This is a genomic window from Streptomyces sp. NPDC045678 (assembly GCF_056432085.1).
In genome coordinates this window covers 66,955-122,262 of sequence record NZ_JBWKJS010000008.1, presented here as the reverse complement: position 1 = coordinate 122,262, position 55,308 = coordinate 66,955, and the positions used below count along the sequence as shown (strand labels likewise).

The 55,308-nt window shown below is 71.9% G+C and carries 53 protein-coding genes, 1 pseudogene and 1 riboswitch (1 of these 55 only partly in view); of the genes and pseudogenes, 35 read left to right on the top strand and 19 right to left on the bottom strand.

Annotated elements, in window-relative coordinates; genetic code table 11:
• Positions 1-730: the final stretch of a cell division protein PerM gene (locus AC07DO_RS27130; protein ID WP_479063363.1), read on the top strand. It extends 1,121 nt beyond the left edge of the window; only the last 730 of its 1,851 coding nucleotides appear in the window; its start codon lies off the left edge, out of view; it ends in the stop codon at positions 728-730.
• Between the two features lie 70 nt (positions 731-800).
• Here AC07DO_RS27130 and AC07DO_RS27125 read toward each other — a convergent pair whose 3' ends face one another.
• The gene (locus AC07DO_RS27125; protein WP_479063362.1) at positions 801-1,646 is read right to left on the bottom strand and encodes a hypothetical protein; all 846 of its coding nucleotides are present in this window, start codon (positions 1,644-1,646) and stop codon (positions 801-803) included.
• 263 nt (positions 1,647-1,909) lie between these two features.
• Between AC07DO_RS27125 and purN the strand changes: the two genes are divergently transcribed.
• Positions 1,910-2,536, top strand: coding sequence for a phosphoribosylglycinamide formyltransferase (gene purN, locus AC07DO_RS27120; RefSeq protein ID WP_479063648.1), 627 nt, complete (start codon positions 1,910-1,912; stop codon positions 2,534-2,536).
• Positions 2,533-4,134, top strand: a complete 1,602-nt coding sequence (gene purH, locus AC07DO_RS27115; protein ID WP_479063361.1) for a bifunctional phosphoribosylaminoimidazolecarboxamide formyltransferase/IMP cyclohydrolase — start codon at positions 2,533-2,535, stop codon at positions 4,132-4,134. The genes purN and purH overlap by 4 nt, the downstream gene beginning before the upstream one ends.
• Before the next feature lie 109 nt (positions 4,135-4,243).
• On the opposite strand, the gene AC07DO_RS27110 is transcribed toward purH, so the two are convergent.
• Positions 4,244-4,867: a hypothetical protein gene (locus AC07DO_RS27110; RefSeq protein WP_479063360.1), complete on the bottom strand. Its 624-nt coding sequence runs from the start codon at positions 4,865-4,867 to the stop codon at positions 4,244-4,246.
• 268 nt (positions 4,868-5,135) lie between these two features.
• On the opposite strand from AC07DO_RS27110, the gene AC07DO_RS27105 reads away from it, so the two are divergent.
• The 4 genes and pseudogenes from AC07DO_RS27105 (at position 5,136) to AC07DO_RS27090 (ending at position 8,718) form a co-directional block, all read left to right on the top strand.
• Entirely contained in the window at positions 5,136-5,990 is an 855-nt protein-coding gene (locus AC07DO_RS27105; RefSeq protein WP_150171239.1) for a bifunctional methylenetetrahydrofolate dehydrogenase/methenyltetrahydrofolate cyclohydrolase, read from the top strand.
• Between the two features lie 20 nt (positions 5,991-6,010).
• Complete coding sequence (locus AC07DO_RS27100) at positions 6,011-6,520, top strand: DUF3017 domain-containing protein (protein ID WP_479063359.1); 510 nt, start codon at positions 6,011-6,013, stop codon at positions 6,518-6,520.
• Between the two features lie 318 nt (positions 6,521-6,838).
• Entirely contained in the window at positions 6,839-8,002 is a 1,164-nt protein-coding gene (locus tag AC07DO_RS27095) for a sensor histidine kinase (protein WP_479063358.1), read from the top strand.
• 13 nt (positions 8,003-8,015) lie between these two features.
• Positions 8,016-8,718: pseudogene (locus tag AC07DO_RS27090) on the top strand (response regulator).
• Between the two features lie 11 nt (positions 8,719-8,729).
• Here AC07DO_RS27090 and AC07DO_RS27085 read toward each other — a convergent pair.
• The gene (locus AC07DO_RS27085) at positions 8,730-9,041 is read right to left on the bottom strand and encodes a hypothetical protein (RefSeq protein ID WP_479063357.1); all 312 of its coding nucleotides are present in this window, start codon (positions 9,039-9,041) and stop codon (positions 8,730-8,732) included.
• Between the two features lie 549 nt (positions 9,042-9,590).
• On the opposite strand from AC07DO_RS27085, the gene AC07DO_RS27080 reads away from it, so the two are divergent.
• From AC07DO_RS27080 to AC07DO_RS27060, 5 genes are all read left to right on the top strand, one after another.
• Positions 9,591-10,982, top strand: a complete 1,392-nt coding sequence (locus AC07DO_RS27080) for a helix-turn-helix domain-containing protein (protein ID WP_479063356.1) — start codon at positions 9,591-9,593, stop codon at positions 10,980-10,982.
• A gap of 448 nt (positions 10,983-11,430) precedes the next feature.
• Positions 11,431-12,420 carry a malate dehydrogenase gene (locus AC07DO_RS27075; RefSeq protein WP_055566156.1) on the top strand — a complete coding sequence of 330 codons (990 nt, stop codon included), beginning with the start codon at positions 11,431-11,433 and terminating at the stop codon, positions 12,418-12,420.
• A gap of 168 nt (positions 12,421-12,588) precedes the next feature.
• A complete protein-coding gene (locus AC07DO_RS27070; protein ID WP_479063355.1) occupies positions 12,589-14,277 on the top strand; it encodes a hypothetical protein in 1,689 nt (562 codons plus the stop codon).
• Complete coding sequence (locus AC07DO_RS27065; protein ID WP_479063354.1) at positions 14,264-14,635, top strand: hypothetical protein; 372 nt, start codon at positions 14,264-14,266, stop codon at positions 14,633-14,635. Before AC07DO_RS27070 ends, AC07DO_RS27065 begins: the two co-directional genes overlap by 14 nt.
• A 23-nt stretch (positions 14,636-14,658) precedes the next feature.
• A complete protein-coding gene (locus AC07DO_RS27060) occupies positions 14,659-15,510 on the top strand; it encodes a hypothetical protein (protein WP_479063353.1) in 852 nt (283 codons plus the stop codon).
• A gap of 44 nt (positions 15,511-15,554) precedes the next feature.
• Here AC07DO_RS27060 and AC07DO_RS27055 read toward each other — a convergent pair whose 3' ends face one another.
• The gene (locus tag AC07DO_RS27055) at positions 15,555-15,896 is read right to left on the bottom strand and encodes a hypothetical protein (RefSeq protein ID WP_479063352.1); all 342 of its coding nucleotides are present in this window, start codon (positions 15,894-15,896) and stop codon (positions 15,555-15,557) included.
• Between the two features lie 93 nt (positions 15,897-15,989).
• Between AC07DO_RS27055 and AC07DO_RS27050 the strand changes: the two genes are divergently transcribed.
• The 7 genes from AC07DO_RS27050 to AC07DO_RS27020 all read left to right on the top strand — a co-directional run bounded on the left by AC07DO_RS27050 (position 15,990) and on the right by AC07DO_RS27020 (position 24,099).
• Positions 15,990-16,235: a helix-turn-helix transcriptional regulator gene (locus AC07DO_RS27050; RefSeq protein ID WP_150185819.1), complete on the top strand. Its 246-nt coding sequence runs from the start codon at positions 15,990-15,992 to the stop codon at positions 16,233-16,235.
• Positions 16,235-16,783 (top strand): hypothetical protein, encoded by a 549-nt coding sequence (locus AC07DO_RS27045; protein WP_479063351.1) that lies wholly within the window; start codon positions 16,235-16,237, stop codon positions 16,781-16,783. Before AC07DO_RS27050 ends, AC07DO_RS27045 begins: the two co-directional genes overlap by 1 nt.
• Before the next feature lie 101 nt (positions 16,784-16,884).
• Positions 16,885-18,414: an aldehyde dehydrogenase family protein gene (locus AC07DO_RS27040; RefSeq protein WP_479063350.1), complete on the top strand. Its 1,530-nt coding sequence runs from the start codon at positions 16,885-16,887 to the stop codon at positions 18,412-18,414.
• 124 nt (positions 18,415-18,538) lie between these two features.
• The gene (locus AC07DO_RS27035) at positions 18,539-20,074 is read left to right on the top strand and encodes a GMC family oxidoreductase (protein ID WP_479063349.1); all 1,536 of its coding nucleotides are present in this window, start codon (positions 18,539-18,541) and stop codon (positions 20,072-20,074) included.
• On the top strand, positions 20,071-21,165 hold the full coding sequence (locus tag AC07DO_RS27030; protein WP_479063348.1) for a quaternary amine ABC transporter ATP-binding protein: 1,095 nt from the start codon (positions 20,071-20,073) through the stop codon (positions 21,163-21,165). The genes AC07DO_RS27035 and AC07DO_RS27030 overlap by 4 nt, the downstream gene beginning before the upstream one ends.
• On the top strand, positions 21,165-23,132 hold the full coding sequence (locus AC07DO_RS27025) for an ABC transporter permease (RefSeq protein WP_479063347.1): 1,968 nt from the start codon (positions 21,165-21,167) through the stop codon (positions 23,130-23,132). The genes AC07DO_RS27030 and AC07DO_RS27025 overlap by 1 nt, the downstream gene beginning before the upstream one ends.
• A 1-nt stretch (position 23,133) precedes the next feature.
• Positions 23,134-24,099: an ABC transporter substrate-binding protein gene (locus AC07DO_RS27020; RefSeq protein WP_479063346.1), complete on the top strand. Its 966-nt coding sequence runs from the start codon at positions 23,134-23,136 to the stop codon at positions 24,097-24,099.
• 55 nt (positions 24,100-24,154) lie between these two features.
• Here AC07DO_RS27020 and AC07DO_RS27015 read toward each other — a convergent pair whose 3' ends face one another.
• From AC07DO_RS27015 to AC07DO_RS27005, 3 genes are read right to left on the bottom strand one after another with little or no spacing between them, the layout of a single operon-like run.
• Complete coding sequence (locus AC07DO_RS27015) at positions 24,155-24,898, bottom strand: isocitrate lyase/PEP mutase family protein (protein WP_479063345.1); 744 nt, start codon at positions 24,896-24,898, stop codon at positions 24,155-24,157.
• Complete coding sequence (locus tag AC07DO_RS27010) at positions 24,892-25,293, bottom strand: carboxymuconolactone decarboxylase family protein (RefSeq protein WP_479063647.1); 402 nt, start codon at positions 25,291-25,293, stop codon at positions 24,892-24,894. Before AC07DO_RS27010 ends, AC07DO_RS27015 begins: the two co-directional genes overlap by 7 nt.
• Positions 25,294-25,334: 41 nt before the next feature.
• On the bottom strand, positions 25,335-25,829 hold the full coding sequence (locus AC07DO_RS27005) for a carboxymuconolactone decarboxylase family protein (RefSeq protein ID WP_479063344.1): 495 nt from the start codon (positions 25,827-25,829) through the stop codon (positions 25,335-25,337).
• Positions 25,830-25,876: 47 nt separating this feature from the next.
• On the opposite strand from AC07DO_RS27005, the gene pdxR reads away from it, so the two are divergent.
• Complete coding sequence (gene pdxR / locus AC07DO_RS27000; protein WP_479063343.1) at positions 25,877-27,283, top strand: MocR-like pyridoxine biosynthesis transcription factor PdxR; 1,407 nt, start codon at positions 25,877-25,879, stop codon at positions 27,281-27,283.
• 93 nt (positions 27,284-27,376) lie between these two features.
• Here the strand turns inward: pdxR and AC07DO_RS26995 are convergent, their stop codons facing one another.
• On the bottom strand, positions 27,377-28,222 hold the full coding sequence (locus AC07DO_RS26995) for a DMT family protein (protein ID WP_479063646.1): 846 nt from the start codon (positions 28,220-28,222) through the stop codon (positions 27,377-27,379).
• A 235-nt stretch (positions 28,223-28,457) separates the two neighbouring features.
• On the opposite strand from AC07DO_RS26995, the gene AC07DO_RS26990 reads away from it, so the two are divergent.
• Both AC07DO_RS26990 and AC07DO_RS26985 read left to right on the top strand, forming a co-directional pair.
• On the top strand, positions 28,458-28,718 hold the full coding sequence (locus tag AC07DO_RS26990; protein ID WP_479063645.1) for a hypothetical protein: 261 nt from the start codon (positions 28,458-28,460) through the stop codon (positions 28,716-28,718).
• 34 nt (positions 28,719-28,752) lie between these two features.
• Complete coding sequence (locus tag AC07DO_RS26985) at positions 28,753-29,937, top strand: glutathionylspermidine synthase family protein (protein WP_479063342.1); 1,185 nt, start codon at positions 28,753-28,755, stop codon at positions 29,935-29,937.
• Here the strand turns inward: AC07DO_RS26985 and AC07DO_RS26980 are convergent.
• Positions 29,927-30,937, bottom strand: coding sequence for an NADP-dependent oxidoreductase (locus AC07DO_RS26980; protein WP_479063341.1), 1,011 nt, complete (start codon positions 30,935-30,937; stop codon positions 29,927-29,929). The two genes, AC07DO_RS26985 and AC07DO_RS26980, sit on opposite strands and share 11 nt — an antisense overlap.
• 154 nt (positions 30,938-31,091) lie before the next feature.
• On the opposite strand from AC07DO_RS26980, the gene AC07DO_RS26975 reads away from it, so the two are divergent.
• Positions 31,092-34,505: an AfsR/SARP family transcriptional regulator gene (locus tag AC07DO_RS26975; RefSeq protein WP_479063340.1), complete on the top strand. Its 3,414-nt coding sequence runs from the start codon at positions 31,092-31,094 to the stop codon at positions 34,503-34,505.
• A gap of 25 nt (positions 34,506-34,530) precedes the next feature.
• Here AC07DO_RS26975 and AC07DO_RS26970 read toward each other — a convergent pair whose 3' ends face one another.
• Positions 34,531-35,670: a serine hydrolase domain-containing protein gene (locus AC07DO_RS26970; protein WP_479063339.1), complete on the bottom strand. Its 1,140-nt coding sequence runs from the start codon at positions 35,668-35,670 to the stop codon at positions 34,531-34,533.
• Between the two features lie 127 nt (positions 35,671-35,797).
• Complete coding sequence (rocD, locus tag AC07DO_RS26965; protein WP_479063644.1) at positions 35,798-36,979, bottom strand: ornithine--oxo-acid transaminase; 1,182 nt, start codon at positions 36,977-36,979, stop codon at positions 35,798-35,800.
• Between the two features lie 207 nt (positions 36,980-37,186).
• A riboswitch (ZMP/ZTP riboswitch) is annotated at positions 37,187-37,277 on the top strand.
• 40 nt (positions 37,278-37,317) lie between these two features.
• Here rocD and AC07DO_RS26960 point away from each other — a divergent pair.
• The 4 genes from AC07DO_RS26960 (at position 37,318) to AC07DO_RS26945 (ending at position 41,627) form a co-directional block, all read left to right on the top strand.
• On the top strand, positions 37,318-38,601 hold the full coding sequence (locus tag AC07DO_RS26960; RefSeq protein ID WP_479063338.1) for a serine hydroxymethyltransferase: 1,284 nt from the start codon (positions 37,318-37,320) through the stop codon (positions 38,599-38,601).
• 95 nt (positions 38,602-38,696) lie between these two features.
• Complete coding sequence (gene trpS, locus AC07DO_RS26955; protein WP_479063337.1) at positions 38,697-39,710, top strand: tryptophan--tRNA ligase; 1,014 nt, start codon at positions 38,697-38,699, stop codon at positions 39,708-39,710.
• A gap of 86 nt (positions 39,711-39,796) precedes the next feature.
• The gene (locus AC07DO_RS26950; protein WP_479063336.1) at positions 39,797-40,378 is read left to right on the top strand and encodes a 2'-5' RNA ligase family protein; all 582 of its coding nucleotides are present in this window, start codon (positions 39,797-39,799) and stop codon (positions 40,376-40,378) included.
• A gap of 34 nt (positions 40,379-40,412) precedes the next feature.
• Positions 40,413-41,627, top strand: coding sequence for a hypothetical protein (locus AC07DO_RS26945; protein ID WP_479063335.1), 1,215 nt, complete (start codon positions 40,413-40,415; stop codon positions 41,625-41,627).
• Between the two features lie 55 nt (positions 41,628-41,682).
• Here AC07DO_RS26945 and AC07DO_RS26940 read toward each other — a convergent pair whose 3' ends face one another.
• Positions 41,683-42,438 carry a decaprenylphospho-beta-D-erythro-pentofuranosid-2-ulose 2-reductase gene (locus AC07DO_RS26940; protein ID WP_479063334.1) on the bottom strand — a complete coding sequence of 252 codons (756 nt, stop codon included), beginning with the start codon at positions 42,436-42,438 and terminating at the stop codon, positions 41,683-41,685.
• A 13-nt stretch (positions 42,439-42,451) separates the two neighbouring features.
• Positions 42,452-43,876: an FAD-binding protein gene (locus tag AC07DO_RS26935; protein WP_479063333.1), complete on the bottom strand. Its 1,425-nt coding sequence runs from the start codon at positions 43,874-43,876 to the stop codon at positions 42,452-42,454.
• Positions 43,877-44,041: 165 nt separating this feature from the next.
• On the opposite strand from AC07DO_RS26935, the gene AC07DO_RS26930 reads away from it, so the two are divergent.
• From AC07DO_RS26930 to AC07DO_RS26915, 4 genes are read left to right on the top strand one after another with little or no spacing between them, the layout of a single operon-like run.
• Positions 44,042-44,563, top strand: a complete 522-nt coding sequence (locus AC07DO_RS26930) for a phosphatase PAP2 family protein (RefSeq protein WP_479063332.1) — start codon at positions 44,042-44,044, stop codon at positions 44,561-44,563.
• Positions 44,556-45,512, top strand: a complete 957-nt coding sequence (locus AC07DO_RS26925; RefSeq protein ID WP_479063331.1) for a decaprenyl-phosphate phosphoribosyltransferase — start codon at positions 44,556-44,558, stop codon at positions 45,510-45,512. Before AC07DO_RS26930 ends, AC07DO_RS26925 begins: the two co-directional genes overlap by 8 nt.
• Before the next feature lie 2 nt (positions 45,513-45,514).
• Complete coding sequence (locus AC07DO_RS26920) at positions 45,515-45,991, top strand: GtrA family protein (protein ID WP_479063330.1); 477 nt, start codon at positions 45,515-45,517, stop codon at positions 45,989-45,991.
• The gene (locus AC07DO_RS26915) at positions 45,979-47,004 is read left to right on the top strand and encodes a YihY/virulence factor BrkB family protein (RefSeq protein ID WP_479063329.1); all 1,026 of its coding nucleotides are present in this window, start codon (positions 45,979-45,981) and stop codon (positions 47,002-47,004) included. Before AC07DO_RS26920 ends, AC07DO_RS26915 begins: the two co-directional genes overlap by 13 nt.
• On the opposite strand, the gene AC07DO_RS26910 is transcribed toward AC07DO_RS26915, so the two are convergent.
• Positions 46,995-48,260 (bottom strand): D-alanyl-D-alanine carboxypeptidase family protein, encoded by a 1,266-nt coding sequence (locus AC07DO_RS26910; RefSeq protein ID WP_479063328.1) that lies wholly within the window; start codon positions 48,258-48,260, stop codon positions 46,995-46,997. The two genes, AC07DO_RS26915 and AC07DO_RS26910, sit on opposite strands and share 10 nt — an antisense overlap.
• A gap of 109 nt (positions 48,261-48,369) precedes the next feature.
• Here AC07DO_RS26910 and AC07DO_RS26905 point away from each other — a divergent pair, with 109 nt between their 5' ends.
• The 3 genes from AC07DO_RS26905 to AC07DO_RS26895 all read left to right on the top strand — a co-directional run bounded on the left by AC07DO_RS26905 (position 48,370) and on the right by AC07DO_RS26895 (position 50,522).
• Positions 48,370-48,612 (top strand): SCO4848 family membrane protein, encoded by a 243-nt coding sequence (locus tag AC07DO_RS26905; RefSeq protein WP_055566125.1) that lies wholly within the window; start codon positions 48,370-48,372, stop codon positions 48,610-48,612.
• A gap of 2 nt (positions 48,613-48,614) precedes the next feature.
• A complete protein-coding gene (locus AC07DO_RS26900) occupies positions 48,615-49,937 on the top strand; it encodes a metallophosphoesterase (RefSeq protein WP_479063327.1) in 1,323 nt (440 codons plus the stop codon).
• Positions 49,938-50,123: 186 nt separating this feature from the next.
• Positions 50,124-50,522, top strand: coding sequence for an ATP-binding protein (locus tag AC07DO_RS26895; RefSeq protein WP_479063326.1), 399 nt, complete (start codon positions 50,124-50,126; stop codon positions 50,520-50,522).
• 23 nt (positions 50,523-50,545) lie between these two features.
• Here AC07DO_RS26895 and AC07DO_RS26890 read toward each other — a convergent pair whose 3' ends face one another.
• Positions 50,546-51,916 (bottom strand): MFS transporter, encoded by a 1,371-nt coding sequence (locus AC07DO_RS26890; RefSeq protein ID WP_479063325.1) that lies wholly within the window; start codon positions 51,914-51,916, stop codon positions 50,546-50,548.
• A gap of 76 nt (positions 51,917-51,992) precedes the next feature.
• Between AC07DO_RS26890 and AC07DO_RS26885 the strand changes: the two genes are divergently transcribed.
• Positions 51,993-52,595 (top strand): MarR family winged helix-turn-helix transcriptional regulator, encoded by a 603-nt coding sequence (locus AC07DO_RS26885; RefSeq protein ID WP_479063324.1) that lies wholly within the window; start codon positions 51,993-51,995, stop codon positions 52,593-52,595.
• Positions 52,596-52,597: 2 nt separating this feature from the next.
• Here AC07DO_RS26885 and AC07DO_RS26880 read toward each other — a convergent pair whose 3' ends face one another.
• The 4 genes from AC07DO_RS26880 to AC07DO_RS26865 form a co-directional block, all read right to left on the bottom strand.
• Complete coding sequence (locus AC07DO_RS26880; protein WP_479063323.1) at positions 52,598-53,008, bottom strand: VOC family protein; 411 nt, start codon at positions 53,006-53,008, stop codon at positions 52,598-52,600.
• 127 nt (positions 53,009-53,135) lie between these two features.
• A complete protein-coding gene (locus tag AC07DO_RS26875) occupies positions 53,136-54,200 on the bottom strand; it encodes a hypothetical protein (RefSeq protein ID WP_479063322.1) in 1,065 nt (354 codons plus the stop codon).
• On the bottom strand, positions 54,200-54,826 hold the full coding sequence (locus AC07DO_RS26870; protein WP_479063321.1) for a hypothetical protein: 627 nt from the start codon (positions 54,824-54,826) through the stop codon (positions 54,200-54,202). The genes AC07DO_RS26875 and AC07DO_RS26870 overlap by 1 nt, the downstream gene beginning before the upstream one ends.
• Before the next feature lie 78 nt (positions 54,827-54,904).
• Complete coding sequence (locus AC07DO_RS26865) at positions 54,905-55,153, bottom strand: hypothetical protein (protein ID WP_479063643.1); 249 nt, start codon at positions 55,151-55,153, stop codon at positions 54,905-54,907.
• Positions 55,154-55,308: the final 155 nt, after the last annotated feature.

Here is a 55,308-nt window from a genome sequence, read left to right as displayed (position 1 = left end):
GGGCGCGGCGCTAGCGGCGGTGGTGTGCGGGCTGTCGACGGCAGCGCTCGCGGCCCTGGCGGGCGGCCCGATGGGCGTGGCGGTCCTGTCCGACTTCGGTCCGGTGTGGTGGCAGACGGGAGCGGCGGCGCTGGGTTGGTCGCTGCTGCTCGGGGTGCCGGCGGCACTGTGCCTTCGAGGGTGGCGACTGCGGAAGGGGCGCGCGGTGGGCGGGGAACGGGAGCTGTCCGCGCTCCGGGTGCCGGTCTCCGGTGAGGAGCGGGAGACGGGTGACGCGGAGCAGCGGCTGCCGGGTGAGCAGGGGCGGGCTCGGCCGTCGTGGCTCAGGTTGCCGTCGTTGCCGTCGTTGCCGTCATTGCCGTCGTGGCGGCTGCGGCTGCCGCGGCCCCGGAGGTCGCCGCTGCGCGCACAGACGGCCGAGTCTGTCGTAGACGCCACCCCCGCTGACGCCCCCGCGGACGCCCTCGTGAACCAGCCGGTCGGCGAACAGGCCGGCACACCGGAGCCGACCGGAAGCCCCGCCCCTGACACACCAAAGGCCCCTGACACGCCAAAGGTCCTTGACGCACCGAACGCCCCTTACACCCCGGACGTGCCGGACTCCCCGCCCCCGCCGCCCGCTCCGCCCACCTGGCACGACGAAGCCGCCCGTGAAGCTCGCTGGCAGGCGCTGAAGGAGGAGGGGGACCGGCTTTGGGAGCGGCGGATGCCGCCCCCGGATTCACCCTGACGTCCTGCGCCCAGGACTTACGTCAGCCCTGACCTCAGCCCTGACCTCAGTCCTGACTTCAGCCCTGACCTCAGTCCTGCTCCCCCAGCAACGGTCGCAGCTGCTTCGGCAGCAAGTCCTCGCAGGACGACTTCGACGCGCTCGTCAGCGCGTCGTCCACGCACGTGTAGTAGTCCCGGTACACCAGCTGCGCCGTGAACGTCCCGGCCACCATCAGGAGCGCCAGCGCGCCCGTCACCAGGCCGCTGATCGCGGCCGTCGTCTGCGGCCTCGTGCTGGTCGCCGCCGGCTCGGGCTGAGGCGGGCGGGCGGCCGCAGGCATGGCGGGAGTCGCGGGAGTCGCGGGTGGGGCCGGAGCGGTCGTGGCCGACGGCGCGGAGGACGCGGGCGCCGCCGTCGGGTCCGGCCTGCGCGGCTTCGCGCGCAGGGACTGGATCGCCCACATCGCCGCGAGCGCGCCGAGCAGCAGCGCCACGTACCGCCAGCCGAACAGGGCGAAGAAGAAGCCCCACATGCCGGAGAGCAGGGCGTACCGCGCGCGGCGCTGGGCCGGGTCCGTCGGGTCCCAGCGCATGCCGCCACCGTTGCCGCCCGGCGTCGAGGGGTCCTCCTTGCCGGGGCCGTTCTGCTGGCGGGGGCGGTCGCCGAACCCGCCCTGCGAGCGGCCGGGCTGACGGTCGCTCCACTGGCTGCCCCACGGGGACCCGTGACCGCCGCCACCGGAGTCGTCGCCGTCAGGGGCGGAGTCGCCCGAGGGACGGCGCGGCTGCCACGGCCGGTCCGGTGTCCCCTCCGGCGGCGGAGCGAAGGGGTTGTCGTCGTCCTTGCCCGTTCCCTGGGCACCGGGGCCCCGGGACTCGGGTCCCTGGGATTCCGGGTCCTGCGGCGGAGACGAAGGGCGGCTACGGTCCGGCATCAGGTGTGCGTCTTCCCCTTGGTAGGGCCGTGGCGGAGCCGTTGCACGGCTCGACAACGCGGCGTTCTTCGGTATTCAGGCGCTTCCCCACAGACGCTACCTTCCGCCCGCGCCCCCGTCCCGTGAGGGGCGGTTCCGTGTGCCGGTATCGTTGCTGGCGGTCGGCCGCTTCGTAGGGTTCCCCGTATCGCGGGCCTCGAAGCCTTCGTACGACCGTACAAAGGCATCCTCCGAGAAAGGGCCCCGCTGTGGCCAAGAGCGCCGTGGTCGCGCGCCCCGTCAAGCGCCTCGTCGTGCTGGTGTCCGGGTCGGGCACGAATCTCCAGGCCCTGATCGACACCATCCGCGCCGAGGGTGCGGAGAGCTATGGCGCCGAGATCGTCGCCGTGGGCGCCGACCGCGACGGCATCGCGGGCCTGGAGCGCGCCGAGCGCGCGGGCGTCCCCACCTTCGTCTGCCGGGTGAAGGACCACGCGACCCGCGACGAGTGGGACGCTGCCCTGGCGGAGGCGACGGCCGCGCACGACCCCGACCTGGTGGTCTCCGCCGGGTTCATGAAGATCGTGGGGAAGGAGTTCCTCGCGCGCTTCGGCGGGCGGTTCGTGAACACGCACCCCGCGCTGCTGCCCAGTTTCCCGGGGGCCCACGGCGCTCGCGACGCGCTCGCGTACGGCGTGAAGGTCACCGGCTGCACCGTCCACTTCGTCGACGACGGCGTCGACACCGGCCCGATCATCGCCCAGGGCGTGGTCGAGGTCCGGGACGAGGACGACGAGAGCGCTCTGCACGAGCGCATCAAGGAAGTCGAGCGCACGCTGCTCGTCGATGTCGTGGGGCGTCTGGCCCGGCACGGCTACCGCATTGAGGGACGAAAGGTTCTTATCCCGTGACCGCCGAAGCTACGAACGCCGCGAACGCGAACGACGCGAACGCGAACGCCGCGCAGCGCCCCATCAGGCGCGCGCTCGTCAGCGTCTACGACAAGACCGGCCTGGAAGAGCTCGCGCGCGGGCTGCACGAGGCGGGCGTCGAGCTCGTCTCCACCGGTTCGACCGCCTCCAGGATCGCCACCGCCGGGGTGCCCGTCACCAAGGTCGAGGAGCTCACCGGCTTCCCCGAGTGCCTGGACGGCCGGGTCAAGACCCTGCACCCGAAGGTCCACGCCGGCATCCTCGCCGACCTGCGCCTCGAGGACCACCGGCAGCAGCTCGCGGAGCTCGGCGTCGAGCCTTTCCAGCTCGTCGTCGTGAACCTGTATCCCTTCAAGGAGACCGTCGCCTCCGGGGCCACCCCCGACGAGTGCGTCGAGCAGATCGACATCGGCGGCCCCTCGATGGTCCGCGCCGCCGCCAAGAACCACCCCTCGGTCGCGGTCGTCACCGACCCGCGGCGGTACGCCGACGTGCTCGCCGCGGTCAAGGCCGGCGGCTTCGACCTGACGGCGCGCAAGCGGCTCGCGGGAGAAGCGTTCCAGCACACGGCCGCGTACGACGTGGCGGTGGCGAGCTGGTTCGCCGCGGACTACGCCGCCGCGGACGACTCCGGTCACCCCGGCTTCCTCGGTGCCACGTACGAGCGCAAGAACGTGCTCCGCTACGGCGAGAACCCCCACCAGGGCGCCGCTCTCTACGTCGACGGCACGGGCGGCCTCGCCGAGGCCGAGCAGCTGCACGGCAAGGAGATGTCGTACAACAACTTCACGGACACGGACGCCGCGCGCCGTGCCGCGTACGACCACGACGAGCCCTGCGTCGCGATCATCAAGCACGCCAACCCGTGCGGCATCGCGATCGGCGCGAACGTCGCCGAGGCGCACCGCAAGGCGCACGCCTGCGACCCGCTCTCCGCGTTCGGCGGCGTCATCGCCGTGAACCGCCCGGTCTCCAAGGAGATGGCGGAGCAGGTCGCCGAGATCTTCACCGAGGTCATCGTCGCGCCGGAGTACGAGGACGGCGCTCTCGAAGTCCTCACGAAGAAGAAGAACATCCGCGTCCTGCGCGCCCATCGGGCGCCGTCCAACGCGGTCGAGGTCAAGCAGATCGACGGCGGCGCGCTGCTCCAGGTCACCGACCGTCTCCAGGCCGACGGCGACGACCCCGCCAACTGGACGCTCGCCACGGGCGACGCGCTCAACGCGGGTGAGCTCGCCGAGCTGGCCTTCGCCTGGAAGGCGTCCCGCGCGGTCAAGTCCAACGCGATCCTGCTCGCCAAGGACGGCGCCTCCGTCGGCGTCGGCATGGGCCAGGTCAACCGCGTCGACTCCGCGAAGCTCGCCGTCGAGCGGGCGGGCGAGGAGCGGGCCCGTGGCTCCTACGCCGCGTCCGACGCGTTCTTCCCCTTCCCCGACGGCCTGGAGATCCTGACGGCCGCGGGCGTCAAGGCCGTGGTGCAGCCGGGCGGTTCGGTCCGTGACGAGCTGGTGGTCGAGGCGGCGAAGAAGGCGGGCGTCACGATGTACTTCACGGGGACGCGGCACTTCTTCCACTGAGCGGACCCGGCCCGGGCCTGACGAGGGCCTGCTGCGGGCCTGACGTGAAAACGACGGTGGCCGCGCCCCTGGCGAGGGGCGCGGCCACCGTCGTACGTACCCGACTCGCTCAGTAGCGGGGGCGGTTGAACCAGGCGGTGCCGCTGGGGACCACGGGCGCCAGCGTGATGATGACGCCGAAGACGAGCCAGATCAGCGGGCCGATGATCGCGGAGGCGAGACCCGTGTCCAGGCCGACGAAGAGGTAGATCAGGCCGACGACGGCGCCGAGCGCCCCGTACACCACCGTGGTGATGCGCACGCCCTGGCCGCCGCGGCTGAACTTCACGCCGAGCGTGATCGACAGGGTGGCGAGACCCGCGACTATGAGCCCGAGGATGACGAACACGCCGGTCGCCGCGTCACCGATCCCCGCGTCGTCGAGGCCGAAGTCGTCGGCGCTGTCGGAGACGTCGTTGGCGATCGCGGCGAGGTAGAGGAAGCCGATCGCGCCCAGGATCTGCACCGCCGAGATCAGGAACAGGAAGACCCGCGCGGTGACCAGGAGCCCCGGCATCGACTGCTGCATCATGTTGCCGCCCGGGTAGCCGGGGTACGCCGGCTGCTGCGGGTAGCCGTAGGGCTGCTGCGGCGGGACGCCGGGCGGGCCCTGCTGGGGGTAGCCGTATCCGGGAGCGGCCGGGGGCTGCTGGGGCGGCTGCCCGTATGGGTTGTTCGGGTCGCCGTAACTCATGGCGGTCTTCCTCCGTCGGGTGGTGCGGGGACGACGCGGCACACCACGGAGGAAGGTTCTACAGATGCGGCCCGTCCCCCCGACACTGCCCGCGGCACTGTGCCGCACATCGTTCTTTAGGCATGGCTTATTTGTCCAGCCACATTCGGTATGTGTTGTGCAAGTGCAACCTCGCTGATCAGCGGGTGAACTCGCCGGGTGATCCGTTGTCGCGCCGGGGAAGCGCCCTGATTGGTACCGGGCGGGTCTCATCCGGGAAGATGGGGGCATGACCGCCCAGATTCTCGATGGCAAGGCCACCGCAGCCGCGATCAAGTCCGAACTGACCGCCCGCGTGGCGGCCCTGAAGGAGAAGGGCGTCACGCCCGGACTCGGTACCGTCCTGGTCGGCGACGACCCGGGCAGCCAGAAGTACGTCGCCGGAAAGCACCGCGACTGCGCGCAGGTCGGCATCGCCTCCATCCAGCGCGAACTGCCCGCCACCGCCTCCCAGGAGGAGATCGAGGCGGTCGTCCGCGAGCTCAACGAGGACCCGGCCTGCACCGGCTACATCGTCCAGCTCCCGCTCCCCAAGGGCATCGACGAGAACCGCGTCCTGGAGCTCATGGACCCGGACAAGGACGCCGACGGCCTGCACCCGATGAACCTCGGCCGTCTCGTCCTGAACGAGCCCGCGCCGCTGCCCTGCACCCCGTACGGGATCATCCGGCTGCTCCGGCGGCACGACGTGGAGATCAAGGGCGCCGAGGTCGTCGTGGTCGGCCGCGGCGTCACCATCGGCCGGCCCATGCCGCTCCTGCTCACCCGCAAGTCCGAGAACGCCACGGTCACCCAGTGCCACACCGGCACGCGTGACCTCGCCGCCCACCTCAAGCGTGCGGACATCATCGTGGCCGCCGCGGGCGTGCCGCACCTCATCAAGCCCGAGGACGTGAAGCCGGGCGCCGCCGTCCTGGACGTGGGCGTCTCCCGAGACGAGAACGGCAAGATCGTCGGCGATGTCCACCCGGGCGTCGCCGAGGTCGCGGGCTGGATCTCCCCGAACCCGGGCGGCGTCGGCCCGATGACCCGCGCCCAGCTCCTGGTGAACGTCGTCGAGGCCGCGGAACGCGCCGCGCGCTGAACAGGAGAGGGACGAGGGTGATGAGCGAGACCACGGGCCCGGAGGCCGAACCGGGCAGCACCCCGGAAGCCGGCCGGGGGAGCACCGCGGACGTTCCCCGGGCCAAGGGCGCCGTCAGCGCGCCGGGCCCGGACGGGCGGCCGCGGAAGGTGTCGCGCCGCTTCCCGCTGTTCACGCGTGACACCGCACGCCCCGAGGGCGGCGGCCGCGCCGCGGCGGGCGACGCGCCCGCCCCCGCCCGGCAGTGGCCGCTGCTCAGCGTCGTCTCGCTGGTCGGACTCGGGCTGCTGCTCACCGCGTTCGACGTGTTCCGTGTCGGCACGCTGCTGATCGGCATCGCCCTCATCGGCGGCGCCGCGCTGCGGTGGGCGCTGCCGGACGTCGGGATGCTCGCCGTGCGCTCCCGGTTCACGGACATGGTCACGTACGGGGTACTGGGCCTCGCCATCGCGCTCCTCGCGATGATGGCGCAGCCCGACCCCTGGCTGGTGATTCCGTTCCTGGACGACACGCTGCACTACACGATCTAGGGCGGCACGCTGCACTGAACGATCGAGGACGACGCGCGGCGCCACACGACCTGGAAAGACATCGCGCGACGGTGGCCCGTCCTCCCCCGAGGGGACGGGCCACCGCCATGCGGACCGGGCCTTCCCCCGTGCGGTTTCCCGACGGCCGCGGTCCTGTGGTGCTGGTTCCACAAACTACGGTCGCGCCGTCGCCCCCGTCGTCCCGCGCTGGTTTGAACTCCCCCTGCTCCTGCGGCGGTACACCGCCGGTTCCTACAACTTCCGCGGTACCGCGATTGGTTGACGTTCCGGCCCCCATATGCGCGTTACGCTGCGGCGATGCGGATCCGCCCCCTCGCTGTCGACGCATTGATCGCGGTCGCCCTGACCACGGTCGCCGTGCTGCTCGGCCAGGAGTCCGTCACACAGGGCTGGATCGCCCTCGACCCCCTGGGATACGCGCTGGTCGCGCTGGTCTGCCTGCCCGTCGCGGTCCGCAGCAGGGCTCCGCTCACCGTGCTGCTCGTCGTCCATCTGGCGTGGTTCGTCTACGTCACCGTCGGCTACTGGCCAGTGGTCGGCACCTTCGGACCCATGCTCACCGTCTACACGGTCGCCTCCCTCCGCTCTCCCCGCGTCTCCCTCGCCTGCACCGCGCTGATGGCCACTCTGTGGATCTACGCCGGCGCGATCAGCGAGGGCGCCTCGATGCCGTCCGTCGTCGGCCAGGCCGTCGGCTTCTCCCTCGTCCTGTGGCGCTTCGGGTACGTCGCCCGCAGGTCGGCCGAGCTCGCGCGACAGCTGAAGCGGGAGCAGGACGAACGCGCCCGCCGCGAGGTCGCGCAGGAGCGCGGACGCATCGCGCGTGAACTGCACGACGTGGTCGCCCACCACATGTCGGTGATCTCCGTGCAGGCGGGCCTCGCGACGTTCGTCTTCGGCTCCGACCCCGCGACGGCGCGCGCGGCGCTCGGCACCATATCCGGGACCAGCGGCGAAGCACTCGAAGAGCTCCGCCGCATGCTGCGCGTCCTGCGCGCCGAGGACGGCGACCGCGACGGCGACGCCCCCGGGGCCCCGATGCCTGGCCTGGCCCGCCTGGGCGACATGGTCGACCGGGTCCGCGCCGGGGGAGTCCCCGTCGAACTCCGGGTCACGGGGACACCGCGGCCGGTGGCGCCCGGCGTGGAACTGTGCGCGTACCGCGTGGTGCAGGAGGCGCTCACCAACGTACTGAAACACGCCCACGGAGCCGCCGCGACCGTCGAACTCGCCTACCGGCGCGGGCACATCGAGGTCTCGGTCACCAACGACGGGCAGGGGGTGATTCAGGACAGAGTGCGGACGGGCAGCGGACACGGCTTGATTGGGATGCGGGAGCGGGCCAAGCTCTACGGCGGGGCGATCAGTATCGGTCCGCTGAGCGAGGGGGGATTCGCCGTGCGACTCACCCTGCCGACCTCGGCGCGGGCCGCGGCGCGGGGGGACGACGCAACGGAATGAGCCGGGTGACCGGATGAGCTCACGTATCAGGGTGCTCGTCGTCGACGACCAGTTCCTCATCCGCGCGGGGCTGGTGGGGCTGCTGCGCGCCGCGCCCGGCATCGAGGTCGTGGGAGAGGCGGGCGACGGCGAGGAGGCCGTGGCGCTCGCCGCGCAGACCTGCCCCGACGTCGTCCTCATGGACATCCGGATGCCGGGCATGAACGGCATCACGGCCACCGCGAAGATCCTGGAGCAGGCGGGCGAACCGGCGCCGCGCGTGCTTGTCCTGACGACGTTCGACCTCGACGAGTACGTGTACGGGGCGCTGCGGGCCGGCGCGTCCGGGTTCCTGCTCAAGGACTCCGGGCCCGAGCGGCTGCTCGCGGCCGTGGCGGCGGTCGGCGGCGGCGACGCCCTCTTCGCGCCCAGCGTGACGCGGCGCCTCGTCGAGGCGTTCGCCCGGCAGACGGCGGGTCCCCGGCGCCGACGACGCGGAGACGCCGCCCGACCTCGGGGTGCTGACCCTGCGCGAGGTCGAGGTCCTCAAGCTCATCGCGCGCGGCCTCACCAACGCGGACATCGCGCAGCGGCTCTACATCAGCGAGGCCACGGTCAAGACCCACCTCAACCGCACGATGAGCAAACTCGACCTGGACAGCAGGGCGCAGGCGGTGGTGGTGGCGTACGAGACGGGGCTCGTGACGCCGGGGGCGGGGCCGGGGGACGGTCCGTGATCACCCGCTGATCAGCAGGTGACGACCTTGCCGTAGGAGCCGCGGCCCCAGTTCCACTCCCACTGCTCGTTGTTCTGGTACGTCAGACACGGGGAGTCGCTGCCCCAGTCGATGACGACCTTCAGGTGCATGGCGTGGCCGCAGAGGTTGGTCACCTTCACGTACTTGCGGTGCTTGACGACGTCCCGCTTGACGCAGGCGGGCGCGGTGCCGGAGGTCGCGGCGGCCGAGGTCGCGGAGGCGGCGGCGGGCGTCGCCAGGGTGGCGCCGAGAAGGGCGGCTGCGGCGAGGACGCCGCCGGCGAGGCGCTGACGGTGCTTCATGTCGGGCTCCTAGGGGTCTCGGGTTCCGTGGAAAGCGAGTGCTGCGGGTGTCGCAGACGACTCTGCCGAGTGCGTGGGTTCCCAGGGCCGCAAGACATGCGGGAAACGGCCGACATCGCCCTTTCGGGGACGGTGCCCGTCCTCACCCCCGAGAGAGGACGGACACCGCCGTTCGGGCTGATCCAGAGTCATGCACCCGCCAAGTGCGATCAAGAGAAGTTGATCCCTGTGGCACGGAGGTGACCATTCCGCAACGGGTGACGTGGGGCGAATCCTGCATTCCGGAAGGTTCGGGAGGTCTCGGCCGGTGCCCGGGGTTCCGCATCGTGGCGGGGCGCGACGGTGGGACACTGGGCATGGACCGCGGGGAGCGCGGGGAGTGCGGCAGCGCCCGCCGGTGGCCCGAATGCTCCCGTGCGCCCCTCATCCGGGAACTGACATCCTGGCTCCGCGCATCCCTCTGGGTAGTCCAGGCCGGGGACGGCGCGGGGTCGACGCGGGGACGGCGCGGGGGCAGAACAAGCACGCACGGGGGGAATAGGGGGAGCAATGCCTCGTTGGAAGGCGCTACCGGACGAGCTCGACCCGGAGGTCAGGGAGTTCGCCGGCCAGCTGCGCAGGCTGGTCGACCGCAGTGGCCTGAGCATTGCGGCGGTGTCCGACAGGACCGGCTACAGCAAGACGTCGTGGGAGCGCTATCTGAACGGTCGGCTGCTCGCGCCCAAGGGGGCGATCGTCGCGCTCGCGGAGGTGACGGGGACGCCGCCCGTGCACCTCATCACCATGTGGGAGCTCGCGGAGCGGGCGTGGAGCCGCTCCGAGATGCGGCACGACATGACGATGCAGGCGATCCGCATCTCGCAGGCCCGGGCAGCGCTCGGGGAGTTGGGTCCCGACCCGATGAGCGGGTCCGGGAAGGCGGGCGGGAAGGGGGCGCCGGGGAAGGCACCCAAGCCGGGGAAGGCGGAGGGGAAGCAGGACGCGAGGACGGACGCGAAGCCGGACCGGCAGGCGCCGGGTCTGACGGCGCCGGGTGGGGCGGTATCGGACCGGACGGCGCAGGGTGGGCAGGCGCCCGCCCGGAAGGCGCCCGAGAACGCACCCTCCCCGTGGCCTTCGCCGCCGTCGCCGCCTTCGCAGTCCCCCTTCCCGGGGCGGCCGTCTCCGCAGCCGCCGGCCCCCGGGGGCAGGGGCACGGCGCGCAACGGGTCCGGCGGTGGCGTCGGGCCGGTGACCGGGGTGGCGGGGCCGGCCGGGGTGTCGCCCACCGTGGGGCCGCCCTCGGTCGGTTCGTACGGGGCGTCCAGTTCGTACGGTGATGTCTCGGCGTCCGCCTTCGGCGAAACGGGGAGCCCCGGCGGCCCGGGCGGGCCCGGTGGCCCCGGTGGCCCAGGTGGCCCCGGCGGTCCTGGTGGTCCCGCGGGATCGCCGGACAAGCAGCGGCGGCGCCGCAAGCTGACGATGTTCCTCGCGGGCGTGGTCGGGGCCCTCGTGGTCATCGCCGCCGCGGTCTTCATGACCGGATTCGGCGGCGACGACAAGGGTGACGACAAGGCGAAGCCGCCCGTGTCGCCGAGCAGGAGCGACACGGATCTGCCCGCCGGGGTCGAGTGCAGCGGCAAGGACTGCGCGGGCAAGGACCCCGAGAACATGGGCTGCGGCGGCGAGCTGGCGAAGACGACGTCGCGGGCGACGATCGGCAAGACGCTGGTCGAGGTGCGGTACAGCAAGGTGTGCGGGGCCGCGTGGGCGCGGATCACCCAGGCGACGCCGGGGGACGAGCTGACGATCACGGGATCGGGCGGTGGCGCCGGGGCCAAGCAGAACAGCACGGTGAACGAGGACTTCGACGCGTACACACCGATGGTGGCGGCCGATTCGGGCACGGCGGCGAAGGCGTGCGCGACGCTCACGACCGGCCGGACGGGCTGCACGGAGTAGCCGTCCCGGCAGCGATTCAAGGGCGAACCCCCTGGTCAGGGAGTCAAGATACGAAGCCGGGCAGAAAGTTGAGAATTTGGGGGCATGACATGTGACTCCGAGGGCAGGCGAACCGTACCCCCACGGGAGTGGTCACACCCCCACGGCGGCCGCCACGCTCCCCCCCTCGTGGCGGCCGCCCCCTTTTTTTAGGGGGGCGGCCGTTTTGCCGAGCGGCGGCCGATGGGGCAACCGCCCAGGTGGCCGTAGCTGTGGGCCGGGCCACACCGACCCGGCGCCAAGGGGTGGCCGGGGCGCGATAGCCTGACGGCGGATCTCTCTTGATGCCAAGAGATCGATCATCGAGAGGCGATCGAGGACTCGACGAGGCGTCGGCGGGGATCCAGGAATCAGGGGATCCAGTAGAGGGACACGGGACCCCACCGCCAGCTGTCTTACGGAGATCGCCATGACCCGCACTCCCGTGAATGTCACCGTCACCGGCGCGGCCGGCCAGATCGGCTACGCGCTGCTCTTCCGCATCGCCTCGGGCCACCTGCTCGGCGCGGACGTGCCGGTCAACCTGCGCCTTCTCGAGATCACGCCGGCGCTCAAGGCCGCCGAGGGCACCGCCATGGAGCTCGACGACTGCGCCTTCCCGCTGCTGAACTCGATCGAGATCAGCGACGACCCGAACGTCGCCTTCGACGGCGCCAACGTCGCCCTCCTCGTCGGCGCCCGCCCGCGCACCAAGGGCATGGAGCGCGGTGACCTCCTCGAGGCCAACGGCGGCATCTTCAAGCCGCAGGGCAAGGCCATCAACGACCACGCCGCGGACGACATCAAGGTCCTGGTCGTCGGCAACCCCGCCAACACCAACGCGCTCATCGCGCAGGCCGCGGCCCCGGACGTACCGGCCGAGCGCTTCACCGCGATGACCCGCCTGGACCACAACCGCGCGCTCTCGCAGCTCGCGAAGAAGACCGGCTCCTCGGTCGCCGACATCAAGCGCCTCACCATCTGGGGCAACCACTCGGCCACCCAGTACCCGGACATCTTCCACGCGGAGATCGCCGGCAAGAACGCCGCCGAGGTCGTCAACGACCAGGCCTGGCTCGCCGACACCTTCATCCCGACCGTCGCCAAGCGCGGTGCCGCGATCATCGAGGCCCGTGGCGCCTCGTCGGCCGCTTCCGCCGCCAACGCCGCCATCGACCACGTCCACACGTGGGTCAACGGCACGGCCGAGGGCGACTGGACCTCCATGGGCATCCCGTCGGACGGTTCGTACGGCGTGCCGGAGGGCCTCATCTCCTCCTTCCCGGTGACCGTGAAGGACGGCGCGTACTCGATCGTCCAGGGCCTGGAGATCAACGAGTTCTCGCGTACGCGCATCGACGCCTCCGTCCAGGAGCTCACCGAGGAGCGCGAGGCCGTCCGCGGTCTCGGCCTCATCTGAGTCGCCGCGTACGAACGCGACTGAGAGACCGCCCTCCGACAGCCGACAAGGCCGCCGGGGGGCGGTCTTATTGGCGTACGACACGGGGGAGTACTTGCCCGTACGCTGAAAGCGCCGCTGCTTCCGGCTCGCCCGCGAGCCGAGACGGCCGGCGCATCGGGGGTACTCGTGACGCACACCCAGACACCTCAGCGGACCGGCAGTCTCACCGGCCCCGGCGGCGACCCGAGTGCGAGCGAGGCAACCCGGCTCCTGTGCGCGGGCACCTACGTCGACGTCCGCTTCCGGGAGGCGGTGATCGACGAGCTGTACGTCCATGAGGAGCGCATCGCCGCGCCCTCGCTCGGCATCGACGCCACCCGCGTGCTCGCCCACGCGCTGCGCGCCCGGCGCGTCGAGTTCGGCTGGGCGCTCGTGATCCTCCTGCTGTGGATCGCGGCCCTGCCTCTCACCCGAGGCCTTGTCCTGCTCTACGTGCCGTCCTTCGCGATGGTCGTCCTCGCAGGATGGATCCGGGGGATCGCGAGGCGCTCGTCCCTCTTCTGGCGCGTCGTGGCGTGGCAGCTGCGCTGGGGCGGACGGGGGCTCCTCGTCTTCGTGCTCCTGCTGCTCCTCGGCCTCGCCGCCGGGGACGGCGGCAGTCTTCCCGGCACCGGCATCGACACCGGCGCCGGCGGAGTGGACCCGGCCCCGGCGTGGTTCGCCCTCGCCCTGCCCCTCCTGATGGCCTGGGTGGTGGCCGCACAGGGCGGCCAGTTCGCCAAGGCGCTGACCGGTGAGCTGTCCAGGGCCCGGTTCCCCGATCTCGCCGCCGACCCGGCCGAGCAGGCGGAGGGCGAGCGTTTCCACCGACTGCGTCGCCGTATCCACGTCGAGCAGCGGGCGCGCCTGATCATGTACCGGGCGCCGGACCCCTTCTGCGGGGCGGGCAAGCCGTACGCGCCGTGGTCCCTGGCGGTGGAGTTGCGGCCGCGTGAGGGCGTCCAGCCCGAGCCGTTGGACAACACGGTGCTCCTGGGCCACATCGTGCCGCTCCTCGAGGCGTTGCGCGTGCCGTCCCCGCACGGTGCGCCCTACCGCGCCCTCGCCGTGCGCGACCGGCTGCGTGAGCTGGAGATCGACGAGGTGGTGTTCCTGCCGGTGGACGGTCTGCCGCGCAGGTCCCAGGCGCCGTACGGGCCCGAGGCGTTCGAGGAGCACCGGTTCCGTTCGGTCGAGGAGGGCGGCGAGACCCGGCGGCACTTCCTGCGGGTCAGGGTCGGCGGCTGGGACGAGGAGATCGTCACGACGGTGTTCGTCCGGGCCCACACCCAGGGCGGGATGCTGATGCTGGAGATCGCCCCTCATGTGCTGCGCCCGGTGCGGCAGCTGTACCAGTACGCCGACCGGGTCGCCTACCGGTACCGGCACAACAACCGCTTCGGCAAGACGGTCTGGGCGCTCGGCCATGTGCCTGCCTCGGCCGGGCGCGCCGCCGTGACGATGTGGCGGGCGTCGGGGGTGCTGTGGCGGATCGCCTCCGGCGGCCATGCGAAGGCCCTCGCCGACGGTCCGTGGATGTCCGTGCGGGAGCTCGGCTCGGACGACAGGGCCTCGCTCTTCCAGGAGATGGACGTCAGCCGCTACCTCAAGTCCATCCAGGACCGGGTGGCGGGCGGGGTGCGGCGGGCGCTGTACGAGGCGGGCTGGGAGACCGAGGGGTTCGAGAAGAAGGTCGACCTCGCCATCGACACGCTGAGCATCGGGACGGTGGGCGCCCTGGCCATCGGCAATCGGAACACCGTCACCAGCAACACCGGTGGTGCGACCGCCACGGCGGCGGCGCGCCGGAGCGGGGGAGACCATGGGAACACCTGAGGAACGCGGCGCGGGAATCCACATCGGCAGTGTGGAGGGCGCCATGGCGATCGGTAACGGCAACGAGGTGACGTACTACGCGGCCGGCGGGTCGGGGCGTGACCGGGCTCAGGAGGAACTGCTGTCCGCCGTACGGAGGTTGCGGGAGGACCTGAGCCGTGCGGACGTCGACGGCCGGACCACCGCCCTCGACGCCGAACTGGCCGCCGCCGAGACGGAGATCGCGGCGACGGGCGGCGCAGGTCCCGGCAGGCTCGCCCGGCTGCGGACCGCTCTGGCGGACGCGGGTGCCGGGATCGGGGTCCTGGCGTCGGGTGCGGCGGTCGCCGAGTCGGTGCGTGCGCTGTTGGGCGGCTGACCATGGGCGGGCGCGGTGACCCCGTGCACTGGAACGCCGCGACCCAGCGCTGGGAAGCGGGCGTGGCCCCCGCCGCAGAGCCGGTGCCGCCGCGGAGCCCCGACGGGCCGGGGCCCCCGGTGCCCCCGGAGCCCCAGGGGCAACGCTTCCCCGGGTACGGCCCGCCGAGCGGCCGTCCGCCCCGCCGGCATCTCGCCGTCGTCGTGGTGGGTGTCCTGGTGGCCGTGGGCCTCGGCGGCGGGTGGCTGGTGTGGGGCCGCGACGACGGCGGGGACGGCCGGGCGCACAGCCGTCCCGCGGTGAGCGCCTCCGTCACGAAGCCCGGCCCCGGAGACCGGACGAGCGCCTCCGCCCCGGCGCCCGAGCCCGAAGACCGGACGAGCACCTCCGTCCCGACGCCCGAGCCCGGAGACCGGACGAGTTCGGTGCCGGAGGGCTACGAGATGCGGGCGGACCCGAAGGGCTTCGCGACCGCCGTGCCACGCGGCTGGGAGCGTCGTACCGAGGGAGTGCAGGTCTACTACGAGTCGCCGGACGGGCGCTCGTGGCTGCAGGTCTCCACGCCCTCGGGCCTGGAGATCACTCCCTACGAGGCGCTGCGTCGCATGTCCGAAGATCTCGAGGAGGGCACCGACGCCTTCCCCGCCTACCGGCAGGACGAACTGGTCGAGTACAACGACATCACGTCCATGCTGACCTTCACGTACGACAGGCCGGACGACGGCGAGCATCGAGCCTGGGACTGGGCGTTCATGACCGAGAACGCCGGCCCTCAGTACGCCCTCCTCGTCGACGGCCCCGCCGACGAGTGGCCGCTACAGCGAAGCAGGGCGAAGATCGCCCTGGACTTCTTCCTGCCCAGGCCCGGCCGGTGACCGGCGCGCGACCTGCTGGTGGGGGAGTGAGGTGCCCCCCCGGCTCATGCGTGAGACGAGCCCGCCGCCTGCAACGCCGCCGCCTCCTTGGACAGCTGCACGGCCGACGCCAGGCTCAGGCCCGGCTCGGCCCGGCGCAGGACCTTGACCGCGCGGACGGAGTCGGCGGGGCCCGTGTACCCGGCGTCGGTGATGCGGCGCAGGGCCCAGCGGCCGCGTATCTCGGAGTCCGGGACGGCGGCCGTGCGGGCGAGGAGCGCCGCCGCGCGCTCAAGGCCGGGGCGGTCCCTCTCGTCGGCTGTCGCGAGCGCCTCGCGCAGCTCGTCCGCGACCGCGTCCGTGTCGCGCAGGGCGATCACCGTCAGTTCCCGCTTGGTGCCGAACATGTCTTCCGCTCCCTGTCCTCGTGGCTCTTGCAGCCGGGGTCATTGCCGCCCGGGTTATTGCTGTCGTACTCGTGAATGTAGTACTTCTTATACATGAGCGAGCAAGTGCACAACAGGTTGGCGATGGTGCGCGCCGAACGGAAGGTGTCGCGTCAGAGCCTGGCCGAGGCAGTGGGAGTCCACTACCAGACCATCGGCTACATCGAGCGCGGGCAGTACAACCCGAGCCTCGACCTCGCGCTGAAGATCGCGAAGCACTTCGCGCTGCCGGTCGAGGCCCTGTTCTCCCTCGAACCGTTCCGCCCGCTCACGGACGAGGTCTACGGGAGGGACCACTGATGAAGACCGACGAGCAGCCCACCATCACCGGCTACGACCGGCGCATGTACGCGATCATGAACCGTCGCGAGGCCGCCCCGCTCTACGCCACCGCGGCCCGCCGAAGGACCGTCGTCGTCACGCACATCGTGCTGACCACGGCCGGCATCGCGTGCTGGCTCTACTCCGTGCTCGGCGACGAGCGCTGGGCGACCTTCGGGATCCTCGGCGTCCTGCTGCCGTGGTGCGTGGCGACCGGCGCGATCAACGGCGCGACCCGTGGCCTCCTCGAACTGCGCGTCCGCGCCCTGGACGAGCGCCAGCGCGCCGAGAAGAACCGCGTGGCGGCCCGTGCGCAGTACGTGATGATGTGGCTGCTGTTCGCCGCGACCGTCTGCACGGGCGGGGCCGGTCTCGCCGGGGCGGAGATCGAGGGTCTTGTCTTCCCCGTGCTGTTCAGCGTGTTCGTCGTGCACTGGCTGATGCCCCTGTGGCTGGCGGGGCTCATGGCCGCGGACGACCTGCCGGACGAGGATCTGTCCGACGACGGCCTTCCGGACGAGGTCTGAAACACGCGCAGTGACACGGCGCACTTTCGGCCATCGAACAGGCATGCTTTCTTCCGCCCAGGGCAGGTGCACCCGGCTACCGCGAGTGACAGGCGGGGCATATGACAGGAACGGAAGGCAAACGGGACGTGTCCGCACAACAGACCATCCATGTGGGCGGAGAGTGGCGTGCCGCCACCTCCGGCGCCACCCGCGAGATCCTCGACCCGGCGGATGCCAAGCCGTTCGCCGTGATCGCCGAGGGCGGATCGGAGGACGCGGACGCCGCCATCGCAGCTGCCCGCAAGGCCTTCGACGAGGGCCCCTGGCCGACCACGCCCGTGGCCGAGCGCGCCGCGCTCCTGCGCCGCGTCGCCGACCTCCTCGTGCGCGACCGCGAGGAGATCGGCCTCCTCGAGAGCCGTGACGCGGGCAAGACCCTCGAAGAGGGCCGCGTCGACGTGGACTGCGTCGCCGACGCCTTCCGTTACTTCGCCGACCTGGTGATCGGCGAGGGCGCGGGCCGCGTCGTGGACGCCGGCTCCGACGACATCCACAGCGTCGTCGTGCACGAGCCCATCGGCGTCTGCTCGATGATCACGCCCTGGAACTACCCGCTGCTCCAGGCCAGCTGGAAGATCGCACCCGCGCTCGCCGCGGGCAACACCTTCGTCATCAAGCCCAGCGAGATCACCCCGCTGACGACGGTCGCGCTCATCGAGCTGCTCGTCGAGGCGGGGCTGCCCGCCGGTGTCGCCAACATCGTGACCGGCCCCGGCCACACCGTCGGCGCCCGGCTCGCCGACCACCCCGACGTCGACCTGGTCTCCTTCACCGGCGGCCTCGTCTCCGGCACCAAGGTCGCCCAGGCCGCCGCCCTCGGCGTGAAGAAGGTCGCCCTCGAGCTCGGCGGCAAGAACCCCAACGTGGTGTTCGCCGACGCCTGCGCCACGGAGGAGGGTTTCGACACCGCCGTCGACCAGGCCCTGAACGCCGCCTTCATCCACAGCGGGCAGGTCTGCTCCGCCGGTGGCCGCCTCATCGTCGAGGAGTCCGTCCGCGAGCGCTTCGTCGCCGAACTCGCCCGCCGGGCACGGAAGATCAAGCTCGGCCGCGGCACCGAGGACGGCGTCGAGTGCGGCCCGCTCGTCTCGGCGCAGCAGCGCGAGAAGACCGAGATGTACGTCGCCTCCGCCCTGGAGGAGGGCGCGGTGCTCCGCTCCGGCGGCAAGCGCCCCGAGCCGAGCGACGTGCGCCCCGCCGAGGGGTACTTCTACGAGCCGACCGTGCTCGACCAGTGCCACCGCGAGATGAAGGTCGTGCGCGAAGAGGTCTTCGGGCCGGTGCTGAGCGTGGAGACCTTCCGCACCGAGGACGAGGCCGTCGCGCTCGCCAACGACACCGAGTACGGCCTCGCGGGCGCCGTGTGGACCAGCGACCAGGGCCGCGCCGCCCGCATGGCCCGCCGGATGCGCCACGGCACCATCTGGATCAACGACTTCCACCCCTACCTTCCGCAGGCGGAGTGGGGCGGCTTCGGCAAGAGCGGCGTCGGGCGCGAGCTCGGTCCCGCGGGCCTCGCCGAGTACCGCGAGTCCAAGCACATCTACCAGAACCTGGCACCGGCGCCCGTGCGCTGGTTCGCCGGCTGACACCGGCCGGCCAGAGATACGCGCGGGGCGGGAGGTCCGCCCCGCGCGAAACACGTTCAAGCACCCCCCGCTCATTACGCGCAAGCACCTTGGCACGACCTCGCAGGAAGAGGAGCACGTACGCATGTCTGACCAGACCGAGTTCGACTACGTCATCGTCGGTGGCGGCACCGCCGGATCGGTGATCGCGTCCCGCCTCACCGAGGACCCGGACGTCACCGTCGCCGTCATCGAGGGCGGCCCCAGCGACATCGACCGGGAGGACGTCCTCACGCTGCGCAAGTGGCTCGGCCTGCTCGGCGGCGAGCTGGACTACGAGTACACGACCACCGAGCAGCCGCGCGGCAACTCGCACATCCTGCACAGCCGCGCCAAGGTCCTCGGCGGCTGCTCGTCGCACAACACCCTGATCTCCTTCAAGCCGCTGCCGTCCGACTGGGACGAGTGGGAGGCGGCGGGCGCCACCGGCTGGAACGCCAAGGCCATGGACCCGTACTTCGGCAAGCTGCGCAACAACGTCGTGCGCGTCGCCAAGAAGGACCAGAACCAGATCGCCACCGACTGGGTCGAGGCGACGAAGACCGCACTCGGTGTCCCCGAGGTCATCGGCTTCAACGACAAGCCCTTCGACGAGGGCGTCGGCTTCTTCGACCTCTCGTACCACCCGGAGAACAACAAGCGCTCCTCCGCGTCGGTCGCCTATCTCCACCCCCACATGGAGGCCGGTGACCGCCCGAACCTCCACCTCTTCCTGGAGACCTGGGCCACCAAGCTGGAGCTCGACGGCAAGACCGCCCGCGGTGTCCACATCCGCACCAAGGACGGTGTGGAGAAGCTGTTCACCGCCCGCCGCGAGGTGCTTGTCTGTGCCGGCGCCGTCGACACGCCGCGGCTGCTCATGCACTCCGGCATCGGCCCGAAGAAGGACCTCGAAGCCCTCGGCATCCCGGTCGTGCACGACCTGCCGGGCGTCGGCGAGAACCTCATCGACCACCCCGAGTCGGTCATCGTCTGGGAGACCAACGGGCCGATCCCCGGCAACTCCGCGATGGACTCGGACGCCGGTCTGTTCGTGAAGCGGGACCCGGACCACAAGGGCCCGGACCTGATGTTCCACTTCTACCAGATCCCGTTCACGGACAACCCGGAGCGGCTCGGCTACGAACGCCCCGAGCACGGTGTCTCGATGACCCCGAACATCCCCAAGTCCCGCTCCCGCGGCCGTCTTTACCTCACCTCGGCCGACCCCGAGGTCAAGCCCGCGCTCGACTTCAAGTACTTCGAGGACGAAGACGACTACGACGGGCAGACCCTCGTCGACGGCATCAAGCTGGCCCGCAAGGTCGCCGAGGCCGAGCCGTTCAAGAAGTGGCTCAAGCGCGAGGTCTTCCCCGGCCCCGAGGTCACCGACGACGCCGAGATCAGCGAGCTCGTCCGCAAGGCCGCGCACACCGTCTACCACCCGGCGGGCACCTGCCGAATGGGTGCTTCCACTGATGAACTCGCCGTGGTCGACCCGGAGCTGAGAATCCGGGGCCTGGCAGGAATCCGTATCGCGGACGCATCCGTCTTCCCGACGATGCCCGCCGTGAACCCGATGATCGGAGTGCTCATGGTCGGGGAGAAATGTGCCGAGATCCTTGGTGGTGACGGCCGATGAGCGAGGCCACCATGACGACCGCGGACCAGAACGAGACGCCTGGGAACGGGCCCGTCTTCGCCGTCAAGAACCTCTGGAAGGTCTTCGGCCCCAAGGCCGAGCGCATACCGGACGACACCTCGCTGCACGGCCTGAGCCCGGCCGAACTGCGTGAGCAGACCGGCTGCACGGCTGCCGTGCGCGATGTGTCCTTCGAGGTCAACAAGGGCGAGGTCTTCGTCGTCATGGGCCTGTCGGGCTCGGGCAAGTCCACCCTCGTACGCTGCCTGACCCGGCTCATCGAGCCGACCTCCGGCACCCTCGCCATCGACGGCGAGGACGTCCTCGCCATGGACAAGGCCCGCCTGCGCGAACTCCGCCGCCACCGCGCCGCCATGGTCTTCCAGCACTTCGGGCTCCTGCCGCACCGTTCGGTCCTCGACAACGTCGCGTACGGCCTGGAGATCCAGGGCGTCGGCAAGGCCGAGCGCCGCGCCAAGGCCCTCGAAGTCGTCAAGAAGGTCGGCCTCGAGGGGCTCGAACAGCGCAAGCCCGGTCAGCTCTCCGGCGGCCAGCAGCAGCGCGTGGGCCTCGCCCGCGCCCTCGCCGTCGACCCAGAAGTCCTCCTCTTCGACGAGCCGTTCAGCGCCCTCGACCCGCTGATCCGCCGCGACATGCAGGAAGAGGTCGTCCGCCTGCACCGCGACGAGGGCCGCACCATGGTCTTCATCACCCACGACCTCAGCGAGGCCCTCAAGCTCGGCGACCGCATCGCCCTGATGCGCGACGGCCGCGTCGTCCAGCTCGGCACCCCCGAGGAGATCGTCGGCTCCCCGGCCGACGACTACGTCCGCGACTTCGTCCGCGACGTCGTGCGCGCCGACGTCATGAGCGTCCGCAGCGCCATGCGCCCGGCCGACGGCGACGAGGAGAACCGCGGCGCGGCCCTCGCCCCCGACGCCAAGGTCTCCGAGGCCATCGAGGCCGTCGCCCGCTCCGGCTTCCCGGTGCGCGTGATGGACGGCAAGCGCTGCCTCGGCGTGGTGGACCACGCCGGGCTGCTCGCCGTCGTCGCGGGCACGACCCCCGACAAGGGCGAGGTGGTCGCCTGATGGCCACCGCCACCGCCTCCAGTCCCGTACGAGATACGGGAATCGGCGCGCTCCTGCGTCACCGTGCCGTCGGCAAGCTCCTGCTGCTCGCCCTCGCCGCGGCGGTCCTCGTGCCGATCGCCAACGCCAAGTGGGCCTCCGGCGCCTGGCCGGACGCGCTCACCGTCGACCTGACCGAGCCGCTCGCGAAGACGACCGACTGGATCATCGACAACCGCGACAGCCACCCACTGTTCATCTACTTCCTGGGCCACGTCAGCAACGCCATCGTGCTCTCCGTGCGCGGCGTCTACCTCGTGCTGCTCGCCGCCGGCTGGGCCGGTGTGACCATCGGCGCCGGGCTCGTCGCCTGGCGCGTGGCGGGCGTCAAGCTCGCCGTCCTTGCGTCGTCCGCGTTCGCCGTGTGCGGCCTGCTCGGCATGTGGGTGCCGACCATGCAGACCCTCGCGCTGATGATCGTGGCGGTCCTCGCCTCGGTCGTCATCGGCCTGCTGCTCGGCCTCGCGGGCGGCCTCAACGACCGGATCTTCCGGATCCTGCGGCCGGTCCTCGACACCATGCAGGTGCTGCCCGCCTACGCCTACCTGCTGCCGTTCGCCCTCGTCTTCGGCATGGGCGTCCCGGCCGCCATCATCGCGACGGTCGTCTACGCGGCCCCGCCCATGGCCCGCCTCACCGCGCTCGGCCTGCGCGGCGCCGACGGCGGCGTCATGGAGGCGGTGACCTCGCTCGGCGCGACCGGCCGGCAGCGGCTCTTCTCCGCGCGCCTGCCCCTCGCCCTCAAGGAACTCCTGCTCGGCCTCAACCAGACGATCATGATGGCGCTCTCCATGGCCGTCATCGCCTCGGTGATCGGCGCGGGCGGTCTCGGCGACCGCGTCTACCAGGCCCTCTCCACCGTCGACGTCGGCCAGGCGCTCGCCGCCGGCATCCCGATCGTGCTGCTCGCCGTGGTCCTCGACCGCGTGACCGGTGCGGCGGGGGAGCGGACGGGGGCGCACACCGAGAGCACGTCGCCGCTGCGCGGATGGCGCGGCTGGTCGGTCGCCGCCGTCGCGACGGTCGTCGTCGCGCTCGCTGCCCGCCTCGCGGACCGCGTGGACTGGCCGACCGGCTGGGTCGTCAACATCGCCCCGTCGGTCAACACCGCCAAGGAGTGGATGGTCGACCACATCTACACCGGCGTGCCCGTCGTGGGCGGCACCGCGGACTGGGCGGCCAACTTCACCACCTGGTTCCTCAACCCGCTCAGGGACGGCCTGCAGGGCCTGCCCTGGTGGTCGGTGCTGCTGGTCGTCGCCGCGCTCGCCTGGCTGATCGGCACCTGGCAGACCGCGCTCACCGCCGTCGCCGCGATGGCCGCGATCGGCGTGCTCGGCGTGTGGGACAAGTCCCTCGACACGCTCGCCCAGGTCCTCGCCGGTGTCGCCGTCACGCTGGTCCTCGGCTTCGCCATCGGTATCGCGGCGTCCCGCAGCGAGCGGTTCGAGCGCCTCCTGCGCCCGGTGCTCGACGTGTTCCAGACGATGCCGCAGTTCGTCTACCTCATCCCGGTCGTCGCCCTCTTCGGCATCGGCCGCGCCCCCGCGGTCGCCGCCGCCGTCGTCTACGCGCTGCCCGCCGTCGTCCGCATCACCACGCAGGGCCTGAGCCAGGTCGACGCCGCCGCGATGGAGTCCACGCGCTCGCTCGGCGCCACGAGCTGGCAGCAGCTGCGCAAGGTCCAGCTGCCGCTGGCCCGCCCGGCGCTCATGCTCGCGCTCAACCAGGGCGTCGTCCTGGTCCTCGCCGTCGTCGTCATCGGCGGTCTGGTCGGCGGTGGCGCGCTCGGCTACGACGTCGTCTTCGGCATCGCGCAGGGCGACCTCGCGACCGGTCTGGTGGCCGGTGCCGCCATCGTCTGCCTCGGCCTGACGCTCGACCGGGTCACGCAGCCGACGACGCGCCGCGTCAAGAAGGGAGCGTGACATGCGCGTTCGTACGCGTGTCATGAGTGCCGTCACGGCCGGCGGTGCGCTCCTCGCGCTCTCCGGCTGCGGCGCCGCCGACATGAGCAAGCAGGCGTCGCCGTACGCGAACGCCGAGGGCGCCAAGACGGTGACCCTCTCGGTCCAGTCGTGGGTCGGCGCGCAGGCGGACGTCGCCGTCGCCGAGTACCTGCTCAAGAACGAGCTGGACTACCGCGTCGACAAGGTCCAGATCGACGAGGTCCCGGCCTGGGACGCCCTGAGCCAGGGCCGCGTCGACGCGATCATGGAGGACTGGGGCCACCCGGACCAGGAACAGCGGTACGTCAAGGACAAGAAGACGATCGTGCCCGGCGGCGACGTCGGCGTGACCGGGCACATCGGCTGGTACGTCCCCACGTACTTCGCGAAGAAGCACCCGGACGTCACCGACTGGAAGAACCTCAACAAGTACGCGGACCGGCTGAAGACGTCCGAGAGCGGCAGCAAGGGCCAGCTCATGGACGGCTCCCCGTCGTACGTGACGAACGACAAGGCCCTGGTGCAGAACCTCGACCTGGACTACCAGGTCGTCTTCGCGGGCTCCGAGGCGGCGCAGATCACCCAGATCGAGCAGTTCGCCAAGCAGAAGAAGCCGTTCCTGACGTACTGGTACAAGCCGCAGTGGCTCTTCGAGAAGGTGCCGATGACGGAGGTGAAGCTGCCCGAGTACAAGGAGGGCTGCGACGCCGACCCGGCGAAGATCAAGTGCGCCTACCCGCACACCCCGCTGCAGAAGTACTTCAACGCGGACTTCGCGAAGAACGGCGGCGAGGCCGCGGAGTTCCTGAAGAACTTCACGTGGTCGGAGGAGGACCAGAACGAGGTCTCCCTGATGATCGCGGACAAGAAGATGTCCCCGGACGACGCGGCGAAGGCGTGGATCGACAAGAACGAGTCGAAGTGGAAGGCGTGGCTGCCCAAGTAGCCGCCCGCTGACGCCTGATGGTGCCGGGCTCCCGCCGGTCGGGAGCCCGGCACCGTCATGCCCGGCCCAGCCCTTCGGTGATGTCCCGCAGCGCCGCCATGGTGCGGCGCAGCAGGCCGGGGCCGAACGTGACGCGTGTCGCGCCGAGTTCGCCCAGCTCACGGAGCGAGGGCCCACCCGGCATCGCGAGGACGTTGAGCGGGCCCTCGATGCCCGCCCGCAGGACGGGGATCGCCTCGGGCGGCGCGAGGATCGGGTAGACGCAGTCCGCGCCCGCCGCCACGTACAGGCGGGCCCGCTCGACGGCCCGCTCCGGGTCGGCGACCCCGCGGACGAACGTGTCGACGCGCGCGTTGACGACCAGACGGTCGCCCGCAGCCTCGCGCACCCGTGCCAGCCAGTCCGCCTGCTCGTGCGGATCCCTGAGGACGGCCGTGGAGCCCTCGCCCCCGTACGAGTCCTCCAGGTTGCAGCCGACGGCGCCCGCTTCGAGGACCCGGTCCACCAGCTCCTCGGCCGTGAGGCCGTAGCCGGACTCGGCGTCCATCGTCACCGGTACGCCGACGGCCCGGGTGATCCGGGCCACCGCCTCGAACATCAGCCTCGGCGGCACCTGCCCGTCCTCGTACCCGAGGGAGAGCGCGATGCCGGCGCTGGGCGTGGCGAGCGCCTCGTACCCCGCCTCCTCGAAGACGCGGGCGCTCGCGGCGTCCCACGGCCCGGGCAGGACCAGCGGGTCGCCGGGCGCCCGGCCGTGGTGCAGGGCGCGCAGCGCGGCAGCGGTACCGAGGGTCACCATGCCGGGCCTCCGGGTGCGATGCGGCGGCTGACCATCAGCCGGTTCCAGCTGTTGATGACGGTGATCACGCCGAGGAGATGGGCGAGTTCACCCTCGGTGAAGTGCTCGGCGGCCCGCGCGTGGACCTGGTCGGGCACGAACCCGTCGGTGAGGACGGTGACGGCCTCGGTGAGCGCGAGGGCGGCGCGTTCGCGCTCGCTGAAGAGGTCGCCCGCTTCCTCCCAGGCGTTCAGGAGCGCGATGCGCTTCGGGGTCTCGCCGTGCTCCAGGGCGATGTCCACGTGCATGTCGAGGCAGAAGGCGCAGGCGTTGATCTGCGAGGCCCGCACCATCACGAGCTCGGCGAGGACCGGGTCGCCGAGGCCGTTCTTCGCGGCGGCGCTCAGCGCGCTCATCGCGCTCGCGACGCCGCGGTCCAAGTGCGTGGTGCGAGGGCTCACGCGGCGTCCCCCGCCTTGTAGTGCCCCGGCACCTGGCGGGTGCTGACGCCGAAGCGGTTCCAGGCGTTGATGACGGTGATCGTGGCGATGAGCTGGGTCAGCTCCGCCTCGTCGAAGTGCGCGGCGGCCTTCGCGTACACCTCGTCGGGCACAAAGCCCTCGGTCAGCACGGTGACGGCCTCGGTCAGTTCGAGCGCGGCGATCTCCTTCGCCGTGTAGAAGTGCTGCGACTCCTCCCAGGCGCTGAGCTGGATGATCCGCTCGACGCTCTCACCCGCCGCGAGGGCGTCCTTGGAGTGCATGTCGAGGCAGAGCGCGCAGCGGTTGATCTGCGAGGCGCGGACCTTGACGAGCTCGTAGATCACCGGGTCGAGGCCCTTACGGGCGGCCGCGTCGAGCCTGATCATCGCCTTGAAGACCTCGGGGGCGTGCTGCGCCCAGGCGAGGCGGGGGGTGTGCTCGTGGACGTGGGGTTCGGAGGAGGTACTCATGGTGTCGACCGTACGGGCGGAGTAGCCCACGGGTATGGTCCATTTCCATGGGAGAAACGTGGGCCACTCTGGGCGTCGACCTCCATCTGGAGACCGGTGGCGACGCGTCCCGCCACGGCGTCCGCAAGGGCCTCACGGACGCGCTGCGGGAGGCCGTGCGCGGCGGGCGCCTCGCTCCCGGCACCCGCCTGCCCTCGTCCCGCTCGCTCGCCGCCGACCTCGGCATCGCGCGGAACACGGTCGCCGACGCGTACGCCGATCTGGTCGCCGAGGGCTGGCTCACCGCACGCCAGGGTTCGGGCACGCGCGTCGCCGAGCGCCTGGTCACGCCCCCGGTGCGGCCCGCGCCGCCGCGCAGGAAGGGCGGGGCGCCCACGTACGACCTCACCCCCGGATCACCGGACCTCGCCTCGTTCCCGCGCGCGGAGTGGCTCAAGGCGGCCCGGCGCGCGCTGGCGGCGGCTCCGCACAGCGCCCTCGGGTACGCGGACCCGCGCGGCCGCGTCGAGCTGCGCACCGCACTCGCCGGGTACCTCGCGCGGGCGCGCGGCGTGCACGCCGACCCCGACCGCATCGTCGTCACCGCCGGGTTCGTGCACGCCCTCGCGGTCGTCGGCCGGGTGCTGCGGGCGCGCGGGGAGCGGACGGTCACCGTCGAGTCGTACGGCCTCGACCTGCACTGGAACCTGCTGCACCACGCGGGACTGCGCACGGTGCCCCTCGCCTTCGACGCACTCGGCACCGACGTCTCCGGCCTCGGCCCCGGCTCGGCGAAGGCGGTGCTGCTCACCCCCGCGCACCAGTTCCCGATGGGTGTGCCGCTGCACCCCGACCGGCGCGCCGCCGCCGTCGACTGGGCGCGGCGCGAGGGCGGGGTGATCATCGAGGACGACTACGACGGGGAGTTCCGCTACGACCGTCAGCCGGTCGGCGCGCTCCAGGGCCTCGACCCCGAGCGTGTGATCTACCTCGGCACGGCGAGCAAGTCCCTCGCCCCCGGCCTGAGGCTCGGCTGGATGGTGCTGCCAACGGGCCTGCACGACGAGGTCCTCGCCGAGAAGGAGGCCGCGGGCGCGTCCTGCGGCGCGCTGGACCAGCTGACGCTCGCGGAGTTCATCACGTCGGGGGCGTACGACCGCCACGTCCGGGGCGCGCGGCTGCGGTACCGGCGCCGCAGGGACCAGCTGGTGGCGGCGGTGGCGGGGCGGGCGCCCGAGGTCCGTGCGACCGGCATCGCGGCGGGGCTGCACGCGGTGCTGCAACTGCCGCGGGGCACCGAGCGGTCCATCGTCCAGGCCGCCAACTGGGAGCGGCTCGCGGTCCACGGCCTGAGCGGCTTCCGCCACCCGCTCGCGGTGACGCCGGAGCAGGACGCGCTGGTGGTGGGGTACGGGACGCCGGCGGAGCACGCGTGGGCGGGGGCGCTGGAGGCGCTGTGCAGGGTGTTGCCGTGACGGTGCTCCGCGCCGCGGCTGTCCGGGCCGCCGCCGTGACGATTCCCCGAGCGTCCGATGCCGTGGATCACCGGGGCTCCGCCGGGTCCGTCCTCAAACGCCGGACGGGCTGGTGCTCGTATCCGCCGGTGCTTCACCGAACCGCGCGAGCGCCAACGCGCCCGCGACCGCCACCGCGAATCCGAGGACCGCGAGCCAGCCCAGCCCGTCCCGTGTGCGGTCGCCCAGCCAGACCACGCCCACCAGGGCGGGGCCGATCGTCTCGCCGATCACCATGCCCGCCGTGGCCGTCGTCACCGACCCGCGTTGCAGGGCAGACGTGAGCAGCAGGAACGCCGCGCCCCCGCCCACCAGCAGGGCGTACGTCGCCGGATTGGCGAGCAGCGCGCCCGGCGACACGTCGTCGATGAGGCGCACGGTCACCTCGACCACCCCGAACCCGCACCCCGCCCCGAGGCCGAGCGCCAGCGCCCGCCCCCGGCCGGACAGCCGTCCCGCGACGGCGCCGAGCACCAGCACGGCGACGGCGATGCCGAGCATCACGTACCGCAGGGTCGTCGACCCGGTGCGGTCGCCCTCGTCGCCGGAGGCCAGGCCCAGCATCGCGAGGCCCGCGCAGACGACGCCGACCGCGCCCCACTCGACGCCGCTCAGCCGCACCCGCAGCAGCCGGGACGCGACCACCGCGGTGACGGCGAGACTCGCGGCGAGCGCGGCGCCCACGGCGTAGATCGGGACGGAGCGCAGCGCCACGATCTGCAGCAGGAAGCCGAGTCCGTCGAGGGCGAGCCCCGCGACGTACCGCCACTGCCGGACGGCGCGCAGCAGCAGCGCCGGGTCGACGCCGGAGCCGGTGCCCGGCGCGGTGGCGCGCGTGGCGACCGCCTGGAGAACCGAGGCCGTACCGAAGCAGACCGCTGAACCGAGTGCGCAAAACATCCCAAGAGACACGAAGTGACTGTAGAGGAAGGTGAGTCAAAGGAGACCCAAGGGACATCCGGTGCAGGCGGCTGGCACGGTGCACGGGGGCTGCCTACGCTGCTTTTCGAACACGTATTTTCGAACACGTACGAAGCGCGCGTCCGCGGCACACGTACGAAGCACGGCATCGGGGGATCACGTGACAGCGAAGCAACCGCGGCGGCTGCGGTCGAGCACCGTCGTACTCGGCGGCATGGGCGTCCTGGCGGCGGCCCTGACCTCCTGCGGCTCGGACCCGGACCGGCGCTGCGTGGACCGGGACAGCTACGACTCGTTCCGCGGGTACAAGGTCGTCGGCGACAGGAACTGCAAGTCCTCGGCGCGCACCGACCGCGCCTGGTACTACGACTCCGAAGTCGACGGCCGCTACGCCGACCACGGCACGTTCAGCCGCAGCGAGGCCGTCGACCGGGACGGCTTCGGCTGCTCGGGCAGCGGCAGCGGCGGCGGCTGAGCGGACGGCCGGAACCGGACACGACACGCACGCCATGGAACGCCGCACCATCGACCCCCGCCCCGGCTGGCAGCGGACCGTCGAGGACCAGGGGCTCATCTACCCCCTCACGCGCTACCCCGACGACTCCCTGCGCCCCTACTGGGACGAGAGCGCCTACTACGTCTTCTCGCTCCCCGAGGTCGAGGCGCTGGAGGAGGTCGTCGAGGAACTGCACGCGATGTGCCTGGCCGCCGCCGCGCACATCGTCGAACACGACCGTCTCGGCGACCTCGGCATCACGGACCCGGGAGTCGCGTCCGCCGTCACCGAGGCCTGGCACCGCCGCGCCGAACTCCCCTCCCTCTACGGCCGCTTCGACCTCCGTCACGACGGCACGGGCCCGGCCAAGATGCTGGAGTACAACGCCGACACCCCCACCTCCCTCGTCGAGGCCGCGAGCCCGCAGTGGTTCTGGATGGAGGAACGCTTCCCCGGCGCCGACCAGTGGAACTCGCTCCACGAGAGGCTCGTGGACGCGTGGAGGAAGCAAGCCGCACTGCTGCCGCCCGGCGGCCCGCTGTACTTCGCGCACTCCGCCGCCGACGAGCTCGGCGAGGACCTGATGACCGTCGCGTACCTGCGGGAGACCGCCGAGCAGGCCGGTCTCGCCACGGAGGCGATCTCCATGGAGGACATCGGCTGGGACCGCCTCTCGCGCCGCTTCGTCGACAAGAAGCTCCGCTTCATGCGCAGCTGCTTCAAGCTCTACCCGTGGGAGTGGCTGGCCACGGACCGCTTCGCGCCGCACGTCCTGGAGACGCTGGACAACGGCGGCGGCACGGGCTCCACGCTGTGGATCGAACCCGCGTGGAAGATGCTCCTCTCCAACAAGGCGCTCCTGGCGATCCTCTGGGAGCTGTACCCGGGCCACCCGAACCTCCTCCCCGCCTACCTCGACGGACCGCGCGAGCTCGCCTCCGGACGCGGGTACGTCACCAAGCCGCTGCTCGGGCGCGAGGGCGCGGGCGTGACGGTGCACGCACCGGGGTCCGCGCCCGTACTCCGCGAGGAGCCCTGCTGCCACCAGGAGTTGGCGCCCCTGCCGGAGTTCGACGGCAACCGGGTCGTCCTGGGGGCGTGGGTGGTCGAGGACGAGGCGGCGGGACTCGGCATCCGGGAGTCGTCGGGGCTGATCACGGACGAGTACGCGAGGTTCGTCCCGCACGTCATCCTGTGAGGCGGACCAGCATCTTGCCGGTGTTCGCCCCGCGGAGCACCCCGAGGAACGCCTCCGGTGCCCGCTCGATGCCGTCGACGACGGTCTGCTCGGTGCGCAGGGTGCCGTCGGCGAGCAGCGGCGCCGCCCGGCCGATCCACTCCGGGAACAGGTCGAGGTGGCTGGTGACGAGCATGCCCCGCAGCGTCGCCTCCTGCTTGGCGGCGTGGAAGAGGTTGTTCGGGCCCGGCGCCGGCTCCGTCGCGTTGTACGTGCTGATGGCGCCGACCAGCGCGATGCGGCCCCCCGGACGGATCGCCCCGATCGCGGCCTGGAGATGGTCGCCGCCGACCGAGTCGAGGTAGACGTCCACGCCGTCGGGCGCGGCCTGGGCGAGCTGCTCGGGCAGGCCGCCGAGCCGGTGGTCGACGGCCGCGTCGTACCCGAAGGTGTCGAGCAGCTTCTTCGTCTTGGCGGGACCGCCCGCCGAGCCGATCACCCGTGCGGCGCCGAGCTCGCGGGCGACCTGCCCCGCGACGCTGCCCACCGCCCCGGCCGCCGCCGACACGAAGACGACGTCGCCCTCGCGGACCGGGGCGGTGCGGGTCAGCGCGGCGTACGCCGTCAGGCCCGTCGTGCCGAGCGGGCCGAGATGGGCGGCGGCCGGGGCGAGCGTGGTGTCGACGACGGTCGCGGCGGCGGCGTCCAGCACGGAGTACTCACGCCAGCCGAGGAAGTGGGAGACGGTCGCCCCTACGGGGACCTCGGGCGCGTTCGACGCGACGACCTCACCGACCGCGCCGCCCTCCAGCGGCGCGCCGAGCCGGAAGGGGGCGATGTAGGACGGCACGTCGTCCATGCGGCCCCTCATGTACGGGTCGACCGACATCCAGGTGTTGCGGACGACTATCCGCCCCTCGCCGGGCTGCTCGGGCACTTCCGTGGTGGCCAACTCGAAATCGCCGGCGGTGGGCCGGCCGACGGGGCGGGCGGCGAGGCGGATCTCGCGGGAGACGGTCATGGGAACTCCTCGGTCCGGCGTACTGCGTACGTCCACTCCGTGACCGCGGGGCCGCGATCACGAGTACACCGTGCCGGGGGGCGCGCACGGAACGCTGACGGTGCGCGCACGGACCGCCGTCGGCGCTGGTGGCACCCCGAATTACTGTGACCCCATGCGATTCGAGGTGCTGGGCCCGCTGACCGTGCGCACGGCGGCCGGGGCGGCCGCGCCGGCGCCCGAGCCGAAGGTGCGCGCGCTCCTCGCCGCGCTCCTCGTGCGGGTGGGCCGGCCGGTGCCGGTGGACACGCTCGTCGACGACCTGTGGGGCGACCGCGACCGCCTGCCGTCGTCGCCGGCCAACTCCCTCCAGACGAAGGTCTCCCAGCTGCGCCGCGCACTGGAGTCGGCCGAGCCGGGCGGACGGGCCCTCGTCGCGTACGGCCCCGCCGGGTACGAGCTGCGCGTACCCCCGGAACACGTGGACGCCGTGCGCTTCGGGACGCTGGTGTCGCGGGCGTACGGGGTGGCGGACGCGGACGCGCGTACGAAGGTGTCGCTGCTGACCGACGCGCTGGCACTGTGGCGCGGTCCCGCGTACGCCGACTTCCGCGACGCCGACTTCACGCGGCCCGAGGCCGCGCGCCTGTCGGAACAGCGCCTCACCGCGCAGGAGACGCTGGCGGAGCTGCGCCTGGCGCGGGGCGAGCACGCGTCGCTGGCCGACGAGCTGGCCCCCTGGGTCGCGAGCGAACCCCTGCGCGAGCGGCTGCGGGCCGCCCACCTCCGCGCCCTGTACCGCTCGGGCCGCGTGGCCGAGGCCCTCGACTCCTACCGCGACCTGCGCCAGCACCTCGCCGAGGAACTCGGCATCGACCCGGGCCCCGAACTGACGCGGCTGCACGAGGCGATGTTGCGGCAGGAGGCGGATGCGGAGGTGGATGCGGGTGTGGGCGCGGACGCGGGCGTGGGCGCAGGTGCCGGAGCCGGTGCCGGTACGGTCGGGATTTCCGAGGCAGCGGACCTGGCCGCGCCCGTCGGGCGTCCCCTCTCCAGCCTGCCCGCGCAGCCCACCGCCCTCATCGGCCGTGACGCGGCAGTCGTACGCATACGTGACCTGGTCCGCGCCGAACGCCTGGTCACCCTCACGGGACCCGGCGGAGTGGGCAAGACACGCCTGGCCCTGGCGTCGGCGTCGGGTCTGACCGAGGACTTCCCCGACGGCATCCGCCTGGCCGAACTCGCGGGAACGCGGGGCGAGGTGACGGCCACGGTGGCGGCGGCGCTCGGCATCCGGGACGACGCGCCGGGAACTCCGGACGGGCCGTCGGACGTGACTTCGGGCGGGCCGTCGGGCGAGCCGGTGGACCGGACCCGGACCGCCGCCGACCGACTCGGACGGGCGCTCGCCGGACGCCGCCTCCTCCTCGTCCTGGACAACTGCGAGCACGTCCTCGGCCCCGTCGCCGACATGACCGCCCGACTCCTCCGCCACGCACCCCACCTGCACGTCCTCACCACCAGCCAGGAGGCCCTCGCCCTGACCGGCGAGACCCTGGAGGCCGTCGCGCCCCTCGAAGAGGAGGACGCGCTGCACCTGTTCGCCACCCGCGCCGCGGCCGCCGCGCCCGGTTTCGCCATGGACCACGGCAACCGTGATGCCGTCGCACTCATCTGCCGCCGCCTGGACGGCATCCCGCTCGCCGTCGAACTCGCCGCCACCCGCGTACGCGCCCTCGGCGTCCACACCCTCGCCGACCGCATCCACGACCGCTTCCGCCTCCTGAACCAGGCCCGCCGCGACGCCCCCTCCCGCCAGCGCACCCTGCGCGCGATGATCGACTGGAGCTGGGAACTCCTGACGCCCCCCGAACGCCGCGCCCTGCGCCGCCTGGCCGTGTTCGACGGCGGCTTCACCCTGGAGAGCGCGGAAGCCGTACTGGCACATCCTGCCCCGAAGGACGTACACCTCGCGGACCGCCCGACGCCGAAGGACCCATCGGAACCACCCGCACAACCAGCACTACGCACACCACCCGCACCATCGGTGTCATCCGCGCCACCCGCGCCACCCGCGCCACCCGCGCCCGAGGACGACGCCCTCGACCTGGTGACCCGCCTCGTCGACCGCTCCCTCCTCGCGCCCGCGCCGCCCGGCGCCCCGGAAATGCGCTACCGCATGCTCGAATCCGTCACCGCGTACAGCCTCGAACGGCTCGGCGAAGCCGACGAGACCACCGCGACCCGCGACCGTCACGCCCTCCACTTCGCGGCCTTCGCCGAACGCGCGGCCGCCGCCCTGCACGGCCCCGACCAGCGGCTCTGGCTGCGCCGCCTGGACCACGAGACCGTGAACCTGCGCGCCGCGCTGGCCCGGGCGACCACCTCCGGCGACACCGCGCTGGCGCTGCGCCTCGTCAACGCCCTGACCTGGTACTGGTTCCTCCGCGGCCGCCTCCGCGAAGCGACGCACGCCCTGGACCGGGCCCTGCACCTGCCCCCACCGCCCCCCTCCGCCGATGAGGCGGAGCCGACGGCGGCGGCCCGCACCGCCGCCGCTGCCGCCCACGCCGCCTTCGCCCTCCTGACCGGCGAGGACGCCTGCGCGCACGGCGGCACGTGCGAGCGCGCGGAGACCACGCCCGCCGACGCCCGCTCCCGCTGGCTGCTCGCCTTCGCACGGTGCGGGTTCGACCGCACTCCCCGCGAGGACGCGCGGGTCGACGCGCTCCTCACGGAGTTCCGTGGCGCGGGCGACCGCTGGGGCGAGGCGGCCACCCTCTCCACCCGGGCCACCCGCGCCCTCTACCGAGGCGACCTCCCGGCCCTGCGCCGCGACGCCACCCGCAGTGCCGAACTCTTCGCCGAACTGGGCGACCGGTGGGGCCAGTTGCAGGCGTCGGAACAGCTCGGCATCCTCGCCGAGATCGCCGCCGACTACGACGAAGCGGCCCGGCTCCAACGCGACGGCGCACGCGGTGCGGAGGAACTCCAGCTCTGGACCGACCTCTCCTTCCGCCTCTCCCGCCTCGGCCGCATCGCACTCCTCACCGGCGACGACCCCGCCGCCACGGCCTTCCACGAACGCGCAGCGCGCCTCGCCGCCCAGCAGTCGCACCGCCCCGCCCAGCAGTTCGCCGAGACGGGCCTCGCCCTCGGCGCCCGCCACCGCGGCGACCTCGACGCCGCCGAGGAACTCCTCCTGCCGTGGCTGGACTTCAACCGCCGCTTCGGCGTCGACTCCGGCACGGCGCTGATCCTGGCCCAGCTCGGCTACGTCGCCGAACAGCGCGGAGACGCCGCCCGCGCGGAGGAGCTCCACCGCGAAGGCCTCGCCGTGGCCCGCACGACGGGCGACGAACGCGCGGTGGCCCTGGCCCTGGAAGGCCTCGCGGGCGCCCGCTCCCTCGCCGGCGACCACCCGCACGCCGCACGCCTCCTCGGCACGGCCGCCCGCATCCGCGACGCCGAAGGCGCACCCCTGCCTCCCGCGGAACGCACGGACACGGCCCGCGCCGAACACCGCATCCGCACGGCCGTCGGCGACACCGCGTTCAAGGAGGCCCACGCCCAGGAAGCCCGAACGTGAGCCCGACCGTGAGCCCCCGCGCTGCTCAGCGCCGGCGGCAGAGAGCCGTGTCCACGACCTCGTCCACGTGCGACATGACCGCCTTGTCCGTCGGCTGCACGGTCACCGCGACATCGACGGCACGCCCGTCATCCGTGGCACCGCCCCGCGTCTCGTATCCCGGGTAGCTTCCGCCGTGCCCCCAGTAGACACCGCCGCAGGACAGCGGCTTGCTCACGATCCCGAGCCCGTACCGGGCGCCCTTGCCGAAGTAGTCGGCGCGGACCGTGGTGCGCATCTGGTCGAGCTGGGCCCCGGGCAGGAGGCGGCCGGGTGTGAGCAGCGCGGTGAAGAACCGGTTGAGGTCGGAGTTGGTCGAGATCAACTGGCCCGCCGCCCACGTCCATGAGGGGTCCAGCTCCGTGATGTCCCGCAGGGGCGCACCCGGTGCCTCCTGGTAGTACCCCTTGGGGTGGGGGCCGCGGATCGTCGCGTCCCCGGGCGCGGGGAAGTAGGTGTGGCGCAGCCCGAGCCGCTTGATGATCCGACGGTCGATCTCCTGGGCGACGGGGCGCTTCGTGACCTCCTCGACGATCAGTCCGGCCAGGACGTAGTTCGTGTTGCTGTACGCCCAGCTCTCCCCGGGGGCGAACTCCGCCTCGTACCGCAGCGCGATGTCCAGCAACTCCCGCGGCTCGTAGTACCGGGGCCGCAGATCGTGCTTCGTGTAATTGGGCAGCCCGCTCGTCTGCTGAAGCAGCTGGCGGACCTTGATCTTCCGGCCGTCGATCCCGTCCCCGCGCACGAGTCCCGGCAGATACGTGTCCACCGTGGCGTCGAGGCTGATCTTCCCCTCGGCGACCAGTTGCAGCACGACCACCGCGGTGAACGTCTTGGTGTTGCTGCCGATCCGCACCTGACCGTCCCTGGGCACGGCCGCCCCGGTCGCCAGATCACCCACCCCGGCCGTGTACGTCCGGGAACGCCCTCCCGCCCCCTCCACGCTCGCCAGCGCGGCAGGCACGCCGTCCGCACGCACCAGCCCATCGAGACCCCGCTGGACGGAGTCCGCCCCGGGGGCGACGGAGGCGGCCGACGCACCGGGCGCCACCAACACGCCCGCCGCCACGACACCCACCGCCATCGCCGCCGCACAACGGAACCTCTGTCCTGTCTGCCCACGCACTGGCCACTCCTACGGGTCTGGATCTGTCGGGAACCCGGCGCTTCACGCCGGGCCCCAACATTTCCGGATGCGGCAGCCCGGGACGATCCTGCCAGCCGCCCCATGCCAGTAGGGGTAACCCCCGTGGCTAGCTCAGCACCGCCCGCAGCTGACCGAGCCCCCAGTCCAGATCCTCCTTGCTGATCACCAGCGGGGGAGCGATGCGGATCGTCGACCCATGGGTGTCCTTGACCAGCACGCCCCTCTCCATCAGTTTCTCCGAGATCTCCCGTCCCGTGCCGTACGACGGGTCGATGTCGACGCCCGCCCACAGCCCGCGTCCCCGCACCTCGGTGACCACCCCCGTGCCGGCCAACAGCGCGAGCTCGGCGTGGAGATGCTCGCCCAGCTCCGTGGCCCGCTGCTGGAACTCGCCCGTCGACAGCATGTCGACCACCTCCAGCGCCACCGCGCAGGCGAGCGGGTTGCCGCCGAACGTCGAGCCGTGCTCACCCGGCTTGAAGACGCCGAGCACATCGGTGTCGGCCACCACCGCCGACACCGGCACGACCCCGCCCCCGAGCGCCTTGCCCAGCAGATACACGTCCGGCACCACGCCCTCGTGCTCGCACGCGAACGTGCGCCCCGTCCTGCCCAGCCCCGACTGGATCTCGTCCGCGATGAACAGGACCCCGCGCTCGCGGGTCAACTCCCGCACCCCGGGCAGATAACCGGGCGGCGGCACCAGCACCCCGGCCTCGCCCTGGATCGGCTCGATCAGTACGGCGACGGTGTCCTCGGTGACCGCCGCCCGCAACGCCTCCAGATCGCCGTACGGCACGATCTCGAAGCCCGGCGTGTACGGCCCGTAGTCCGCCCGCGCCTCGTCGTCCGTGGAGAAGCTGATGACGGTCGTCGTTCTGCCGTGGAAGTTGCCGGCCGCGACCACGATCTTCGCCCGGCCGTCCGGCACTCCCTTGACCTGGTATCCCCACTTCCGCGCGGTCTTCACGGCCGTCTCGACGGCCTCCGCGCCCGTGTTCATCGGCAGCACCATCTCTTTGCCGCAGAGCTCCGCGAGGCGCGTACAGAACTCGGCGAACCGGTCGTGGTGGAACGCCCGCGAGGTCAGCGTCACCCGGTCGAGCTGCGCCTTCGCGGCATCGATCAGGCGGCGGTTGCCGTGCCCGAAGTTGAGTGCCGAGTACCCGGCGAGCATGTCGAGATAGCGGCGCCCCTCGACGTCGGTCATCCAGGCCCCGTCGGCCGAGGAGACCACGATGGGCAGCGGATGGTAGTTGTGCGCGCTGTGCGCCTCGGCCGCGGCGATGAGCCGCTCACCGGCCGAACGGCCTCCGGCTCCTGCGGCGGATGTCGACGTAGATGAGGAAGACGATGACGTGGAGGGAGCTGGCGTACTCGACACGGGGTCTCCGTTCGTCCTGCGGCTGGGGGCGGGTGTGGCGCCCAATTCCTATCGTCGCTCGCATCGCGGACGAAGAAACCTGCCGGATCGGCGTGCCAGCTAGGGTGGCCCTGACAGCACGGTGACTGGCGCACGGGGAACCGACCCCGAGGAAGCCGTGCGAGGCACGACCTTCGAGGTGCCGTCTGCCTGGGCACCCGGGGACCACGACCGGAAACTCACCGCTCGCCCCTGAGGACGCCATGACTCTCCCTTCCTCTCCGTCCCGGAACCACCCCGCCCTCGCCGCCGAGGACCCCGAACTCGCCGCGCTCGTCGACGCCGAGGAGCAGCTCCAGGCCGACACCCTGCGGCTGATCCCCAGCGAGAACTACGTATCCACCGCGGTGCTCGAAGCCTCGGGCACCGTCCTGCAGAACAAGTACAGCGAGGGCTACCCCGGCCGCCGCTACTACGAGGGCCAGCAGAACATCGACCCCGTGGAACGCCTGGCCGTCGCCCGCGCCAAGGCCGTCTTCGGCGTCGAGCACGCCAACGTCCAGCCCTACTCCGGCTCCCCGGCCAACCTCGCCGTCTACCTCGCCTTCGCCGAGCCCGGCGACACCGTGATGGGCATGGCCCTGCCGATGGGCGGCCACCTCACCCACGGCTGGGGCGTCTCGGCCACGGGCAAGTGGTTCCGCGGCGTCCAGTACGGCGTGCGTCACGACACGGGCCGCATCGACGTCGACGAGGTCCGCGACCTCGCCCTCAAGGAACGCCCCAAGCTGATCTTCTGCGGCGGCACCGCACTGCCCCGCACGATCGATTTCGCGGCCTTCGCCGAGATCGCCCGCGAGGCAGGCGCCGTCCTCGTCGCCGACATCGCACACATCGCCGGCCTGATCGCGGGCGGCGCCCACCCCTCACCGGTGCCGCACGCCGACGTGATCTCCACGACGACCCACAAGACCCTGCGCGGCCCGCGCGGCGCGATGCTCATGTCCCGCGAGGAACACGCCAAGGCCATCGACAAGGCCGTCTTCCCCGGCCTCCAGGGCGGCCCGCACAACCAGACCACCGCCGCCATCGCCGTCGCCCTCCACGAGGCGGCCCGCCCCTCCTTCCGCGACTACGCCCACGCGATCGTCGACAACGCCGGGGCCCTCGCCGACGCCCTGCTCGCACGCGGCTTCGACCTGGTCTCCGGCGGCACCGACAACCACCTGATCCTGATGGACCTCACCCCCAAGGACGTCCCAGGCAAGATCGCCGCGAAGGCCCTCGACCGGGCCGGGATCGTCGTCAACCACAACACCGTCCCGTTCGACCCGAGGAAGCCCTTCGACCCCTCGGGCATCCGCATCGGCACCCCCTCCCTCACCTCCCGCGGACTCCGCACGGAGCACATGGCGACCGTCGCCGAATGGATCGACCGCGGTGTCGCCGCGGCCCGCACCGGGGACGAGGACGCCCTGACGAAGATCAGGTCCGAGGTCGCCGACCTGATGGCCGCGCACCCCGCCCCCGGCCTGCCCACCGTCTGATCCCGCCCCACGACGCGCCGGCGGCGGGTTCCTCCGTTCCCACCCGTCACACACCTGTTTCCGAGCTATGAGAGTCACCTGAGAGAATGGGCACCATGGCCTCTGAACGACCTCGTGTGCTCTCCGGAATCCAGCCCACCGCCGGCTCGTTCCACCTCGGCAATTACCTCGGTGCGGTCCGCCAGTGGGTGGCGCTGCAGGAGTCCCACGACGCCTTCTACATGGTGGTGGACCTGCACGCGATCACGATCCCGCAGGACCCCGCCGAGCTGCGCGCCAACACCCGGCTCGCCGCCGCCCAGCTGCTCGCCGCAGGCCTCGACCCGGAGCGCTGCACGCTCTTCGTCCAGAGCCACGTCCCCGAGCACGCCCAGCTCGCCTGGGTGATGAACTGCCTCACCGGTTTCGGCGAGGCGTCCCGCATGACGCAGTTCAAGGACAAGTCCGCCAAGCAGGGCGCCGACCGCGCGTCCGTCGGCCTCTTCACGTACCCGGTCCTCCAGGTCGCGGACATCCTGCTGTACCAGGCCAACGAGGTCCCGGTCGGCGAGGACCAGCGCCAGCACATCGAGCTCACCCGTGACCTCGCGGAGCGTTTCAACGGCCGTTTCGGTGAGACGTTCACCGTGCCGTCGGCGTACATCCTCAAGGAGACGGCGAAGATCTACGACCTCCAGGACCCGTCGATCAAGATGAGCAAGTCGGCGTCCACGCCGAAGGGCCTGATCAACCTGCTCGACGAGCCCAAGACCACCGCCAAGAAGGTCAAGAGCGCCGTCACGGACACCGGCACCGAGATCCGCTACGACGTGGCGGAGAAGCCCGGCGTCAGCAACCTCCTCAGCATCTACTCCACGCTCACGGGCACCGGTATCGCCGAACTGGAGCAGAAGTACGTCGGCAAGGGCTACGGTGCGCTGAAGACCGACCTCGCCGAGGTCATGGTCGAGTTCGTGACCCCCTTCCGGGACCGCACCCAGCAGTACCTGGACGACCCGGAGACGCTCGACTCGATCCTGGCCAAGGGCGCGGAGAAGGCCCGTGCCGTCGCCGCCGAGACCCTCGCGCAGGCGTACGACAAGGTGGGCTTCCTGCCCGCCAAGCACTGAGTCACCGCACCGAGCACAACAAGAACCGCACCGCGCTGCCCGCCGGGCCGCGCCCCTGCCCATCGACACGACGACAGGAGTACGACGTGGGGACCGTAACGATCGGCGTTTCGATCGCGGTCCCGGAGCCTCACGGCAGCCTGCTCCAGGAGCGGCGTGCGGGCTTCGGGGACCCCGCGGCGCACGGCATCCCCACGCACGTGACCCTGCTGCCGCCCACCGAGGTGGACGCGTCGGCGCTGCCCGCGGTCGAGGCGCATCTCCTCTCGGTCGCGGCGGCCGGCCGGCCCTTCCCGATGCGCCTCTCCGGAACGGGCACTTTCCGTCCGCTGTCCCCTGTGGTCTACGTGCAGGTGGTGGCGGGCGGGTCGGCCTGTTCCTGGTTGCAGGAGCGGGTGCGGGACGCGTCCGGGCCGATGGCACGCGAACTGCAGTTCCCCTATCACCCGCACGTCACGGTGGCGCACGGCATCTCCGAAGAGGCCATGGACCGTGCGTACGAGGAGCTCTCGGAGTACGAGGCCGAGTGGTCCTGCACCGGCTTCGCCCTGTACGAGCAGGGTGCCGACGGCGTCTGGCGCAAGCTGCGCGACTTCGCTTTCGGCGGCACCGTGGTGCCCCCTCAGGGCTCGGCCCGCGCGGCACGGGGTACGCTGCCCGCTCGCTGACCGGGGTGCCCCGGCCGATCGTGCTGGGGGGACCATGCGCAACGCGGCGGCGGCCGTTGCCGTACTCGCTTTCCTCGCGGTCGGCTGCGGGACGCAGAAGTCCGGCGGGGACGCGGACGACGGGACCGGCAAGCCCCGCGCGGGCGGGCTCTCCTGGACGTACGAGCGCATCGACGAACACGACGGCGAGCTGATCGACGGGGCCGCGCGGGCTCCGGACGACATCTGGGCCCTGGGCAGCGACGACGTCGGCGACGGGCGGCTCGCGCGGGGGCATCTGCTGCACTTCGACGGCAAGAGGTGGGCACGCGAGCCGATGCCGCTCGACGGCGACCCGCACCTTTCGCGGCTCGATTCGCTGGGGTCGGCGGGTGTCCGCCTGAGCACCGTGGACAGGAGCGGGGCCTCGGAGAAGTGGCGGTACGCGCTCTGGGACGGCACCCGGTGGGCGCCCCTGGACGGCGCCACGACCGCGGAGGGGGCGGCGGGTGACGCCCCGCGGGGACAGCTCACGGACGTCGAGGTCATCACTCCGGAGGACGTGTGGGTGCTCCAGGGCGACGGCGGGGTGACGCACTGGGACGGCGACCGGTGGACGGTGACGCCGATGCCCGCCAAGGTCGTCGCCCTTGCCGGCTCGGCCTCCGACGACGTGTGGGCGGTCGGCTCCCGTACGACGGGTCCCGGCATCGGCGGACGGGGCCGTGAGGTCCGGCAGCCCGCCGCGATGCACTACGACGGGGAGAAGTGGACGCTGACCAGGACACCCACGTTCCGCTTCCCCGATCCGGTGCCGCCCGAGCCGTACGCGGAGTTCACCGGGATCGACGTCGCCTCGACGACGTACGTCCGTGCCCACGGAGGGCACTCCTACAAGGGGTACGACGGCGAGGAGGTACGCGAACCCGAGTCGGAGGCCGTCGAGCTGAGCTGGGACGGCACCCGCTGGAAGGACTCCGAGCCCTTTCCCGGGGCGTGCGCGTACCGGAATCCCGTGGCGCGGGACGGCGACCGGGGCTTCTTCATGAACGGCAACTGGCACCTGACCACCGATGGCACCTGTAGCAAGATCGGGAAGCGGCGGCTGCCGGCGGGACAGGGCGCGCGCCCGGAGTCCGAGCAGCAGCTGTGGCTGAAGAAGATCGTCACCGTGCCGGGTACGGACCGGGTGCTCGGCTTCGGCGCGGTCGAGGTCATGCAGAGCGGTGCCGCCCCGCACCGAGCCGTCGTCGTCTCCCTGAAGCGCTAGGGCCCGTGCCGGAAGAGCCGCCCGCGGATCGCCACGTACGGGCCGCCCGGAGCCCCTACAGAGGCAGGCGGCGGAACACCGGCCTCGGCGTGTGCCGCAGCGCCGACATGACCAGCCGCAGCACCCCCGGCACCCACACCGTCTCCGAGCGCCGCCGCAGCCCGGTCTCGATGGCCTCGGCCACCGCGTCCGGGGTGGTCGCCATGGGGGCCTCCTCCAGGCCCGCCGTCATCTTCGTGCGCACGAAGCCGGGGCGGACGACCATCACGTGCACCCCCGTGCCGTGCAGCGCGTCGCCGAGGCCCTGCGCGAACGCGTCGAGTCCGGCCTTGCTCGAGCCGTAGATGAAGTTCGAGCGGCGCGCCCGCTCGCCCGCCACCGAGGAGAGCACCACCAGGGAGCCGTGCCCCTGGGACTGCAGGGCCCGCGCGCAGACCAGGCCGGCCGAGACCGCGCCCGTGTAGTTGGTCTGGGCGACGCGCACCGCCGCGAGGGGCTCGTCCTCGTCGCGCGCCTGATCGCCGAGGACGCCGAAGGAGAGGAGCACCATGTCGATGTCGCCCTCGGTGAAGATCTTGCCGAGGGACTCCTCGTGGGACTCGGGGTCGAGCGCGTCGAACGCGACGGTCTTCACGTCCGCGCCCTTGTCGCGCAGGTCGGCTGCGGCCTTCTCCAGGGCGGGCGACGGGCGTCCGGCGAGCCACACGGTACGGGTGCGGCGGGCGACGAGGCGCCGCGCGGTGGCGAGGCCGATCTCCGAGGTGCCGCCGAGGACGAGCAGGGACTGAGGGGTGCCGAAGGCGTCTTTCATGTGTACCGGGCTCCTAGAGTGCGAGGCGGCGGGAGAGGTCCGAGCGGAAGACGCCGCGCGGGTCGAGCTCGGCCCGCAGGGCGCGGAAGTCGTCGAGCCGCGGATACATCGCGGCGAGCATCTCGGGCCGCAGACGCGAGTCCTTGGCGAGGTAGACACGGCCGTCGGCGGCGGCCACCTCCTCGTCGAGCTCGTCGAGGAAGCCGCCGAGCCCGGGGAGGTTCGCCGGGATGTCGAGCGCGAGGGTCCAGCCCGGCATGGGGAAGGAGAGCCAGCCCGGATCGCCCTCTCCGAAGCGCTTCAGTACGGCGAGGAAGGACGGGCAGCCGCGCTCCGAGATGCGCTGCACGATGCGGCGCAGGGCGTCCTCCTTGCCGTACCCGACGACGAATTGGTACTGCACGAAGCCGCCGCGGCCGTAGATGCGGTTCCAGTGGGGGACCCCGTCCAGCGGGTGGAAGAAGGTGGAGATCTTCTGCAGCTCGCCGGTGCGGTAGCGGGGCGCCTTGCGGTACCAGAGCTCGTTGAAGAGGCCCACCGACGCCTTGCCGAGCAGGCCCTCCGGGAGGAAGGAGGGGGCGGCGGGCAACTGTCCGGGACGGAACGCGAGGGGGGCTCTGCGCGCGCGTGCCCGCTCCGGAAGCGCGTCCAGAGGGGCGTGGTCGCCGCGGGTCAGGACCGAGCGGCCCATGGCCGCACCGCGCGCGAGGAGGTCGATCCAGGCGACCGAGTAGCGGTAACGGTGGTCGGTCGCGGTGAGGCGGGCCATCAGGTCGTCGAGGTCCGTCGCCCGTTCCGTGTCGACCGCCATCAAGGAGGTCTCCACGGGGAGGAGTCGCACGGTCGCCGAGAGGATGACGCCGGTCAGGCCCATGCCTCCGGCCGTCGCGTCGAACAGGGCGTCGCCCGGCTCGACCGTACGCACCGTGCCGTCGGCGGTCAGTACGTCCATCGCGAGGACGTGACGGGAGAAGGACCCCGAGACGTGGTGGTTCTTGCCGTGGATGTCGGCGCCGATGGCCCCGCCGACCGTCACGTAACGGGTCCCGGGCGTCACCGGCACGAACCAGCCGAGCGGGAGCAGGACTTCCATCAGGTGGTGCAGCGAGACGCCCGCGTCGCAGACGACGGTGGCCGCGGGGGCACCGGTCTCCGAGGTGCGCGTGGTGTCGATGACGCGGATCCGGTCGAGGCCCGTCATGTCGAAGACGGCGCCGCCCGCGTTCTGCGCCGCGTCTCCGTAGGCACGCCCGAGACCGCGGGCGATGCCTCCGCGCTCCCCGCACTCGCGCACGGCGGCCGCGGCCTCCTCCTGCGTCCGGGGTCTCACCAGCCAGGCGGTCGTCGGTGCGGTGCGGCCCCAGCCCGAGACGGACACGGCGGGCGACGTCGGGGCCGAGGCGCGGGTACGGGAATCGGCGGGGGAGTCGGCAGGCATGCCTGTGACCGTATCGCCCATACATGGACGTTTCACTCAAACTCGTCCCGGCTTTCACCGAAATGGGTGATTAAGCGAGTGTCATCCAAGATTGACGTAATTATTGGGATGTTGCCTAGAAGAGTCGAGATGCCCGGCTGTGAACGTCTTCGAAATAGAGGCGACATGCACGACATGGACCACCGGTTGCTGGCGGCCCTGCGCGACTGCGGCAGCGACGCGCGCGTGGCGGCCGCCGCCCGCGCCCTGTCCCGCACCGGCGAGCACGGCGCACTCTGGATCGTCGCCGGCCTGGCGGGCGCCGCCGTCGACCGGGAGCGCCGCGGCGCCTGGCTGCGCGGCACGGCCCTCACCGCCGCCGCCCACCTGGCCAGCATGGGCGTCAAGCGCGTCGTGCGCCGCCCGCGCCCCGCCGCCCCGGGCGGCATCGAACCCCTCGTACGCACCGCGGGCCGGCACTCCTTCCCCAGCTCGCACGCCACCTCCGCCGCCGCGGCCGTCGTCGCCTACGGCGCGCTGCGTCCCGTCGGAGCCCACCTTCTGCCGCCGCTGGCCGCCGCGATGTGCGTCTCCCGGATGGTCGTCGGCGTCCACTACCCCTCGGACGTGGCCGCGGGCGCGGCGCTGGGCGCGCTCACCGCGCGCGCGGGCGCGGCCTGGATGAACGGAGGCCGCACCGATGCCTGAACCCGTCTCCACGGTCCTCGAACGGCCGGGGCCGCCCCGGGCACCGCGCCAGGGCGCCGTCGGCCTGCCGCTCGGCCTCCTGAAGACCGCACGCCCCCGCCAGTGGGTGAAGAACGTCCTCGTCGTCGCCGCCCCCGCGGCCGCGGGCGAGCTCTTCTCGCGGCACGCCGTCGCGCAAGTCGCGATCGTCTTCGTGCTGTTCACCGCCGCCGCCTCCGCCGTCTACCTGATCAACGACGCACGCGACGCCGACGCCGACCGCGCGCACCCCACCAAGTGCCGCAGACCGGTCGCCTGCGGACAGGTCCCGGTGCCCGTCGCCTACGCCGTGGGAGGGCTCCTCGCCGTCCTCGCGCCGACGGCCGCCACGATCCTGTGCACGCCCCTCACCGCGGCGCTCCTGGCCGCGTACGTCGGCATGCAACTCGCCTACTGCATCAGCCTCAAGCACGTCCTCGTCGTCGACCTCACCATCGTCACGACCGGCTTCCTGATGCGCGCCATGATCGGCGGGCTCGCGCTCGACATCCCGCTGTCGCGCTGGTTCCTGATCACCACGGGCTTCTGCGCGCTCTTCATGGTCTCCGCCAAGCGCTACTCCGAAGCCGTCCAGATGTCCGCGAGCTCCGAGAAACTGGGCGCCACGCGCGCGTTGCTCACCGAGTACACCACCGGCTACCTGCGCTTCGTGTGGCAACTGGCCGCGGGCGTCGCCGTCCTCGCGTACTGCCTGTGGGCGATGGAGGAGGGCGGCACCGCCGACGGCGGCTCACTGCCCTGGCGCCAGCTGTCCATGGCCGCGTTCATCCTCGCCATCCTGCGCTACGCCGTCTTCGCCGACCGGGGCACCGCCGGAGAGCCCGAGGACGTCGTCCTGCGGGACAGGGCGCTCGCCGTGATCGGTGTGGTGTGGCTCGCCATGTACGGGCTGGCGGTCGCGGACTGGTGAAGGTGACCTCCCCGCGCGCACGGCTGCGCGCGCTCGGACCCGAACTGCTCGGCTTCGCCGCCGCCGGGATCTGCGCGTACGCCGCCGACCTCGGTCTCTTCATCTGGCTGCGCGGACCCGTCGGCCTGGATCCGCTCACCGCCAAATCCCTCTCCTTCGTGGCGGGCTGCTCCGTGGCGTACGCCGGCAACGCCCTCGGCACCTACCGCGGGAAGGCCGCGGAGATCCCGCGGCTGCGCCAGTACGCGGTGTTCTTCGCCGTCAACATCGCGGGCGCCCTCGTCCAGCTCCTGTGCATCGCCGTGTCCCACTACGGACTCGGTTTCACCTCACAGCGCGCGGACACCGTCTCAGGCGCCGGTATCGGTATGGCACTCGCCACAGTTCTGCGCTTCTGGGGTACCCGGACCTTGGTCTTCCGCACCACGGGCAGGACAACAGGCAGGACAGCAGGCACGGAGGCGTCATGGACTGGCTGAAGAAACTTCCCGGCATCGGGCCGCTCGTCGCGAAGGGCATGCGCACGCACGCGTGGCAGTCCTACGAACGGCTCGACGAGGTGCACTGGACGCGCCTCGCGGCCGCCATGACGTTCATCAGTTTCCTGGCGCTCTTCCCGCTGCTCACCGTCGCGGCCGCGATCGCCGCGGCGACGCTCTCGAAGAAGCAGCAGGCCACGCTGGAGGGCAAGATCTCCGAGCAGGTCCCCGGCATCTCCGACCAGCTGAACCTGGACGCCCTGGTCGAGAACGCGGGCACCGTGGGCCTCGTCGCGGGCGCCCTGCTGCTGTTCACCGGCATCGGCTGGGTCGGCTCGATGCGGGAGTGCCTGCGGGCCGTCTGGGAGCTGCCGGACGAGGAGGAGAACCCCGTCCTGCGCAAGGTCAAGGACGCGGGTGTGCTCTTCGGACTCGGTGGCGCGGGGCTCGCGTCGTTCGCCGCGTCCGCGCTCGCGTCGACGGCCGTCGGCCGGACCGCCGACCTGTTCGGGATCGACGAGCAGGGGTGGGGCGCGGTGCTGCTTCAGGTCGTCGCGTTCGCCATCGCCGTCCTCGCGGACTTCCTGCTGCTGCTCTACGTCCTGACGCTGCTGCCCGGCGTACAGCCGGACCGGCGCCGGCTGATCACCGCCGCGCTGATCGGCGCGGCCGGGTTCGAGCTGCTCAAGCTGCTGCTCGGCGGCTACATGAAGGGCGTCGCCGCGAAGAACATGTACGGCGCCTTCGGAGTGCCCGTCGCACTCCTCCTGTGGATCAACTTCACGGCGAAGCTGCTGCTGTTCTGCGCGGCGTGGACGGCGACGCACAGCGCGGCGCGTACGGAGGCGGAAGAGGCGGGAGGCGAAGCGGGCGGAGACGGCGAAGAGGCGGTCTCCGAAGAGACCGCCTCCCCGACCACGTCCTCCGAAGAGACCGCCTCCGCAACCACACCCTCCGAAGAGGCCCCTTCCGGAGCGACCGTCTACGAAGACGGGCGTCGACGTCAGTCCTGAGACGACCGTCGGCCCGCCTGGCCCGGCAGCGGCAGCCGGCGCCGGATCACGTAGGCGCCGCCCGCGAGCACCACGAGCACGCCGCCCGTGATCGCGAGCGCGGTGCCCATGCCGCTGCCTCCGCCGTCGGAGGAGTGCGCCGCCGTCTCCGTGTCCGTGCCCGCGCCGCCGCTGCCCGGGGCACCCTTGCCCGCGCCACCCGTGGCAGCACCCTTCGGAGCGACCAACTGGCCCACGGGGTCGACCTTGCCCGCGGCCTCGAAGCCCCAGTCGAAGAGGCTGGCGGTCTCCTTGTAGACCGCGTGGGCCTCGCCGGATGAGGGGTTCATGACGGTGACGAGGAGGACCTTGCCGTTGCGCTCGGCAACACCGGTGAAGGTGTTCCCCGCGTTCGAGGTGTAGCCGTTCTTGACGCCCGCGATGCCCTTGTACGCGCTGATGCCGGGCGCGCCGGTGAGCAGCTTGTTGGTGTTCTGGATCCCGAAGGACCCGCGCTTCGTCTTGCCCTTGTCCTTGCCCTTCTTGATCTTCTTCGTCTCGCCGGGGAACTGGGCCGTGGCCGTCGAGCAGTACTCGCGGAAGTCCTTCTTCTGCAGCCCCGAGCGGGCGAACAGCGACAGGTCGTACGCGGAGGAGACCTGCCCCTTGGCGTCGTAGCCGTCCGGGGAGACCACGTGCGTGTCGAGGGCCTGCAACTCCTCGGCGTGCCTCTGCATGTCCTTGACGGTCTTCGGAACACCCTCGTTCATGGCGGACAGGACGTGCACCGCGTCGTTGCCGGACCGCAGGAAGACGCCCAACCACAGGTCGTGGACGCTGTACGTCTCGTTCTCCTTGATGCCGACCATGCTGCTGCCCGCGCCGATGCCCGCCAGGTCGTCGAGCGTGACCTTGTGCTCCTGCGACTTGGGGAACTTCGGCAGGACCGTGTCGGCGAAGAGCATCTTGAGGGTGCTCGCCGGAGGCAGCCGCCAGTGCGCGTTGTGGGAGGCCATGACCTCACCCGTCTCGGCGTCCGAAACGATCCAGGAACGCCCCGTCAGCTCCTTCGGCAGCACCGGAGCGCCCGGCTTGAGCTTCACCTGGGTGCCCGCCTCGCCGAGTCGCGCACCGCCGACGGTGGACATCTTGGAGGGCGGCTTGGGTTGGCCGTCGTCGTCTCCGGGCTTTCCGTCCGCGAGCGCGGGCGCTGCGGTCGACATGGTCAGCAATGCGGCGGAAGCGACCAACATGGCGGTCTTTTTTACGGCAGGCACGGACGAGAACGTACAGGGCGCGGCTGTGCGCGTCGCTGCCGAGGTCGGTTGTGTCCCCTCGTCCCCACCCCGGCGGCGGTGCGGCAGGGAGACTCGCGATACTGAACGCATGAAGCTCAGCCGCCCTGTCTCCTGGTTCCTGCTCGCCTTCGGGGTGTGGAGCTGGTTCATCTGGATCACTTTCGTCAAGAACCTGTGGAAGGACGGCAGCGGGCTCGCCTTCGACGACGCGGACAACCCGACCGGGTACTTCTGGGTGCACCTGACGCTTGCCGTTGTCTCCTTTGTCTTGGGGACGGTGGTAGGCACCATCGGGTTCCGCGGAGTCCGTGCTCTGCGCAGAACGTCATAACCGTGGTTGCCCTTGTGGTCCTCGTGGGCCTGGCCGTCCTGGCGGCCTTCGCGGCCCTCCACCGGTACGCGTGGCGCCGCCTCGTCCGGGACACCACGGCCGGACCCGGGTTCGCCCGCCGCGCCGGGACCGTGGTCTTCGTCGCGGCGCCGCTGACGATGTTCGCGGCGCTGGTGGCCGAGCGGACCGGGGCGCCGTTCCTGCTCCAGCAGGTGCTTGCCTGGCCGGGCTTCCTGTGGATGGCCCTGTCGCTCTACCTGCTGCTCGCGCTGATCGTGGGGGAGCTCGCGCGTCCCCTGCTGCGGCGGTGGGTGGAACGGGAGGAGACGGTTCCGGAGGCCGTCGCGGAATCCGTAAGCGCAGGTGTGGCGGAGTCCGCCGCGCCGGACCCCGCCGAGGCTGCCCCCGAGGGCGAAAAGGCTGCCCCCGCGCCTGCCCTCGCGTCGGCCCCCGCGCCCGCGTCAGGCTCCGCGGCGGCCCCCGAGAAGGCGGTCACTTCCCCCTCCCGCCGTCTCTTCGTCTCCCGCATCGTCGGCGGCACCGCCGCGGCCGTCGCCGCCGGAACCGTGGGCTACGGAACGTACGGCGTACTGCGCGGCCCCAAGGTGAAGCGCGTGACCGTGCCGCTGGCGAAACTGCCGCGCGCGGCCCACGGGTTCAGGATCGCGGTGGTCAGCGACATCCACCTCGGGCCCATCCTCGGCCGCGGCTTCACACAGCGCGTGGTCGACACCGTCAACGCCACGCAGCCCGACCTGATCGCCGTGGTGGGCGACCTGGTCGACGGCAGCGTCGAACATCTCGCCCCGGCCGCGGCGCCGTTGGCCGGAATGCGGGCCAGGCACGGCGCGTACTTCGTCACCGGCAACCACGAGTACTTCTCCGGCGCGGACCAGTGGGTCGACCACGTGCGCGAACTCGGTCTGCACCCGCTGCGCAACGCCCGCACCGAGCTCCCCGGGTTCGACTTGGCGGGCGTCGACGACGTGGCGGGCGAGGACGAGGGCAAGGGCCCCGACTTCGCGAAGGCGCTCGGCGACCGGGACCGCTCGCGGGCCTCCGTGCTCCTCGCGCACCAGCCGGTCGTCATCCACGACGCGGTGGAACACGGCGTGGACCTGCAACTGTCCGGCCATACGCACGGCGGCCAGCTCTGGCCGGGCAGCCTCGTCGCCGACCTGGCCAACCCGACGCTCGCGGGCCTGGAACGGTACGGCGACACCCAGCTCTACGTCACCCGCGGCGCGGGCGCGTGGGGCCCGCCGGTGCGCGTCGGGGCGCCCTCGGACATCACGGTCGTGGAACTGGCGTCACGCCGGGCCTGACCGGACCCGGCATCGGCCCGCCCCGACCCGGCGCCGACCCCCTTCAAGTGGTCCAGAACTGGCCAGATGTGCGTGGGACGGGGGTGCCGCAGTGACACGCGGGGTGGCGCCGCGCAGCATTGACACATCAGACGGGGTACGGGGAGGCAGGGAAAGCAGGGGTCATGGGGTGGGGGTACAGGGGACGTGCTGAGACGTGATGCCTTCAGATTGCCGCCGCACCCGGCGTCGGTGCCGCTCGCCCGAACACGGGTGTACGACCATCTGTCGGCCTGGGGACACACCGCGGACGACGGGGCGCTCGACGACACCGTGCTCCTCGTGTCGGAACTCGCGACCAACGCGATCGTCCACGGGTTCGTGGACGAGGGGGAGTTCGAGGTCGCGGTCACGGTGCTCGCCGACGGCGCCTGCTTCATAGAGGTGTCCGACGAGAGCCCCGCGGAGCCGGAGATCCGCAAGCCCGGCGCCTGGGAGGACGAACACGGCCGCGGCATGCGCCTCCTCGACGCGACGGCGGAGGCGTGGGGGGTCTGGCGGCGCGGGGGCTGCGGGAAGACGGTGTGGGCGCTGGTGCGGGGGTGAGGCCGGGTCCCGGAACGGGCCTCCTAGGCGGCGCTTCCGGGCGGGGCCGGCGTGGGTGCCTGGGTGGGGGCGGAGGCAGGAGCGGGTACCGGGGTGGGTTCGGGTGCGGGTGCCGGGGCGGTTTCGGGGGTGGGGAGCGTGAAGCGGCGGACGCCGGGGACCGCCGCCGTTCCCGCGCACGCCGCGCCCACGACCGCGGCCGCGATCCACAGGGGCGGGCCGGCGCCCCAGGCGCTCGCCGCGAGCGGTGCGAGGACGTAGCCGAGGGGCATCGCGGCCATCGAGAGCAGCCAGTCGTACGAGGTGACGCGGGCCAGGACCGAGGACGGTATCGCCGCCTGCACCGAGGTCTCCCAGACGGGGCTGAGGAATCCGAGTCCCGCCTGCGCGAGGCCGTAGGCGGTGATGACGGCGGGCGCGGGTGCCCCGGCGGCGAGCAGGGCGAGCGGCAGGGCGTACGTCGCCAGGCCCAGGTTGGCCGTCAGGACCGGACGCCGCGGCCGGGCCCGCCCGGCGAGCAGCGAGCCGAGCAGCAGCCCGACGGCGCCCGCCTGGAGGATCCAGATCCATACGCCCTCGCCGCCCAACTCGTCCACGGCCAGGGCGGGTCCGAGGGTCATGAGGACCGCGGCGGCGCCGTTCCACGCGGCGTGCGCGATCAGACTCGTCCAGTACCAGTCCCGGCTCCGCACCTCCCGCCACCCTTCGACCAGGTCCTTGCGCAGGGACGGGGGCTGTTCGACGGGTTCGGGTGTGGGTGCGGTTGCGGATTCGGACGGGTCGGAACCACTGCCGTGTGCGTACGACAGGCGTACGGCCGAGAGCAGGCAGGCGCTGGTCGCGAACGAGGCGGCGTCGAGCACGAACGCCCAGCCCGGGCCCGCGGTGGCGATCAGGAGGCCGGCGAGGGCGGGGCCGCCCAGGACCGTACTGCTCCGAAGGACGCCGAACAGGGCGTTGGCGCCGTGCCGGTCCTGAGGCGCGACCGTGCCGGTGATCAGCCGCGGCAACGTCGGCATGGCGAAGGCGGACGCGGCGCCGCCGACGGCCTCGGCGACGGCGATGTGCCACAACTGCGGCGAGGCGCCCAGCAGTTCGACGCCCACGAAGAGCTGGGTCCCGCAGCGCACCAGGTCCGTGACGAGCGCGACGGTACGCGGGTTGAAGCGGTCCGCGACCACTCCGCCGAGCGGCAGCAGGAGCAGGCGCGGCCCCATCGCGCAGCCGAGGACGAGAGCCAGCGCGGAGCTGGAGCCGGTGGCGCGGAGCACGGCCAGGGCGAGGGCCGCGGGAATCACCGCGTCGCCGACGAGGGAGAGGGCGCGGCCGGCGAGGAGGAGCCGGAAGGGCCGGTTGCGCAGCAGAGGGTACGACGACAGTCGTGGGAGCGGCATGCCGGGACAGTATTTCGCTACCGAACTATTCGTCAACGAAATATCGGAGACCGAAAGGCCGCAGTAGAGTCCTGGCATGGCGGATGACGCGGTGGACGACATGATGGGCGACACGGCGGGCGACACGGCGGTTGGGGCGGCCGACGGAACTCCCAGGGACGCTCCCAGGGACGCTCCCAGGGACTGGACGGACGGTCACGTCGAACGCTGGCTGCCCGTCCTGCCCACGCTCGACCCGGATATCGAGGGCGCGGTCACCCGCATGAAGAAGCTCACCGTCCATCTGCGCCGCGTCCGGGAGCAGTCCCTCGCCGACTTCGACCTGGAGCGCCACGAGTTCGAGACCCTGCACAAGCTCGCGGGCCGGGGCGGCGCGGCCGGCCCCTCGGAGCTCGCCGCGGACCTGGACCTCGCCCCCGCCTCCATCACCGGCCGCCTCGACGGCCTGGAGCGCCGGGGCCTTGTCCGCCGGACGCCGTCGAAGAAGGACCGGCGCCGCGTCGACGTCGAGCTGACGGAGCCGGGCACGGCGGCGTGGGAGGGCGCGATGGCGATCCTGGGCCGCGAGGAGGAGCGCCTCCTCCGCGTTCTCCCCGCGGAGGAGCGGCGGCAACTCTCCGACATGCTGCGCCGGATCATGGCGGTGGCGGAGGAGGGCGGGGGAGCGGGGTGGCGGTGACGTCAGCCGGTCCGCGCCAGCTCCGGCCGCTTCAGGTAGTCCGTGAAGCCGACGACGTTCCCCCACGCGTCGGTGATCTCCACGGTCCAGCCGGTGGCCACGGAGAACGGTTCGGTCAGGAGGGGGATGCCCGCCGCCGCCAGGGCCTGGCCCTTCGCGCGGGCGTCGGGGACCTCCAGCCAGATGCGGGGGGAGGGCCACGGCGGCGTACGCGGCACGATGCCGTCCTCCACGCGCAGGAGCAGGCCCGGCGTCTCCTTGCCGACCTTCAGGATGGCGAGCCCGAGTTCGTCGACGCGGGTGGCGACCGGGAAGCCGGCCCGCTCGTAGAAGCCGACGGCCTCGCCGAGGTCGCCGACGGGGAACAGGACGTTGTCGAAGCCGAGCAGTCCGACCGACTGGTTGTCTGACATTCCGTCAGGGTAGGACGGGGACCGTCGCACGGGCGCAGGCGCGCATGAAGCGCACCGCGCGCGCACGATTCTTCGGCCGTACGGCCCCCATGCCTCGTCTGCTCGACGCGTATCCGCGTACCCGCACCTAGCGGTTGATGGACTGGATCTCCTGGACGTCGACGTCCTGGGTGCCCTCGAACGTACCGTCGGGCAGGTCGCCGCCGGCACCTCCGTTGCCCTTCCAGGTGATCTCCCACGTGATGGAAGCCTTCATCCGGAACGGGTTGCCGCCCGTCGCCCGCAGGTACTTGATGCCGCACGGCGGGTCCTCCTTCGCGGAGCCCTTCCTGTACGGCGTACCGATGCTGCCGTCGTCGTCGACCGCGCACTCGCCGTCCGCCGGGAACGTCTCGGCGTCCGACGTGCCGGGGTCCAGGTGGAGGCTGACGGGCTTGGCGGTGGTCTCGGCCCACAGGCCCGTCCCCGGCAGCTCGGCGCGGACCTTCACCGGCTCGAACTTCCCCTTGTCCAGCCAGACCCAGGTGGGCAGGTTCACGGTCGACCCGCCCGTCGGCTTCGTCTCGACCTTGGTGTCGGGGACCTTGATCCGGTCGTACGCGTAGGAGGCGAGCACCTTGGGCGTCGGGGCGTTGGCGATCTTGGGGACGGTCCCCGCGTCCTGCCAGAAGAGGTTCTTCTCGCACTCGTACGCTTCCGGGTCGTCCTCCATGTCCGGATTGACGACGCCGCGCCAGAACTTGCCGTCCTTGCCGAGGTTGAAGTTCTTGTACCCCTTGTCGCCGTCGGACTGGGTCTTGCCCTTTTCGTAGTGGTCGATCATCAGGTCCCGGCCCCAGCTGAGGGTGGGGGTCACCGGGACCAGGTCGTTGTTCGGCTCCTTCTTGAGCCGGTCGACCGCTTCCTTGACCTGCTCGGACGTGGCCACGGGTTCGTACCAGCAGACGGGCGGCCGCCAGTTCGGGTCCACCGGCACGACGGGTTTGGCCGCCCCGCCCTTGCCGCCGCTGACCTGGGAGACCTGGATGTTGCTTGTCCCGGTGGCGGCCATGAGGGTGTTGCCCTTGGCGCCGCCGGAGGGGCCGGGGGCATGCTGATCGCCCTTGCCTCCGATGGCGTACGCCGTGGAGGAGAGGCCGACGGAGAGGGCCGTGACGAGGAGGAGCGCGCAGGCGGTGTGCTGGGCTCGCATCACTTGCACCCGCCCGGAACGGTGTCGAGGGAGACGGTCTGCCACACGCCCTGCGACGACTTGGTGAGCCTGGCCCGGTACTGCAGGACCGAATCGGGGCTGTCGGGGGTGCGGGTGACCTTGTCGGTCTTTCGGTTCTTCGTGGACGACTTGCGCTCGTCGACGCAGTAGAAGAGCACGCCCGCCCCGTTGTCCGTGACGTGAACCTTGGGGTTGTAGGCCTTGATCTCGCCGGTCAGGCTGTCATCGGTCGCGGCGAAGCTTTTGATCCACTTGCGGGCGGTGTCCAGGGAACTGCCCGAGTCGTAGAAGGCGACCGCCTTGGAGTTCGGGTCGGCCTCGATGATCGCCGCGTACTTCGCCCGCAGTTCTTCCCGGCCGTCGTCCAGGATGCTCTGGAGTTTCGGATCGCTGTCCGTCCAGCTCTGGAAGTTCGCCTTGAACTCCGACGGAAGCTTGATCTTCGGACGTTCGACGCCGTCGGGCTTCTTGGAGGGTTCCTTGGAAGCCGACGTTCCGCCTCCGTCGTCCGCCCCGGCGATCTTGTCGGAGGAACCGCCCTCACCCCCTCCCGAACCGCACGCGGTCAACAGCAGGGCGGCGGACGCGGTCAGTGCGGCCGTCATGAGGCGAAGGGGATGGCGGGTCACTCTGAACTCCTCGGGCGGTGGGGGAAAAGTGGGGGGAAAGGTGGGGGGTGGGGGCTACTGGTAGGTGGAAAGGAAGGTTCGGACTTCGTCGATGGTCGTCCGCCATTCGGAGATCTCGTTTCCGTCCTCGTCGACCGTGCCGCGCGGCTCCACCGAGAGCCACGGCTCCGCCGGCCGGAACTCCTCGGCGAGTTCGTCGAGGAAGATGACCGAGTTCTGCACGTACACGTCCGTGCCGCGCCGGTAGAGCGGCCAGCCGAAGACGAAGTTCGCGGTCGCCGGCTCCGAGACCGACGTGACCAGGCACGAGTCGACCTCGTCCCGGGGGGGGGGGGGGGGGGGGGGGGGGGTGGGGAGGGGGTGGGGGGGGGGGGGGGGAGGGGGGGGGGTGGGGCAAGGGAGAGGGGGGTGACGGCGGGGAGTATGCGGAGAGGGTCTCCGGCAAGCCGTTCGTCGAG

Bases quoted from the DNA above. Each gene is read 5' to 3' on its own strand.
- AC07DO_RS27125 (WP_479063362.1), bottom strand. From the start codon at position 1,646: ATGCCGGACCGTAGCCGCCCTTCGTCTCCGCCGCAGGACCCGGAATCC.
- AC07DO_RS27110 (WP_479063360.1), bottom strand. From the start codon at position 4,867: ATGAGTTACGGCGACCCGAACAACCCATACGGGCAGCCGCCCCAGCAG.
- AC07DO_RS27105 (WP_150171239.1), top strand. From the start codon at position 5,136: ATGACCGCCCAGATTCTCGATGGCAAGGCCACCGCAGCCGCGATCAAG.
- AC07DO_RS27100 (WP_479063359.1), top strand. From the start codon at position 6,011: ATGAGCGAGACCACGGGCCCGGAGGCCGAACCGGGCAGCACCCCGGAA.
- AC07DO_RS27095 (WP_479063358.1), top strand. From the start codon at position 6,839: ATGCGGATCCGCCCCCTCGCTGTCGACGCATTGATCGCGGTCGCCCTG.
- AC07DO_RS27085 (WP_479063357.1), bottom strand. From the start codon at position 9,041: ATGAAGCACCGTCAGCGCCTCGCCGGCGGCGTCCTCGCCGCAGCCGCC.
- AC07DO_RS27080 (WP_479063356.1), top strand. From the start codon at position 9,591: ATGCCTCGTTGGAAGGCGCTACCGGACGAGCTCGACCCGGAGGTCAGG.
- AC07DO_RS27075 (WP_055566156.1), top strand. From the start codon at position 11,431: ATGACCCGCACTCCCGTGAATGTCACCGTCACCGGCGCGGCCGGCCAG.
- AC07DO_RS27065 (WP_479063354.1), top strand. From the start codon at position 14,264: ATGGGAACACCTGAGGAACGCGGCGCGGGAATCCACATCGGCAGTGTG.
- AC07DO_RS27055 (WP_479063352.1), bottom strand. From the start codon at position 15,896: ATGTTCGGCACCAAGCGGGAACTGACGGTGATCGCCCTGCGCGACACG.
- AC07DO_RS27050 (WP_150185819.1), top strand. From the start codon at position 15,990: ATGAGCGAGCAAGTGCACAACAGGTTGGCGATGGTGCGCGCCGAACGG.
- AC07DO_RS27045 (WP_479063351.1), top strand. From the start codon at position 16,235: ATGAAGACCGACGAGCAGCCCACCATCACCGGCTACGACCGGCGCATG.
- AC07DO_RS27040 (WP_479063350.1), top strand. From the start codon at position 16,885: ATGACAGGAACGGAAGGCAAACGGGACGTGTCCGCACAACAGACCATC.
- AC07DO_RS27035 (WP_479063349.1), top strand. From the start codon at position 18,539: ATGTCTGACCAGACCGAGTTCGACTACGTCATCGTCGGTGGCGGCACC.
- AC07DO_RS27030 (WP_479063348.1), top strand. From the start codon at position 20,071: ATGAGCGAGGCCACCATGACGACCGCGGACCAGAACGAGACGCCTGGG.
- AC07DO_RS27025 (WP_479063347.1), top strand. From the start codon at position 21,165: ATGGCCACCGCCACCGCCTCCAGTCCCGTACGAGATACGGGAATCGGC.
- AC07DO_RS27020 (WP_479063346.1), top strand. From the start codon at position 23,134: ATGCGCGTTCGTACGCGTGTCATGAGTGCCGTCACGGCCGGCGGTGCG.
- AC07DO_RS27015 (WP_479063345.1), bottom strand. From the start codon at position 24,898: ATGGTGACCCTCGGTACCGCTGCCGCGCTGCGCGCCCTGCACCACGGC.
- AC07DO_RS27010 (WP_479063647.1), bottom strand. From the start codon at position 25,293: ATGAGCGCGCTGAGCGCCGCCGCGAAGAACGGCCTCGGCGACCCGGTC.
- AC07DO_RS27005 (WP_479063344.1), bottom strand. From the start codon at position 25,829: ATGAGTACCTCCTCCGAACCCCACGTCCACGAGCACACCCCCCGCCTC.
- pdxR (WP_479063343.1), top strand. From the start codon at position 25,877: ATGGGAGAAACGTGGGCCACTCTGGGCGTCGACCTCCATCTGGAGACC.
- AC07DO_RS26995 (WP_479063646.1), bottom strand. From the start codon at position 28,222: ATGTTTTGCGCACTCGGTTCAGCGGTCTGCTTCGGTACGGCCTCGGTT.
- AC07DO_RS26990 (WP_479063645.1), top strand. From the start codon at position 28,458: ATGGGCGTCCTGGCGGCGGCCCTGACCTCCTGCGGCTCGGACCCGGAC.
- AC07DO_RS26985 (WP_479063342.1), top strand. From the start codon at position 28,753: ATGGAACGCCGCACCATCGACCCCCGCCCCGGCTGGCAGCGGACCGTC.
- AC07DO_RS26980 (WP_479063341.1), bottom strand. From the start codon at position 30,937: ATGACCGTCTCCCGCGAGATCCGCCTCGCCGCCCGCCCCGTCGGCCGG.
- AC07DO_RS26975 (WP_479063340.1), top strand. From the start codon at position 31,092: ATGCGATTCGAGGTGCTGGGCCCGCTGACCGTGCGCACGGCGGCCGGG.
- AC07DO_RS26960 (WP_479063338.1), top strand. From the start codon at position 37,318: ATGACTCTCCCTTCCTCTCCGTCCCGGAACCACCCCGCCCTCGCCGCC.
- trpS (WP_479063337.1), top strand. From the start codon at position 38,697: ATGGCCTCTGAACGACCTCGTGTGCTCTCCGGAATCCAGCCCACCGCC.
- AC07DO_RS26945 (WP_479063335.1), top strand. From the start codon at position 40,413: ATGCGCAACGCGGCGGCGGCCGTTGCCGTACTCGCTTTCCTCGCGGTC.
- AC07DO_RS26940 (WP_479063334.1), bottom strand. From the start codon at position 42,438: ATGAAAGACGCCTTCGGCACCCCTCAGTCCCTGCTCGTCCTCGGCGGC.
- AC07DO_RS26935 (WP_479063333.1), bottom strand. From the start codon at position 43,876: ATGCCTGCCGACTCCCCCGCCGATTCCCGTACCCGCGCCTCGGCCCCG.
- AC07DO_RS26930 (WP_479063332.1), top strand. From the start codon at position 44,042: ATGCACGACATGGACCACCGGTTGCTGGCGGCCCTGCGCGACTGCGGC.
- AC07DO_RS26925 (WP_479063331.1), top strand. From the start codon at position 44,556: ATGCCTGAACCCGTCTCCACGGTCCTCGAACGGCCGGGGCCGCCCCGG.
- AC07DO_RS26915 (WP_479063329.1), top strand. From the start codon at position 45,979: ATGGACTGGCTGAAGAAACTTCCCGGCATCGGGCCGCTCGTCGCGAAG.
- AC07DO_RS26905 (WP_055566125.1), top strand. From the start codon at position 48,370: ATGAAGCTCAGCCGCCCTGTCTCCTGGTTCCTGCTCGCCTTCGGGGTG.
- AC07DO_RS26890 (WP_479063325.1), bottom strand. From the start codon at position 51,916: ATGCCGCTCCCACGACTGTCGTCGTACCCTCTGCTGCGCAACCGGCCC.
- AC07DO_RS26885 (WP_479063324.1), top strand. From the start codon at position 51,993: ATGGCGGATGACGCGGTGGACGACATGATGGGCGACACGGCGGGCGAC.
- AC07DO_RS26880 (WP_479063323.1), bottom strand. From the start codon at position 53,008: ATGTCAGACAACCAGTCGGTCGGACTGCTCGGCTTCGACAACGTCCTG.
- AC07DO_RS26875 (WP_479063322.1), bottom strand. From the start codon at position 54,200: ATGCGAGCCCAGCACACCGCCTGCGCGCTCCTCCTCGTCACGGCCCTC.
- AC07DO_RS26870 (WP_479063321.1), bottom strand. From the start codon at position 54,826: ATGACGGCCGCACTGACCGCGTCCGCCGCCCTGCTGTTGACCGCGTGC.